Source organism: Cupriavidus sp. 01L46 (genome assembly GCF_056399905.1).
Genome location: NZ_JBFTSF010000067.1, coordinates 57,030 through 97,586 on the forward strand (window position 1 = coordinate 57,030; position 40,557 = coordinate 97,586).

Here is a 40,557-nt window from a genome sequence, read left to right on the forward strand (position 1 = left end):
GGGATAGCGGGCCACATTGACCTCGTCGGTCACCACGCCGCCGTGCAGGCCCTCGTAGAACAGCAGCTCGGCGTCATCCGGCAGCGGCTCCCAGGCGGTAAAGGTGCCCGGTTCCTGCTGGCAGGCGGCAGCCTCCTCGGCGTTGTGCAGGTAGCGGCGCCGCATGCCGGTGCCGGACTCCGCATAGGTGCGGAACAGGTTTTCCAGCTCACCAAAGAGGTTGGTGCCGGGGCCGAAGTGGCTGAAGTTCATATTGCCGCTCTGCTCCGCCTCGGTCATCCGGACCTTCATCTCGGCGCGGTTGTAGCGGTGGAAGCTGTCGCCCTCGATCACCACGGATTTCACGCCTTCGCGGCGAAAGATGTTCTCGAAGGTGCGGGTGACGGAGGTGGTGCCGGCGCCGGAGGAACCGGTAATGGCGATGATGGGATAGCGTTCGGACATGAGCATGCACCTCAGGCGGGGACGCGGAACAGGCTGCGTTCGTTGAACAGGGGATTAGGAAGCTCGGCGCCGGGCGGATCGCTGTGATAGCGCTCGATCCGCTCCACCTCGTTGCGCGAGCCGAAAACCACGCCGATGCGCTGGTGCAGCGCGCCCGGCTGGACCGACATCAACGGCTGCCGACCGGTGCTGGCGCGCCCGCCCGCCTGCTCCATCAGGAACGCGATGGGGTTGGCCTCGTACAGCAGGCGCAGGCGACCGGCCTTGGCCGGGTCCTTGCTGTCGCGTGGATACATGAAGACGCCGCCGCGCATCAGGATGCGGTGCGCCTCGGCCACCATCGAGGCAATCCAGCGCATGTTGAAATCCTTGCCGCGCGGCCCGGTCCTGCCCGCCACGCACTCGGCGATGTACTGCCGCACCGGCGCCTCCCAGAAGCGGCTGTTGGAGGTATTGATGGCGAACTCGTGCGTGTCCGGCGGCACCATCAGGTTGGCGTGGGTGAGGAAGAACTCGCCCAGGTTGGGATCCAGCGTGAAGCCGTTGACGCCATTGCCCACGGTGAGCACCAGCATGGTGGTGGGACCATAGATGGCGTAGCCGGCCGCGACCTGGGCCGTGCCGGGTTGCAGGAAATGCTGCTCGGCCACCGCATCCACGCCCTCCGGCGCGCGCAGCACGGAGAAGATGCTGCCCACCGAGACGTTGACATCGATATTGGATGAGCCGTCGAGCGGATCGAACACCAGCAGGTACTTGCCGCGCGGATACTGCGACGGGATCTGGTAAGGCGTCTCCATTTCCTCCGACGCCATGCCGGCCAGGTAGCCCCCCCACTCGTTGACGCGCAGGAAGGCAGCATTGCTCAGCACATCGAGCTTTTGCTGCGTCTCGCCCTGTACGTTGACGGCGCCATCGGCGCTGCCATGCAGGCCGCCCAGCGCGCCAAGCGCGACGGCGCGCGCGATCTCCTTGCAGGCCATGGCGACGTTGAGTATCAGGCCATTGAAGCCGCCGCTGGCCTGCGGGTAGCGGCGGCGCTCCTCAATCAGGAACTGCGTCAAGGTCATTCGGTGTGGCTGGTTTTGCTGTGGCATGGCAGGTCTCCTCTTTTTATCGGTCTTTGCATTGCGTGCCGGGGCCGCGCTAAGCCAGCGCGGCTTCGCGCAAATGCCGAAGAATGGCGCGATAGCCGCCGTCCGGATCCGGCGCGCCGAATACCGCGCTGCCGGCGACGAAGGTATCCGCGCCCGCACGGGCGATGTCGGCAATGTTGTCGCGCTTCACGCCGCCGTCGACCTCCAGCCAGACGGGCCGGCCGCCGGCCTTGACGTGCCGGTCGATGCGGGCGCGCGCCTCGCGCAGCTTGGCGAGCGTGCCTGGAATGAACTGCTGTCCGCCGAAGCCCGGATTCACGCTCATCAGCAACACCATGTCGAGCTGGTCCAGCGTGTGGGCCAGGTAGTCCAGCGGCGTGGCCGGATTGAACACCAGGCCGGCCTTGCAGCCGTGCTCGCGAATCAGCCCGATCGTGCGGTCGACATGACGGCTCGCTTCCGGATGAAAGGTGATGATCGAGGCGCCAGCCTTGGCGAACATCGGGATCAGCGCATCGACCGGCTCCACCATCAGGTGCACGTCGATGGGGATGGAGACATGCGGGCGGATCGCCTCGCACACCAGGGGGCCGATGGTCAGGTTGGGCACATAGTGGTTGTCCATCACGTCGAAGTGCACCAGGTCGGCACCCGCTGCCTCGATCGCGCGCACTTCCTCGCCCAGTCGCGCGAAATCGGCGGACAGGATGGAGGGCGCAAGGCGAATCGTCCGGCTCTTTCCGCCTTCATCGCCTTCATGGTCATGGGTACGCATATCAGGCAGCCTCGAACAAGGTGCCGCGATGCCAGCGGCGCAGCGCAGCCAGATCGGCCCAGCGGTGGTCAGCGCCCGGCAGGGGCTGTGGCATCGGCTCGCCGGGATCACCAAGATGCGGCAGCACCAGCAGCGCGCCATCGAAGCGCTCCTGCGCGGTATAGGCGGTTGGCGTGATCACAGTGGGAATGCCGGCCGCCTGCGCGGCGCGCAAGCCGTTCTCGGAATCCTCCAGCGCCAGGCAGTCGGCCGCTTCCAGGGCGAGCCGCGCCAGCACCGCCAGGTAGACATCCGGCGCGGGCTTTTTTACCGCGGTGGTGCCGGCGTCGCAGATGGCGGCAAAGTGCTGGCGCCAGCCCGCGCCCAGCGGCGCGCGCAGCAGCGCGTCGAGGTTGGCCGGCGTGGTGGTGGTGGCGATCGCGATGGGCGTGCCGGACTGGCCGGCCTCCTCGATCAACCGCGCAATGCCGGGGCGCAGCGGCAGCGCGCCGCCGCCGACGCGCTCGGCATAGTGGCGGGTCTTGATGGCGTGCACCGCCGCGATGGTTTCAGCCACCTTGCTGCCGCGGGCTTCCTCCGGATCCACCATGCGCCAGTAATGCAGCAGCCGCTCCTTGCCGCCGGCCACCTTGAGCAGGCGCGTGTAGAGCGCCGCATCCCAGCACCAGTCGAGGCCGACCTCGGCAAACGCGGCATTGAAGGCATGGAGATGGGCGGACTCCGTATCGGCCAGGCTGCCGTCGACATCGAAGATCAGGGCTTGCATGGCTCACTCCTTGTCGGGTGCCGGCGCGAACACGCGGCTGGCGAGCAGATCGGGGGCGGTAATGGTGGTCAGCGCCAGGTCGTCGGCGACCGCGCCGGGGTCGCGCAGCAGGCGCGAAGCGTGGCGCAGCCGCGCGCGGTCGAGCGCGTTGCGCACGCTGCGGGCATTGGCAAAGTGCGGCTGCGCCATGCGGCGCACCAGGTAGTCGGCAAAGACGGCACGGCTCTGCGCGTCGAAGCGGTACTGCATCGCATCCAGCATCAGGTCCGCGATCTGGCCCAGTTCGTCGACCTGGTAGTCGGGAAAATCGATGTGATGGGCAATGCGCGAGGACATGCCCGGATTGGATTCGAAAAACCGGTCCATGCGGTCCTTGTAGCCGGCCAGGATCACCACCAGGTCGTCCCGGTTGTTCTCCATCACCTGCAGCAGGATCTCGATGGCTTCCTGGCCGTAGTCGCGCTCGTTCTCGGGCCGGTAGAGGTAGTAGGCCTCGTCGATAAACAGCACGCCGCCCATCGCCTTCTTCAGGATTTCCTTGGTCTTGGGCGCGGTGTGGCCAATGTACTGGCCGACCAGGTCATCGCGCGTGACTGCCACCAGGTGTCCCCGGCGCACATAGCCGAGCTGATGGAGTATCTGCGCCATGCGCATGGCCACGGTGGTCTTGCCGGTGCCGGGATTGCCGGTGAAGCACATGTGCAGGCTGGGCGCGCCGGCGCTGAACCCGCGCGCCGCCCGCAGCTTGTCAACCAGCAGCAGCGCCGCGATATCGCGGATACGCGATTTCACCGGCGCCAGCCCGATCAGCTGGCGGTCAAGCTGGTCCAGCAAGCCGGCGATGCCCGAGCTGGCAAGCAGGTCCGCCAGCGTGCCGGGCGGCTGCAGGTGCGAGGGGGATTCTGGCGCGGACATGGCGTCCTCCCTGAATGTCGGCGAAAGGTCGGCTGGCTTAATAACGGCTGCCTTCGGGGCGAGCCTGCACGGCGTAGCTTTCGATCGAATAGCGCACCGTGCGGCCCGGCTCTTCCTGACGCACCAGGCGGAAGCCCGGCTCGTCCGCGGGACGGTTGACGATGAACGACATCACCACCGACTCCACCGTATGGGTCGCGTCGAAGGCCATCACGCGGATATAGTGGTTGGGGAACGTCTTGCGCGCGTTGTTGACCTCCAGCAGGATGCCGGCGGCATCGCGCAGGTCGAACATCGGCAGGCCGAACATCTCCCAGTACGTGTTGCGCGGATGCGGGTCGTCGGTGTATTCGATGCCGACGGCCCAGCCTTTGCCCAGGCAGTACTCGACCTGGCTGGTGATCTGTGCGTCGGTGAGCTCAGGCAGGAAGGAGAAAGTGCCTTGCGTAATGCGCATGATGTCCTCGTCTCTGGTTCGTTGGTATCGGATGGTCTCGATCAGGGCGCGCGGCGCGCTCAGGCCACCGATGCGGTGGGCACGAAATCCGAGGTGTCGGTCGGCGTGTAGTTGAAGCTGATATCGCCCCAGGTATCGAGCGCGGCCCGCAGCGGCGAGCACCACCTGGCGGCATCGCGCAGGATGTCCGGTCCCTCGTTGGCAATATCGCGCCCTTCGTTGCGTGCCAGCACCATCGCTTCCAGCGCCACGCGATTGGCCGTAGCGCCGGCCTGGATGCCTTGCGGGTGGCCGATGGTGCCGCCACCGAACTGCAGCACGACGTCATCGCCGAACAGGTCGAGCAATTGGTGCATCTGGCCTGCGTGGATGCCGCCCGAGGCCACCGGCATCACCTTGCGCAACGAGGCCCAGTCCTGGTCGAAGAACAGCCCGCGCGTCAGGTCGGTCTTCGTATAAGCGTCGCGGCAGACGTTGTAATAGCCCTGCACGGTGAGTGGATCGCCTTCGAGCTTGCCCACCGCCGTGCCCGTATGCATATGATCGACCCCGGCCAGGCGCAGCCATTTGGCGATCACCCGGAACGACACGCCGTGATTTTTCTGGCGTGTGTAGGTGCCATGGCCAGCGCGGTGCAAGTGCAGCACCATGTCGTTCTGGTGGCACCAGTTGCTCATCGACTGGATGCAGGTCCAGCCCACGATCAGGTCGATCATGACGATCACCGAGCCGAGCGATTTGGCGAACTCGGCGCGCCGGTACATCTCCTCCATGGTGCCGGCGGTCACGTTGAGGTAGCTGCCCTTGACCTCGCCGGTCGCTGCGGATGCCTTGTTGACCGCATCCATCACGAACAGGAAGCGGTCACGCCAGTGCATGAAGGGTTGCGAATTGATGTTCTCGTCGTCCTTCATGAAATCCAGCCCGCCCTTCAGGCCTTCATAGACCACGCGGCCGTAGTTGCGCCCCGACAGCCCCAGCTTGGGCTTGGTGGTGGCGCCCAGCAGCGGGCGGCCGAACTTGTCAAGGCGCTCGCGCTCGACAATGATGCCGGTGGGCGGGCCGGCGAAGGTCTTCACATAGGCCACTGGGAAACGCATGTCTTCCAGGCGGGCCGCCTTGATCGGCTTGAAGCTGAACACGTTGCCGATGATGGAGGCGGTCAGGTTGGCGATCGAGCCTTCCTCGAACAGCGACAGGTCGTACGCCACGTAGCAGAAAAACTGCTCGGGATTGTTCGGCACCGGATCCACGCGATAGGCCTTGGCCCGGTACATATCGCAGGCGGTCAGGCGGTCGGTCCACACCACCGTCCAGGTAGCGGTGGACGATTCGCCAGCTACCGCGGCGGCAGCCTCGACCGGATCCACGCCCGCCTGCGGCGTGATGCGGAACAGTGCGAGCAGATCGGTGTCCTTGGGCTCGTAGCCTTCATCCCAATAGCCCATCTCCTTGTACTTCATCACGCCGGCGTCGTAGCGCTTGCGCGGCTTGGCGGTGGCTTGGATCGTCTCAGGTGCGTTCATGGTGTTTCCTTCCCGTGGGTTGGCGACTTGGCTGCCTGACTGCATTGCGGCGTCGTGAGGGAAAAGATACCCAGCTATCCCCATAAGGTAAATTCAGATATTCTTAGCCAGCATATAAGGGATCCCTTAAGGTGTTGCACGCCAGCCATGTCCTTCCTCCGTTCCCTCACCCTTCGCCAGTTGCAGATCTTCGTCACCGTTGCCCGGCACGCCAGCTTCGTGCGGGCGGCCGAGGAACTGCACCTGACCCAGCCGGCGGTCTCAATGCAGGTCAAGCAGCTCGAGTCCGTGGTCGGGCTGCCGCTGTTCGAGCGCGTCAGCCGCCAGCTCACCCTGACCGAGGCCGGCGACCGCCTCCTGCATCACGCCTCGCGCATCCTAGGTGAGGTGAAAGACGCCGAGGACGGGCTGCAGGCCGTCAAGGGCATTGACCAGGGCTCGATCTCGATCGGGCTGATCAGCACCGCCAAGTATTTCGCGCCAAAGCTGCTCGCTGCCTACTCGGCGCGCTACCCGAACGTGGACGTTCGCTTCGCCGAAGGCAACCGCGAGACGCTGCTGCGCCTGMTGCAGGACAACGAAATCGACCTCGCGCTGATGGGCCGGCCACCGCGCGAGCTGGTTGCCGTCTCGGAACCCATCGCCACGCACCCGCACGTGATAGTGGCCTCGCCACGGCATCCACTGCTCGAGGCAGAGGGCTTCGATCTGCAAGAACTGCGCCACGAAACCTTCCTGCTGCKCGAGCCCGGCTCCGGCACCCGCACGGTGGCCGAGGAAATGTTCAGGCACCACTTGTTCGCGCCGGCCAAAGTGGTCACTCTGGGCAGCAATGAAACAATCAAGCAGGCCGTGATGGCCGGCATGGGCATCAGTCTGTTGTCACTGCACACTCTGTCACTGGAATTGCGCACCAAGGAGATTGCTCTGCTGGATGTGTCCGGCACGCCGATCGAACGCGTCTGGCATATCGTGCACATGGCGAGCAAGCGGCTGATGCCTGCGAGCGAAGGTTGCCGTGCGTTCCTGCTAGAACATACGGCGGCGTACCTGGGGCGGGAATACGCCGGGCTGTTGCCTGGGCGGCGCACGGCCTAGCGGTTGGAGGGGTGCCTGGGTGCGTAGCGCGTCGTCCAGGGTTGGCCGATGCGCGGCAAGCGCACATCAGCCGTGCCGGCGTTGGCGCGCAACACCAACTCACCGATGATGCCACCGTCCACCAGCAGTTCGGTGCCGGTGAGATAGGCGCCGCTTCCGACGCGAGAGCGGTGCACACGTGGGCCACGTGCGTGCGCGGCCCATGGAACCTGCGCGGCGCGTACTGCTGCGCCACAATCCGTGTGAAATGGGTCACCACCGGCTTGGCAGATCCGTAGAACTGGCCCTTTAGCCGCACACCCCGCCTATCGCGTCATGCGCGGCGCGAAGGTAGCTTCCAAGATGCTCGACACGTTGCGTATCGTCAAGCATCCCTGCGCCGAATCGCGGGTCGTTCAGTGCGAAACCAGTCTCGGTGATGTAGATTTCCTGGGCGGCCTGTCCTGCCATCGGACAGGACAGGTATCGCCGTCTTACGTCAACAGACGAGGGACGGCCATCGCCTATCGATGGCAGCGCGGGGCCGGCGGGCCCGCTCCCAACGCCGCCGGATTACTGGCTCAGCCGCGTTACCTTCAACTGCGGGTCCGCCGCGATGGCCTGCTCGCTGAACGGCAGCCGCACCCAGCGCTTGGCGGAGTACTCCGCCATCTGGTCAAAGGCGTGCGGCGACTGCTGACCTATGGYGTAGGCCTTGGGGATCTGACCGCCCAGATTGCCCGATCCTTACGGATTTGGCTGTGCCGACTGCCGCGGCCAAACAGCGTTCACAGGCTCCACATAGGACGCCTCGGTTTGGGGTCAACGCGCCCGCCTCGTCACGCGATCGCGCCGCCACGGCGACTCGTTCGCGCGCTGAGATGAGCGCGCACCAGATTTCTTGCCTCATTCTTACCCAACCGAGGTCAGCGTTCTTCAATGGTCATCCCTTCTCGGGTTCGCTCAAACGCGGGGCAAGAATTCCGCCATCGAAATCGACGTAAAAAAATTTCGCTGAAAAGCGTTTGACCTTACCACGCTGTCAAACCCCATATTGGTCGGACAGAGTAACCAACCAGGAGATCAAGATGCTTCGTTTCTACATTCCAAACATGACCTGCGGCGGCTGCGCCAAATCCGTCACCAAGGCGCTGCTGAGCGTCGATCCGCAAGCCCGCGTCGAAACCGACCCGCCCGCGCGTGAAGTTCGGGTCGATAGCGCCTTGGACGAGAGCGCTTTCCTCGCGGTGCTTAGCGAGGCCGGGTACCCGGACAAGCAGTGACCCGAAGCGATGACGATTGACGTTGACAGCCTTGGCCGGTGTACGAAACGCGCTTCTTTAGGGCCTCCAGAACTGCCAACGCCCCGGTACTGTCGGCGATGTCCGCCGGCGTCAAGTTCGCCATCAGCAACCGGCCATTCGTATCCACGGCAATATGTCATCCAGGCTGAGGTTGGCGATTGACTCGTCATCGCCCCGTCTCCCATTCGTCGATTGGGAGACGGGCGACACCCACCGACAATGGACATCACCGGAAATCAGGAAAGCCGCCCGAATGAACTGCACCCCAAGAGCTGGACACCCGTTCAACCTTTGGGGTGCAGTTCACGAAGGTGGCTTTCTTCGTTGTCACAACATCAAGCCGTCCCGTCGATCCGCAGCGACAAGCCCGTAGGCGTGTAGATGGCCGTGGTCTTGTAGCCCGGCACCGAGATGGTGGTGTATTGGCCCTTCAGGCTGGCACTGGAAAGCAGGCTGATGGTGTCCCCCGCCGCCGGACGGAAGCCGCTGCGGAAGTTCACCGTCAACGCGCCGCCCGCCACGGTGGCGATGCCACTGACCGCGAGACGGCCGGCGCCCCCGCTGCCCACGTCCAGTTGCAACGTGGTGTTGGCCAGCTGCGTGTAGGCGCCGGCGATCACCAACTGTGCGTCGGCGCTGGAAGCCAGGGTGCCGCCACCGAGATAGACGTCGCCCTTGCCGAAGGCCGTGGCCGAGAGGGCCTGCAGCGTGCCGGCCGCGACCTGCGTGCCGCCGGTGTAGCTGTTCTGGCCGCCCAGGCGCAGCGTGCCGCTGCCCTGCTTGTTCAGCTTGCCGGCACCGCCGATGTCGTTGCGCCAGGTGTCGAGCGCATTGAAGCCGCCCAGAGAGGCATCCATGTTGACCACCACGTCGCCGTTGAAGGCGCCGTAGCCGTCTGCCGCGGCGAACAAGTTGATGCGTCCCCAGCCCTCGGCGTCGTCCATCACCGGATAGCCCGACGGCATCGCAGTGGTCTTCAATACCACGCGGCGCTGGTTGGCATCCAGGTAAGGCAGGCGCGTTTCCAGCAGCACCTCGGCGCTCTTGGGGACCACCGCTGGCTTGGTGGTATCGGCGATCTGCGCGAAGCCAAAAGTCATGCGGCGGTTGTAGTTGGCCTTGTTGGTGGCGTAGTCCGCAAAGCGGTCGGTGGCCGTGGTGCCGGAATGCGCGATATCGTTGAAGGCCAGCTTGGTATCAGCCTTGGCCGCCGCCATCAGCGTGCTGTGGGCCTGGTCATAAGCGGCGGCCTTGCGCGCGGCGTTGGCGCCAGTGGCGATGCTGGCGGCGGCGGTGGCCTGGCCGAGCATGCGGCCACTGACCACGTCCAGCGGCGAATGCATGCCAGCGACAATGCGGTTCTCGCCCAGCTCCAGTCCGCGTGTGACCATTTCCTGGAAGCGCTCCGGTACGGCATAGGCCATGGCGATGGCGTCGCGCACGGCTTCGGCGGTGTGGCCGCTGGTGAAACCGCCATCGGTGGCGGGCGTGCCGCTTTTGGCCGGCACCAGCGCGGGGATGAGGTTGACACTGCTGCTCCAGCGCCACGGCCGCGCGTATTTGTAGAAGCGCTTGGCCGGCTCAGTGGAGCCGTTCTCGCCGATGTTGCTCACAAAGTCCACCACGGTGCCAAAACTGGTGTTGGTGCTACCTCCCACGCCGACGTTGTTGCCGCCGTCGTTGTACAACACGGTGGTGGCGTCGCTAGCGATGCTGGTGATGGTGGTGGTCTGTTGCGCGGCGGCCTGCCAGGTGGCAGTCAGCGGGCCCAGGCCGTCACTGACGCTGTAACCCTTGTTGCGCCGATCGTCCAGGTACGCGGCCAGTTCCTGCGCGGCAGTGCGCTGCGCGGTCACATTGGCCACGTACTGGATGTTGGCGCCGAGCACGCTTGCGTTCAGGATGGTGCCATCGGTACTGTCTCCAGGAATGCCGGTCCAGCTGGATGCCACCACGGCGGGGAAGCTGCCGTTCGCGGCCGCGGTGACGCCGGCATCAACGATCAGCGTAGTGGGCTTCCACAGGTCAAGAAAGCCGCTTAACACGCGCACCCCGGCGTTGGTTTCCTTGGTGGCGTAGCGCGCGTCGCCGCGTTGGTTCGTATAGGCGTAGTCCACGAAGGGCAGTACGGCGGCCTGGTCGGCCACCGGTGCGGAGTCGGCGAAGCCCAGGTCCTTGGGTGCGGCGGGGATCGACAGCGGCTGCGCGAGCGCGGATGTGGTGGTGGCATCGTCGCCACCACCGCAGGCGGTCAGCAACATGGCGCCGATCAACGCGGCGGTCAGGACACGGAGGGAACTTGGAGGAAACATGAGATGCGGGCGCCAGGGCCCAGGGCGTTGCGATCCGCGGATGCTACGCAGTCATTGTGAATTCTTTATGACTCTTAATGCACTTTTTTGGTGCGCCGCGCAATTGGGACGACTTCATCTCAGCTCCGTCGACCGAGGTCATCTCCATTGGCCCCTGCGAGCCAAATTCTGTTGGATCTTTGATGACATTGACTGTCAGCCATGCCTGGTTGGCCGCCAAAAGTTCCTCCAAGCGGGACGGCCCCTCTTGAAGGATTGACTGACGGGTTCTGATTTTGGCGGTTAATTGCGATAATTGTCTTCTGCTGGCAGGGAATGGCTAAGCCTACATTCTCCACACACCTAACATTGCAGCGAAAGTCCCATTTCGCGATTGCCGCTTGCTAGCTGCCGTGCCGGGACGGCAATTAGTCCCATTCCAAATCCCTCGGCCGCCCTACTTCGTACGCCTTAGACTCGCGCGCTGCATGAGATGCGGCTTGCTCAAGAAGGGGCACGTGATCCTTCGGGACGACCAGCATTGTCAAACCCAAACCAGCTAGAGCGCGGAGGACATAGTCAAGATGAACACCCTTTCCGTTCTCCAGCTTCGACAGCATTCCCACAGACACCCCGCACGTCCGCGCKGCCTGATCGATTGGCAGGCCTTGGGCAGCGCGAGTCGCGCGCACCCTATCCCCAAGATGGGAGCAAATCTTGATCGTGGCGCGGGATGGCAACGTTGGATCTGGCAAAGGTCGTGGCATGGGCAATACAAAGTCATGAGAGCCGCTAAGAGTAGTGGCCACATCGTTATTTCACGAAAATGAAAGTATATCGGAGACCGGCTTGCTTCTTACCAAGTTCAAGGACCACTGCATCAGCGGGTAGCGGCATTACCGCTGGCATCTAAGGCGCGAACCTGATCGAAAGCGCCTGAAAGCTGCTCCGTCATTCGAGGACAATCCGGCCGCGAAATGGGTGCGCTAGGTGCATTGGCCAGAGGAAGCGCAAGAACCCTTCTACCAGCCTGAGGGCGCCACGCCCGCCTGCTGGGCACGGGGAGGGGGCAACCAAACACTGCGGCACAGCCGCGCCATCACGGCGTTCTTCCTCGAAACTAGCGACAGGCCGAAGAGCCGCGAACGACCACGCGTGAAGCTCTGCAAACCGAGCCAGCCAAGGAGGCCATCCGTCGCGTGCGTGGCGTCCGAACTTTTCGCCTCCCTCCGTTCCCGGTACCGATCCTATACCGCTGCTGAGAGAATGCGCCGTGGTAACCGGACCTACTGTTGCGATAGAAGCTCCTTTCGCAATTGCCGAAATCACTTCATACGCCTTCGGCACCGTCGTCTGTACATAACCGTTTATGTGGCCTAGACCGCCCCATCTGCTCGGTCAACCCCATCCTCGCCTTGCCGACATGTATGCCCGCGAACCCTCGGAGCCAAGCCCCAGCCAAGTTCGCAGGCTACCTGCCTCACCTTCTCCCCGCAGAAATTGGTTCGCAAGGGGCGCCTAGAGCGTGTTATGCACCTTTTGCCGAGAATACAGTCGGAGGTGGATGGCAAAACGTTAACGGTATCGCAGCGATGTTTCTGACGAGGGTTGAAGCTTCGCGGCCCCGTATTTGACGCTGATGAGCGAGCACGCACCGCAGCGCTCGCATGACTTGCGCGAATTGTTTTAATGGGCTTCGCTGGGGTTGGCCAGGGCAGGCGCGCCGTGGCGAATGCGGTCCATACCGTCAAGATCGCCTTTGCAGACCAGGGTTACACTTGTGACGAACCAGCACAAGCTGCTCGCGACGCAGGGATGGATCTGCAGATGATCAAGCCGCCCGCAACCAAGAAGGGCTTCGCTCTCCTGCCTCGGCGATGGGTCGTTGAACGCAGCTTCGGCTGGCTCAATCGGGTCCGTAGACTAGCTCGCGACTATGCGCGTTTGCCCGGCATATTGTCCGGCCTGCATTTTGTCGTCTTCGCGATGCTCATGCTCGTTCATCTCAGCCCGTCAGCAACTACGAGGGGCTGGGCGAACCGGCCGTTCTTGTTCGTGACTATCCCCCACGGGATCCCCGCACATCCAGTTCCTCGAGCATCGCGTCGACGCGCTGCAGAAATGCTCGTAGCAGTGCAGGCTCCGCTCAGTCCATTGCCCCCATCCAAGCTGCAAAAGCCTCAATGTCCGCTTGCCGCAAGTTCTGGGCCATGGCGACCAGGTAAAAGCCATAGCCTGGCAGCGACAGGGGATGCGCCTTGACCAGTGCCCCGGATCTCAGCTCATGGCCCACCACAACGTCGCTGCAGATCGCGACCCCCTGCCCCGCGACCACGGCGTCGATGGCGTGCAGTTCCTCCCGGAAACTGAGCGCCCACATTTTGTCGGCCACCTTCAAGCTCGGATCGATCAGGCCCGCAGTCGCAAGCCATTGCAGCCATGTGGGGGCGTGCGGATCCCGGGTCATCCAGTCGAAGTGGATAAGGGGGAAGCGCAGCAAATCCGACGCGCGCTCGATGGCATGTCCATCCTTAACCAATAGCGCCGGGCTGCAGATCGGGAAAAACGTGTCCCGACAGATCTCCCGCACAACGAATCCTGTTGGCATGGTCCGGGCATAGCGGATCGCCACATCGGCGTCACCCGATCGAAGGTCCAAGATCGCGTCAGTTCCGATGATCTCAAGCGCGATGTCGGGGTATCGCTCCCGCCACTGCGGCAGACGCGGGACCAGCCATCGGCTCGCGAACGCATTGGGGCTCGTGACGCGCAGCGGAATCGGCGCGCTGGATTCGGCCATCCCCGCCACCGCGCCCACGAGGGCATCGAAGCCATCGCGCAACGCCGGATAYAGCCTCGCACCCGCGCCCGTCAGCACCAGAGGCCGCGGGTGGCGCTGGAACAGGCGTTGCCCACACGTCTCTTCCAGCAGCCGGATCTGATGGCTGATGGCCGTGGGCGTCACATGGAGTTCCGCGGCCGCCGCCTTGAAACTGCCAAGCCTAGCGGCAGCCTCAAAGGCCTGCAGCGATCGCAGAGGGGGCAGCTTTCTCATGGGCGTAGATGAGTTTTCCTCACCTGGAGCTGAGTTCTTTGATTTTGCCATGCGAAAGAGCGCGTGACAGCATGGTCCCGGTCGGATGGAATTGACCCCGATCAAACCGAATAAATGGGGATAAGCATGGGCACTGGACCATCAATCAACAGCCTCGGGGCCAGTCGGCCGGCATCAGCTCTCAACGCACTGCGGCGCAAACTTGACGGAGATGTGGTCCTCCCCGACGATCCAGGCTACGAGGATGCGCGCAAGGTCTGGAACGGCGCGGTGGACAAGCGGCCGGCCATGGTCGTGTACTGCGCCAGCACGGCCGATGTCATCGAAGCAGTGACGTTCGCCCGATCGGGCAACCACCTCGTCGCGGTCCGCAGCGGCGGACACAATGTGGCTGGCTTGTCGGTTTGCGACGATGGGATTGTGATCGATCTGTCTCGCATGAAGCACATCGCCGTCGACCCGGCGCGGCGCGTGGTTCGTGCCGAAGCCGGCCTGAGCCTGGGCGAGTTCGATGCTGCCACACACGCCCATGGACTGGCCACCACGATGGGCATCAATAGCGACACGGGCATTGCCGGACTGACCTTGGGCGGCGGGTTTGGCAAGYTCGGGCGCAAACACGGCCTGGCCTGTGACAACCTTCTGGCCGCCGATGTCGTGCTGGCGGATGGCAGGCTTGTGAAAGCCAGCGCCGTCGCGAATAGGGACCTGTTCTGGGGATTGCGCGGAGGCGGCGGCAACTTCGGCATCGTCACCGCCTTCGAATACCAACTCCACCCGGTCGGGCCGGCACTGCTGGTGGGTTCGGTACGCCACCCCTACGACGGCGCGCGCGATGCGATGCGGTTCTACGATGATTTCTGCGCCCGGGCCCCGGACGAGCTCAGTGTGGACGCCGCCCTCGTGACGGCCCCCTCGGGCGAGCGCTTCTTCAACATTTCGGCCTGCTACTGCGGCGCGAACGAGGTCGGCGAGCGTATCATCCGTCCACTCCTGGAGCACGGCGACCCGGTCGAGAGCAAGCTGGCCCCGATTCCCTACCTTCAGATCCAGTCCGGCGGCGACAGCCTCTTTCCGCGCGGACGCCGCTATTACTGGAAGGCGCAGTATCTGCACACGCTCACCGACGCCGCCATCGACACCCTTCTCGAGACCTATGCGCTTGCGCCCTCGGTTTCTTCGCTGCTGGTGTTCCAGCACGTCGGCGGCGCCATTGCCCGCGTTCCCGCGTCGGCAACGGCTTATGCGAATCGCGATGCGCGTTACGACTGCTTCCCAATCTCGATCTGGGATGATCCGGCCGAGGAGGCTGAGGCCACCCGCTGGGCGCGCGACGTGTGGAGCGCCGTCAAGCCCTTTTCGACTGGAGGCGTCTATGCGAACAACCTCGGTGACGAGGGCGAGGACCGCGTGCGCGCCGCCTATGGTGAAAACTACGCGCGCCTCGCCGCGCTCAAAGCCACGTACGACCCGGCCAACTTCTTTCGCCTGAATCAGAACATCAGACCCTCCGCCTAGCACATGGTATTGGCATTGTGGGGAATCAGGTGCACAGCCGCTGGACCATGCTTGCCGTCCTGTTTGCCGCTCGCGCGGCCATGGCCTTTCAGTTCCAGAGCATTGCGGCCGTCGCGCCGCAACTCGGCCAAAACCTCGGCCATTCCACGGGAGATCAGGTATTGTAGCCACGGCCACGTAAACCAGCAGTTGCGCTGCGGCCCCCTCGGCTATGATGGCCTCAGCCGCACTTTCATCCTCGACGGATCACCGTTGGCGCTGGCCCCGCGCGAGCGTGCCGTGCTCGAAGTGCTGATCCTTCGCGACGGCCGTGCCGTCAACAAGGAGGCGTTGAGGATGGCGGGACAATCGGGATTCATCGAGGCGTAACCGGTGGTCGGCACGCCTTCTTTATAGGTCTCCCGCAGGGCCAGGCCTATCGGAACAGATAGAGCGAAAACTGCCCGCCGTTCATCGGAAAAGCTGCGCCAGCCATTTCATCCAGCGCTTCCCTTGCACCCAACCCACCCATCGATATGCCGCCGGCACAGTCCACGCTCCTCCCGGCGTCAGTGCAGGCAGTGAAAAGCACCAGGGCTGCGAGCCCGGCGCAAACCAGCTTGCTCATGAACTTCTCCTCGCGATTCCGGCAGGCAAGGGGCGTGGGAGTCGCCGGGAATCAGGGCGGCGACTCCCACGATGATTTCAGCAGTCGCAACCGTCGGCTCCCCTCAGGCGGGCCTGATGTTCTGATTCACGCGGAACAGGTTTGCAGGGTCGTACTTGCGCTTGATCTCCGCCAGTCGCGCATAGTTGTCGCGATAGGCAGCTTTCACGTTGTCGTTGCCTTCGTCCATCATCATGTTGATGTAGCCGCCGCCAGCCGAGTGCGGATGCAGCGCCAGCCAGTAGTCCTTGGCCCACTGCACGATGCGGTCGTTGTTGGCCGGGTCGGGATCGACGCCGACAATCACGCTGGCGAAGCTCGCATCGCGATWGCTGAACGCGGTGTCATTGGGGCCCGCGCGATGCGCCGCGCCGTTGATGGGATACAGGTGCATGGTCGAGTGCATGGACGGTAACTGGTGCCCATACTTGATGTGCAGGTCGATGGCCTTGTCGCTTAGGTCGCTCACGAAGTCGGCTTTCCAGTACCACTGCAGGCCAGGCGGATACAGCGCGTCGAACAGGCTCTGCAAGGCCGGCCAAGGAACGGAGCCGACAAAGTCCACCGCTGGCGGCATGGCGTCGCGAATCGGCTTGAAGCGCGCCTCGGCCTGATCGAGTGGGCCGGTGTAGCACCACACCACGGCGCACATCTTCTGCAGGTGGACAGACTCGGGGAACGGCGGCCCGGGCGGCACCGTCACAAAGCCGAACCAGCCATTGATGTCTTGCGGTGCAGTCAGGATGAAATCGCGCCACCACGTCATCAACTCGCGCGCCTGGTCCACCGGCCACAGCATCGGGCCGCCGTAGACCGTGCCGACAGGATGGGCCTTGAACTCGAATGAGGTGACCACGCCGAAGTTGCCGCCACCGCCGCGCAGCGCCCAGAACAGCTCCGCGTTCTCGTCGCTGCTGGCATTGACCAGTCGCCCGTCGGCCAGAACGACCTCGGCGCTGAGCAGGTTATCGATCGTCAGGCCGTAGGCGCGGCTAAGGTAGCCAATGCCCCCGCCAAGCGTCAGCCCACCCACGCCCGTGGTCGAGATGAAACCGCTCGGCGTCGCCAGTCCATAGGCGCTGGCGGCGTGGTCCACATCGCCCCAGGTGCAGCCACCACCAGCCCGGATGGTGCTGCGCTTCGGATCGACAAACACGCCTTTCATCGGCGACAGGTCGACCACCAATCCGCCGTCACATGTGCCGAGCCCCGCGCCATTGTGCGCACCGCCACGTACGGCCAGCAGCATACCGCTGTCTCGCGCGGCGTTCACCCCCGCAATGACGTCGGCGACATCCGTGCAGCGCGCGATCAATGCCGGGCGCTTGTCAATCATGCCGTTGTACACCGCGCGTGCCTGGTCATAGGCCGCATCGCCAGGCTGAATCAATTGCCCCCGAAAATGCGGCTTCAGCGCGGTGGCGACGCTTTCACTCAGAGCACCTTCCATGGTTGCCTCCTGTCCGGTTGGTATGCAGGAGTTTTATCAACCTCGGCGTTTGAAAGGCGTTAGGCGCGCCGTTATATGCGCCAATCTCCGACGCGGCTGGCCCGGCGCGGCCAAACCATGACTAACGCGCCAGTAATGCGCGCGCCCGGACGATGTCGGGCTGGTCGAAGCCCTCGGCGAATCGGGCGAGCGGCGGCTCGACCACCCGGCGCGCGCCGATGCCCTCCCGTGGCTCGCGCAACGCCGCCAGCGACAGCGCGGCGCGCAGCTCGAGAGGGCGAGCCCGTTGGGCGGCAGCGATCTCGATCGCCTTGATCAGCGACGATTCGGCTTCGGCCAGGTTGGCGCTGCGTTGCAGCAGAAGCTCGCCGCGCAGGCGATAGAGCTCCGCGTCCAGCCAGTGCTCGCCAGTGTGCTCCGCATGGTGGAGCGCCTGATCCAGCGCCGCAAGCGCGGCTTCGGTCTCGCCCACGTCACCCAGGCATTCCGCCAGCATGCCGAGATACAGCGGCAGCCGCAGGCGCGCGCCGGTGCCATGAAAGCCCTCGATCGCCGCTCGCATTGCCGCCACGGCGCCGGCCCCGGGCGACTGCCTTGCATTGGCCCAGGCGAGCAGCACGTCAGCCCAGGCAAGGTAGTAGCCGACGTGGTACTGATCGGCGATCGAACGTGCCTGTCGGGCGTAGTGAAGCGTCAGGCCGTGCTGCCGGCGCAGGGCATGCTGCGTTGCAAGATAAGACAGCGCCAGCGCCTGGGAGAACGGGTGTGCCAGCCGGTTTGCCATCTCCAGCGCTTCGCGTCCACGCCGGAGGGCCTGATCGGCGAGCCCCATGAACCAGAATGCATGGGCCGACCACGCCGAGGCCAGCACGCCGAAGTTTCCGCCCATCAACGACACATGCTCGGCGTGCTGGGTTTCGTCATAAGCGCCGATCGCGTGTTGATACGCTGGCTCCGCCGCCGCCCAGTCACCCTGCTGGACCAGGCTTCCCATGATGTTGGTCCATGCCATCGACGCGTAGGTACCCGACCCGGACGTGCCCAATCCCGCGATGAGTTCCTCGCTCAGGCTCCGCGCCTGGGCAAACTCCGCACTGACGACGAGAAAGAAGGCAAGGCTGACCTGGGCGCGCGCCTGCTGACCGAAGTCGCCCGTCTGTCTGCTGAGCTCCACGGCGCGCCGCAGTGGCGTGTCGAGCTCCGGTGCCGCCCACCCACGGGAAATGCGAATCGGCGGCGCAAGGTCGAGTTGCAATGCCAGCGACTGCCKGGCGCGCACTTGCGGATCGACGATCTGATCGGCTTGCGCCAGCCCGCGCCGCAACAGGGCGATGGCATCGTCATAGGCGTACACGCTCTGCGCAACGCCGGCCGCGCGCCGATAGAACGCGGCTGAATCGGTTGGCAGGCCCGCCTGTTCGTAGTGCGCGGCAATCTGCGCGCTGGCAGCGTCGAGATCATTGTCTGGCGCCTGTTCAAGTGGGCAACTTCGGGACCGTGCCGAGCGGCGTGCCGCCGCCCGTCGCGGTGTCGGACCGGGCGCGCATCATCTCGACCGTGAACAGGGGATTGCCTTCGCTTTCCTCGAATAGCCGGGTTGCCTCCGCATCGGCCAGCGGCCGATTGATGATCTGCGCCGCGATCTTCGCAGTTTCGGCGGCATCCAGCGCGCCCAGCAACATCTCGGTGAGCTGGTCGTCGCGCCGCAAGGCGTCAAGCAGCCGGCTCACGGCGTGCAAGGGCGTGATGTCTTCATGCCGCGCCGTGGCGACCACGAGGAGCTTCGCGCTCACGTCGAAGCGCATCAGGAAGCGTAGCCATTCCAGCGTCTCCGCATCGCACCATTGCAAATCGTCGAGCAGCAGCAGCAGCGGCCCGTCTCTCGCCAGCACGGCGCGCGCCAGCGCTTCGAAGAACCGCTGGCGCTGCCAGTACTCGGTGAGTGGCGAAGGTGGAGGCAGGCCAGGTTGTTGCGTCAGCAGCTCTGGCAACAGGCGCGCGACTTCGGTCAGCCACAGTCTGTCGAGTCCGCCCATCGCTTCGTGCAAGGCCGGGCTGCGCAGCCAACCGGTGACCGGCGCAAACGCGACCTTCCCCTCGGCCGCGTACGCCCGCGAGTGCGTCGTGGTGAAGCCTTGCCCGGAAAGGTGCACGAGCAATTCCTCCGCCAGGCGCGACTTGCCGATGCCCGCCTCGCCCGAGATCAGGGCGAACTGCTTGTCGCCAAGCTGACTACGCTGCCACACTTCGAGAAGCCGCCGCCATTCCTCGTGGCGTCCGATCATTGGGTCCCGTGGGCGTCGACGCTGTGTTGGCGCAGCCTGGGCAGCAAGGCGCGCATAGGCCTCGCGCAAGGCGTCACTCGGCACGATGCCCAGCTCGCGCGTGAACGTTTCAACGCAGTTGCGATAGGTGCGCAGCGCGGATGCATGATCGTGATTCAGGGCATGCAGGCGCATCAACGCCATATAGGTGGGCTCGCGCAATGGGTCGAGCCGCTGCAACTGCTGCGAGTGTTTCAACGCCTTTGCATAGTCGCGTCTGTCCTCGCTCAACTGGCTGAGCCGCACGAGCGCCGCGATGCACGCTTCGCGCAACTGATCGCGCTGCGGGGCGATCCATTCATCGTAACAACTGGCTAGCAGGTCGCCCCGATACAGTTCCACTGCATGCGTCAGGAGCCCTTCCTCGGTGGCCGCGTCGTTGTTGCTTGCGGCCCGCGCCGCGGTGGCCAGGGCCGACTGAAACTGCGCGATATCGAGATCGAACGCGGAATCGGGCAACCATCGCACCATTTGCGCGTCGGCGTGGACGAAACTGGCTGCGTGCGGCCATGACTTGCGTAGATGAAACAGGAGCTGACGCAATGCGTTGCGTGCCTGCGCTTGCGTGGAATCGGGCCAGAACAGGAAGGCGAGTTGCTGGCGCGACTGCGGCACGTCCCGATGCAAAATCAGATAGGCAAGCAGCGCCTGCAAGCGGGGAGAATTCGCGTCAGGCATCGGCGCGTCGGCGCCGTCGAGATGGAACTCGCCGAACAGGCGGACAGAGTAGCGAGCGTCAGGCGCCATGCGGGTCACCGGCGATCTAGGCGACTTCGGCGGGGTCGTGAGGGCCGGCCCACTCGTCCTGGTACGCTGGGCTGCCGATGGCGGTGCGGACGCACTCGACAAACGTGCCTAATCGCGCAGGCACGCATCGGACTTCAGCGTGGACGATGTCGATGGACTCCGGATCTGGAGGCGGTGCGCCATTCCGGCTAGGCGCCAGCCGTCGTGTCGTGCGTCTCAGCAGGGTCGCTCCCAAAGAAATTTTTTCCAGATCGGCCAAGCGCTCGCTGACGACGGATTTGGACAGATGGACGCGGCGCGCGGCCCCGCTGATCGCGCCAGCTTCCACTACGGCGACGAAGCCGGCCACGCCTTCGAGCTTGCGCATTGTTCGGATCATCCGGATGCCAGTTCTGCGTTCTTCAGTCTAGTGCGAACTACGCTCGCCGCCGAGGCTTGTCGCATCGGGACGAAAGCGGAACCGCCCGATGGGTTCGCGGCCTTGAAAGTGCGTTAAGCGCCTCAATCTCCGCGCGGCATGTGCGCGGCATCATGGGATCGGCCTCGACGTTTTCGTCGAGATGCCACGCCAGCGCGATATGCGGTCTCAGCAAGAGATGGATAAAGCGCTGAGACCTCATCAGTCGAATCTATTGGCCACCTTGGAACACGCCGCATCGAGCCACTTTGAGATCGTCTTGGAGCTTGTCCTGCGTGACAAAAAAATGCTAGATGAATGTACTGCGGCACCATTCCCCCGCCGGACAAATCCGAGCCTTTATCAACAGTCAGATGGGTTCCTAAGGCTCGACAGCGCCCCAGTTCAAACGTGGCCAGCGACTGTACCCGGCCAGTGGACTAAACCGCATGGCGGGGTTGCCGCTCACTCTCTCGAGCGTTGCATCTCAACAATTCGCTTCCGTATCAGATCTGCCTGCCTCTCCATCTCCTTGATTATCGAAGTCAGGCGGGAATCTGGCAGACGGTCCGTGATGGTGGCAAGCGCCATCCCTGCTACAACCATGCCTGCTGCATCGTAGACGGGTACAGCCACCGCACGCGACCCTGGGACTACGCCAACCGGTGCGTAGGCATAGCCTCGCCGGCGGACCTCGTGCGCACGCGACACCAGTTCTCTTGTATCGATCCGTAGCGATGCGAGACGCTGTGCATTGCGCCGGACTATCCGCTCGAGCTCATCGTCCGGCAAAGCAGCGAGCAGCACCAATCCACTCACGCCGACGCCTAGCGGCCGGCGCGCACCGACGTCAATAGACAGCACCTTGACGGGGTAGCTGCCTGGCCAGCGTCCGATGCAAACCGAGTCGTCTCCGTTGGCAACGGTCAGGAATGTCGTATCGCCCAATGTCTCGCTCAAGTATTGCATGTAAGGTTCGGCAACGGCGCGAAGCGGAAAGCGCGCCGCCCGTGCGAGACCCAGCAGTGTCACTTCGTTGCCGATCAGGTACCGGCGGGTGCCAGCATCTTGCTCGACCGCACCTTCCTCGACCAGAACGCGGAGGATGCGATGTACGGTCGGGCGGCTCAACCCCGTGCTCCTCACCACGTCGACCAGTCTTACCCCGCGCTCTTGCCCCGTCGCGACGATCCGCAGGACGGCCAGCGCGCGGCGGATGCTCTGGGCGCCGTCCGCACCCTTGTGGCCYTGGTCCGCCAGGGCGGCAGTGTCCTCGGACATCGGGGCCGGCGTCTCCCCGCTGGTATAGTTCGCGGCCTTTTTCACGCGCCTGGCTTCAGCACGGATTTTGCCGTCTGCGCCACCCCGCGCAGCGTGAAGATCTCGCCCAGRCTGGCGTAATTGGGCCCGCCAATGCGGCAGACGGGATTGAGTTCCCGTGTGTCCACCTTGCCGTCGCGATACAAGCCGTCGCGAAGATGGTAGGTCAGCACCTCCCCAACGATGAATTCCGCGCCGGTGTCTCCGAACGCGATCACGCGTTCCAGCTTGCATTCCATGCTGACCGGGACATCTGCCAGCCGCGGCGTGCGAATCTTGGTTGATGGCAGCGTCGCCAGGCCGAGTTCCTCCACTTCGCTCACTTGCGGCGGGTGCTCGATGCTGCTGAGGTGGATAGCTTCCAGATGCGAGGCATCGCCAATATTGATCACGAACTCGCCGAGTTCATGGATGTTGCTGCCCGTGTCCTTCCGCACGCCGGCCTTGCGCCCGATGTTCACGCCAATCAGCGCAGGCTTGTTCGACACGAAGGTAAAGCAGGAAAACGGCGCGAGATTCACCACCCCTTCGGGCGAGAGCGTCGTGATCCAAGCGATTGGGCGAGGCACCACTACTCCGCTAAGGAGGCGATATGTGGCTTCAGGCGAAAGGCTGTCAGCGAAGATCTGCATGGCATGCGAAGGAATGAGTTGCGATGAAGAAAATTGTGCACGGGTCCGAGACTACCGGCCGCCTGCCTTTTGCCGATGAGTCCACATTATGGAACATAACGCGCATATTGCGTTGCAACATATGGACGTCGGTTTGTAGAGTGACTGTGTCGCCCGCCGGATGCTTTCGCTGCCAGCGCATGAGACGACGCAAGGAGACTTTCGCTATGAAATGGAACTGTGCTTTGGGTGCCAGCAGCGCTGTACTTGCAGCGGCCCTAATGTCTATGACATCCCCGGCATTGGCGCAGACGTGGCCCGACAAGCCGGTGCGCCTGGTGGTGCCCTACCCACCGGGCGGCAACGTCGACTCCGCCGCGCGCATCATCGGGGAGCAATTGCAGACGATATTCAAACAGCCCTTTCTGGTCGATAACAAGCCGGGTGCCGGCGGGATGATCGGTGCAGAAGCGGTGGTAAGGGCGAAGTCCGACGGGTACACGCTATTCATGGGCGCCAATGGGCCCATCCTGTTCTCGCCGATCATCTTCAAGAAGGACAGCTACAACTGGAGAAAGGACTTCGAGCCCGTCAGTTCGGTGTCATTCACGCCGATCGTGCTGCAGGTCAATGCCTCCACGCAATACAAGACGGTGACCGATCTCATCGAGGCGGCGAAGAAGCCTGGCAACACGCTCACCATGGCTTCGCCCGGCCCCGGTACGCAGAACCACTTGGTGAGCGAGTATCTGCAGAACAAGACAGGCGCGCACTGGGTCACTGTTCACTACAAAGGTAACGCCCCTGCCACCACCGACTTGCTCGGCGGTCAGGTTCAGTTCAACTTCGATCAACTGTCCGTGGCGTTGCCCTTCATTCAGCAAGGCCGCACGCGTGCCCTGGCAGTCGGTTCGGCCAAACGCCTGCCGCAATTGCCCAATGTGCCCACATTGCAGGAGTCCGGCTTCCCGGACCTCACCGCCGAAACCTTCACCGGCGTTCTCGCGCCTGCGGGCACGCCGAAGGAGATTGTGCGGCGTCTTTCCGAGGCACTGCAGAGAGTTCTTGCCGACAAGTCTGTACAGGCCAAGTTTCAGACCCTTGGCGCTGAAGCGCGGGGCAGTACGCCTGAGCAATTCACTCAATTCCTGACCAAGGAGGACAACCGATGGACACCGCTGATCAAGCAGGCCAACATCACGGCCGAGTGAGCGTGGCTGCAGCGCTCGAGCGGAGTGCTCCGCCCTGTCGCACTAGCGTCTACGTCGAAGGTTTCAGCCACAAGAACCCCATTCCGGCGGGCTGTCGCATCGGCCCTCTGCTAATGAGCGGCAGCATCCAGGGCAACGATCCTGCAACCGGGAAGCCAGCGTCCACGATTGAAGCACAGTGCATCTACATGCTGGCCAATGTGAAACGCATTGTTGAGGCCGCCGGTGGAACGACGGACGACATCGTCAAGATCACGGTCTGGATGAGGGATCGTAGCCAGCGGCCCGCCCTCAACACGCCGTGGCTCGACATGTTCCCTAATCCCGGATCGCGACCAGCGCGCCATACCATGCAAGCAGACCTCGACATGGGCAAGCTGGTGGAGTGCGACTTCACCGCCTATATCGCGTGAGCCGCCAGCCGTTCGCGGCGCCAGGCCTTTCGCCTTCCTACTTCCACTAGCCAAGGAATCCCGGTCGTTCCGGGTCAGCCACCATGCCAGAATACTTGCCGTTCGACCGTAATCCGCGCGCCCCGGTACCGCTGCCGCCAACGTTCAGTTGTGACAGTCAGTTCCACGTGTTTGGACCGCGCGACCGGTTTCCGGTGCGGCCCGGCGCAGCCTATGAGATGCCAACCGCTACCTGGGAAGTGGCGCAACGCCTGCATCGCACACTTGGGATCACCCGCGGCGTGATCGTGCAGGCCACCACCTATGGCGCCGATCACGCCGTAGTCCTGGATGCGCTCGCGCATCTCAACGCTGGCGACGGACCGCGCAACTATCTCGCCTGTGCCAATGCCGCTGTGCTTACCGAGTGCGATGATGCCTACCTCGCCAAGCTGCACGAGGCAGGTGTGCGCGGCGCGCGATTCACGCGCGCCGGCCTTGGCATCAGTCTCACTCAGGCCGAGCAGGACCGGGCGTTTGCGCGGATCAAAGAGTTGGGCTGGTATGTCAAGTTGCAGCCTGAGCCCAGTGGCATCGCCGCGCAGCTCAGTGCGTTCGAGAAGCTTGACGCGCCGATCCTGCTGGACCACATGGGCCGCGCTGATCCAAGCAAAGGCGATGCCGATCCCAGCCTCGCAAAGATGCTTGAGCTGCTCAAGCGCGGAAACTATTGGGTCATGCTGTCCCTGAGCGAAAAGATCTCTTTGGCCGGTGCGCCGTGGGACGATGTGGTGCCGCTTGCGCAGCGCCTGATTGACGCTGCGCCGGACCGTTGCGTCTGGGGCAGCGACTGGCCCCATCCGGTCTCGGTCAAGCAACCACCGAACGAGGGTGCATTGCTCGAGCTTCTTTACCGATTTGCGCCCGACCCGTCCGTATTGAAAAAAATCCTGGTCGACAACCCGGCGAACTTCTTCGGATTCAACGCATGAAACTCGTAACCTATCGCTCCGGCAAAACCGTCTCTTGGGGCGTGGCCATCGGCAACGACGTCCCCTCGGGCATCGTCGATCTCGGTCGGCGCCTGCCTGACATCGCCTCTGTAAAAGCCTTGCTGGAGGGCGGCGAATCCGCGCTGGCCCGTGCCCGCGCGGCCCTGACTGGTGCAGAGGCGGACCATTCGCTGTCCACCGCGCAGCTTCTCCCTCCGATTGCCGCGCCAGAGAAGATCTTCTGTATCGGCGTGAACTATGCGCATCGCAATGCGGAATACAAGGACAACAGTCAACTGCCAAAATACCCGAGCGTGTTCATGCGTACGCCCGCCTCCCTTGTCGGCCATGGTCAGGCATTGTTGCGTCCGCCCGAGTCGCTACAGCTCGACTATGAAGGCGAGATTGGCATAGTTATCGGCCGCCAGGGTCGCCGCATTGCGAGGGAGCAGGCCGCCGTCCATATCGCAGGGCTGACCTGCATCAACGAAGGCACCATTCGCGACTGGCTTCATCACGGAAAATTCAACGTCACGCAGGGGAAGAATTTCGACGCCTCCGGGGCAATCGGCCCTTGGCTGGTCACATCAGACGAGTTCGAGAGCTACAACGATGTTCGAGTCACGACGCGCGTCAACGGCGAGGTTCGCCAAGACGACAGTACGGCGAATCTGATGTTTCCATTCGACTACCTGGTGTCATATCTGTCGCAGTTCGCCACGCTCAATCCCGGCGACGTGATCGCCACCGGTACGCCAATTGGTGCAGGTATCCGCTTCGACCCTCCGCGCTTCTTGACGCCAGGTGATGTCGTGGAGGTCGAGGTACAGGGTGTGGGCATCCTGTCAAATACCGTTCGCGCGGAGGAAGCCTAAGCATGACCCCGGATCAATTGAAGGAAGCCGCGCTGCGCCTGGAGCAGGCCGAGAGGACACGCACTCCGTGTCGGCAGTTCTCGCTTGACTATCCGGAAATGCGGATTGACGATGCCTATGCGATCCAGCACGCCTGGATTGCGCTCAAGCAGGAGAATGGCCGTACCATCAAGGGCCACAAGATAGGCCTGACTTCCAAGGCCATGCAGCGTGCAGTGAATATCGGCGAGCCAGATTTCGGCGTGCTCCTTGACGATATGTTCTATCGCGATGGCACAACCATTCCAACCGATCGCTTCATGCAACTCCGAATCGAGGCGGAGCTGGCCTTCGTTCTCGACAAGCCACTATCCGGACCAGAGTGCACGTTGTTCRACGTCCTGGACGCCACGGCCTATATCACGCCGGCGCTGGAGGTCCTGGATGCACGAATCCAGCGGATCGACCCGGGTAGCGGACGCACACGCACCGTGCTCGACACGATATCGGACAACGCCGCCAATGCTGCGCTAGTACTAGGAGGGCGGCCTTTCCGTCCCAGATTAGTGGATACCGACCTTCGCCGCATCGGGGCCATCGTCAGCAAGAATGGCGAGGTCGAGGAGACCGGCCTGGCGGCCGGCGTACTTAACCATCCCGCCTATGGCGTGGTATGGCTTGCCAATCGGCTGCATCGGTACGGTGTCACCCTGCAGGCAGGAGAGGTTATTCTGGCCGGTTCGTTCATTCGCCCGTTGGACGTGGCGAAAGGCGACACCGTGATTGCAGACTATGGCGACTTCGGGACCGTCTCCTGCCATTTCGGTTGACCCCCGGACGYCGAGAGAATAGAAACAAGGAGCAAAGACATGGCTGTCGCTGTCAATCGTTTCAAGCGAGGCTTGCTCGAGCGCCGGCCGCAGATCGGTATCTGGTCCGCGCTAGCCAGCCACTACACCGCGGAAATCATGGCAGGCGCCGGCTTCGATTGGATCATGCTCGACACCGAACATGCGCCTAACGAAGTCTCCATGGTTCTCCAGCAGCTTCAAGCAGTTGCCGCCGACCCGGATCGCATGACATCGGCGGTGGTCCGGCCCGCGTGGAATGACAAGGTCCTTATCAAGCGATTCCTGGATATCGGCGCCCAGACGCTGCTGCTGCCCTATGTCCAGACCGAAGCCGAGGCCATCGCCGCGGTAGCCGCACTGCGATACCCGCCTTTCGGCGTTCGCGGCGTGGGCGGCGCTACGGTACGCGCGACACGCTTCGGCCGCACCACAGACTATATGCAGCGGTGCAATGACGAGTTGTGTCTGCTCGTGCAGGTCGAAACCGGCGAAGCCCTGGAGAACCTGGAAGCGATTGCCAGCGTCGAAGGCGTGGATGGCGTATTCATCGGGCCGGCCGACCTGGCCGCCAGCCTGGGCTACCCTGGCAATCCGACGCACCCTGCCGTGCGCGCCGCAATCGATAACGCAATCCGGCGCATCAAGGCCTGTGGCAAGGCGCCAGGGATTCTGATGGTAGACGAGAACCGCGCGCACGAGTGCTTGGCGCTCGGCGCAATGTTTGTCGCCGTGGCCGTGGATATGATGATTCTCTCGCGTGGCGCCGATGCAGTAGCCGCACGCTTCAAGAGCAGCCTCAACGGAGTGGTGAACTGATGTCTCTTCTCGCGCTTAGGTTGGGGGGGCAACCCCCAACCGGCCGACGAGCGCGAAACACGTTTGCCAGAATTTGGGGTGTTGGGCCGATACAGCAAATAAGCGTCCTGCCTCGGCCTGCCGAACGGCCGGTATGCGGCAACGAGCGGTCATCCGAGCCCAGGGCAGCGGCCGTCTCTCCCTCGGCTAAAGCCGCCGGCGGGCGGTTGGCCTTCTGAGTTCATCAGGAGTGTCCGCTTTGAAGAACGCCGAACTGCCGCTCTCGACCCTTCTGAGCCATTCGATCGCGCAGCGCCGAAGGGCCGAGTCAGCCGCGAAAGCGCCATCCGACCCAACGGTGGCGATGGCCGGATCCACCCCTTTGCTTACGTTTATAGCGCTGGAGTTAACTGGCCGTCGTTCTTGCTTTTGGTTTGCTAGAGCAGCCTCCGAGACATGATCCATTGGCATAGCTGCTCTGTCGGCGACCACGGCAGCGACAGTGCGTGCCGCTTGGGGATCACGTTCAGCAAGAACGCGGATGTTCTCGCGTGTGCCAATCTGTTCGAAGTAAGGTGTGGATCTGGACCTCCGGGACCACAGTGGGTACAACCGTCTCCCGAAAGCGGTTAAAGAGCTAGGAAGACGCTTCCAGCAAGCTTCCGCTGGCGCCTGATACTCAGCATCCCGTGCGCTAATCAGGGTGTCGGCTCGCACATTTGATGTATGGGGAGACACGCCTGGCGAGTGTTGTGCCCCTGTGAACAGCCCGCCTCCAACCTGTTGGCCCACAGCAGACAGGTTGGCCGCGTCCAGACACTAAATGGCGAGTAGAGTTTCGACAATGCTCTTATTGTTCCGCGAGTTAGGTACCGAGTCAGGTCGTTTGAGCCCTGCTGGCACACGATATGCGAAGGCTCTAGTGAGCCCGTCAATGCTCACAGCCACCCTCAAGGAGAACCGCAATGACTACTCTCGTAATCAAGGATCTGTCCTGTGTTGAAGAATTGGATGGCAGCACCATGGCAGAGGTGCGCGGCGGGTGGTTCGCCTTTGTGGGGCTCTTCAAACACAGCGACCCTCCCCCACCACCACAAACGTTAGATTCGAACATGCCCTTATACGGCAACAATACTGCATGACCACGGAATGCATGGGTCGCATAGCGACCTTACCGCCCATCGGCATCCGGACGCGGTCGTTCCACAATGGCCGCTTCCTTTGACGCTGAATGTGTGCTGACGACTTACTCGTCGAGTGGCCGGTTCCCAACTAGTTACCTGTCGTTCGGGCGCGGAATTTTTCGATTTGCTGGATAGCCGAAGATGGCCGGCAAGCGACCTCCGCCAGTCTCTAGCCGGTCTGTTACCGATTCTTTTGGATCATTCCGTCGTGTCATGGCAGACGGTTGTGACGGCCCAGAAGCGGATGCTGGGACCGCAATCCCGGCAACGAGCTACCCAGGCTTTGGCCATTCTTGCCTAGAACTGATCCACGTGATCGTCGATGAGGAGGGGCCGATGGACATATTCCAGGCCCACAGCCCTACCTGGCGCCATAGAAATGCCTGTATTGCCAGGCAGCTTGCTTCCTGAGTTCATCTTCCGGCCAGGGGCCCTCGCCAAACCGGCTGATTGTAAGAGGTGTGAGATCAATCGGCGGCGCGCAGTCGAGTATCCACGACGCCAAGACGTCGCCTAGTGCTGGCGAGATGGAAAGGCCTGCGACATTGCACCCGCTGGCGAAGTAGAAACCCCGAACATGCGGCGCCGGCCCCACGATGTGTTGTCCGTCGGCAGTCATCGTCGGCAGCCCGCCACGATGCTTTCGAACCGGTGCCTTAAGAAGAATCGGGAGCTGCGCCTGTACGTCGCGTGCATACTGCCACAGAACCCCGGCATCGAGTGGCAGGTCCTTGACGTCAAAGTCCTCGCTAAGATCCGTCATGTCGAAGAGCTTGGGATCCTCTTCATACACGCCCCATAGAAACCCGCCATCACAGGGTCGCATATAAACCGCGGCATCCATGATGCGTACCATTGGCAACGTCGCCAACGCGCCAGACAAGGGTTCGGTCACGAACGGTTGCTGCGCGGTTGGCACGAGCGGAACCCGGATGCCACTGGCCTCCGCAACCTGCCGCGTCCAGGCACCCGCGGCGTCGACGACGACAGGCGCATGGATCACTCCTCGCGGGGTCTCGCCACCGGTCACGCGGCCCGCCTCGATCAGTACACGGTTGGCCGTCATATTTGGCAGCAGTTCCACCCCACAGCTTTGGGCCGCGCGGGCGAATCCTACCGCCAGTTGCGCCGGGTTGAAGTACAGGTCATCACCGATGCGCAGTATCGCCACGACGTCCCGGACCTGCAGGAACGGTTAAGCCCCTTTGCGTCCTCGGGCGCAATGAGTGCGACGTCCAGGCCGTAACGCTTGCCACGGACGAGGTCATCCTCCAGGACTTCACCGTCCTCCGGCCGACGCGCCACCTTGAGGCTACCTGAGTGCACCCAGTCGAGCGGCTGGCCGGTGTCTTCGGTGAAGCTACGGATTTTGGCCGCTGCCTGCCGAATCAGGCCGATCATCAGATCGCTCTTTCGCAGCGTGCTCACCATGCCTGCCGCGCGCGGCGAAGTCTGCGAGCCAATATCGTGACGATCCAGTAGTGCGATGCGCCCTGCTCCGCGTTTGGCGAGAAAGTAGGCCGTGGCCGCCCCCAACCCTCCGGACCCGACCACGATGACGTCCGCGGTATCATCCATCACACCTCCCGCACGATGCGTCGCACAATTCGGGCGACCATGGTCTGCCCCGCAGGCGTCGAAGCCATGCTCATGTCAGTGTCGGCGGAGAATGTCCGCGGGGAAAAACCGGCCAGCGGCCGAAGCCGTCTGTAACACCACATTCCCCAGTCGCTCGTTGGTCGGCTCTTCCCGACCCACTGCCGTCATTGAGCCCTACGGAAACCGGACGTTGGAAGTAGTTGTTAGCCGGGCGCTCGGTCGAACGCCAGGTTACGTCAACTTGGTACCTAGCTTTCCCGACCAGTCACTTGGCTTTCAGGTACGGATCGAGATCGCGAAGCGGGTCCGTTCCGCTGGAGTCGGCCATCCCGAGGGGGGCGGCGGCAAGCACCCGGCCTGTGTGCGCCAAATTCATTTGGCTCGCTTTAGCACGACCTCTCCCGAGCCGCCTCCGGAGGCTGCAGGAGTGGTCCACCTGAGCTCATCTCCCGAGAGGACAAACGGCCTGCGCTGCTCAACCCCATTCCAGTTCGGGAATGTGCTCGTCTCTATGCGAAAGGTGATGGTTTTGTCTGCTTCGTTTACTACGTATGTGCCAAAGTGCGCGATCGAACCTTGCACCACGGCGCGATATTCCTCCGCACTGCCCGCCATTCGATCCTTGGATACGTACTTGGGCAAGTCGCCGCGCGAGTTCACCAGCGCGTAGTGGCCATGACCGTCAAAGATCACAAGACCGTGGGGATTAGGTCCGTACATTGGCGTGCGGCTGCCATCCGGGCGGACGGTGTCGACCGAGACATACGTCCATGCGCCGGTTAGTTGCTGGTCCAGTGGCACTTGGCCCAACGCAACGCCCGATTGCAGCGTGAGTCCCGGAAGCACTAATCGCAGAACGGTGGTGACGATGTGGAAGTGTTTCATGAAACTCCTCCTATTGAGAGTGAGCGAAGCGGCCACTAACGACAAATAGAGAATGTACGCAAGGGAAGATGGAGGGTCAATTGCTCCCTGCTCGAACGACCGACACGGGTGCAAGCGCGCCCGCGTGACGACCGCAGCCACTCGATAAGTACCAAGCAATGGCCGCTATTGGGCGCAATGGGCTACGACCGTAGCTGGCCGAGAGCTGCAGTTGGCTCATGGAGCTGAAAATCAGTCATTCGATTGCGAGCTGAACCGAGGCGCGACCGTCCGCAAAGGCCGATAAGCCGCCGTTGGCCGCCACGGTAGCGGACGGCTCTTCCCGCCCCACAACGGCCCGTCGGAACTTCCAGAAGCGGTCATTCGTGCTCGAATGTACTAACAGCCATGAATGCTTGAAAAGGACTTCAGCCCGATCCGGACCATGAAAGACTTTCGCATCGCTCAAACCGTTGCTTAGTAAGGCATTGCCCCTCGTTTAGCGGCTACGCGGTCGCCCGTTGACGGGGTCGGCTGTCGGTTGCACCACGTGTTGATCGCGTCCTCGATTGCCTTGATGGAGACGTTTGCCGCGCCTGTCTGGCATGTTGCGGTCGTGGGCCCCTCACTGGTGAGCGCCCCGAGATCAGCGCCCATGGACTGCTAGCGACGGGGCGGCATAAGCGCCGTGCCGTTTCGGGCTAGAATCCTCTGAGGAGGTGTCAGTCATGTCAGCTATCAAACGCATCGATCCGGGCCATTCCGCCTATCAGGCCGCGCTGCACAGGACGACCCGCTACCCTGCGGAGCACGTCACGTTGACGGCTGGCTCCAGGAAGAGGCTGCGCCCCTGTGTGCCGCATCGAAAGGTCGGGCGCGGCAAAGTCGGCATCGGCGGCACGTAGGCACCTGCAAGCCTTGTAAGGCGTCGGGCTTTAGAAGGTGGCTTGACGTGAATTGGCTGTCCGGCGCAAGGGCKGATGAAACGCGATCGTTCCTCCAGCTCTACCCTGCCGACTTGATGTCCGCCGAAGCGTATCCGCTAGGCGGCGAGCTCAACTGCTCTTGTTTCAAGCAAATCGATTAGTATGCGCTCAACACGACTTCCACCGACGCCAACGCGTTGATCTGCAGATATCAGTTTCAATGTATCGGCTKCCTCAGCGTACTGCCCTCTAGCAAACTGACTGACAGCATCAACCAGCCTGAGCGAGAGCTGCGTCTGGTCGCTGGGTTCCTTGGCCGTGATAACCGCCTTGCTTTGCTCAAGCGCAGCAATATCGCCCGCCGATGCCTGAATTCCAGCAAGATGCAGCGCTATAAACGGATGCGACAGCATAGAGTTGAAGCGCTCGGACAGGGCGGAAACCGCGGCTGAAATCGGACGCGTAGCTCCTGTGCGCAGGTATTCACGCAACAAAAAACCGCCGCAATCGGCCAGAGTCAACACCGGACCACAGCGAGTGGTCTCTGGTGCACAGTAACGCTCATAGCGCTGCCATGCCTGCTCGGTTAACCCCAACTGCCACTCTGCCAGTGCCAGGTGCCACTGCACATGACCATACATAGCGCCGCCCTCCGCTGACGAGCGGTGCTCATTTAGCCAGATACCCAGCAATTCCAATGACTCTCCAGGTTCACCCTGGTCGTGTAGCACATGCGCATAGCTATGGATAACGTAGAGAGCCTGTGGGCGCTGCTGCAGTGCGCGTTCGACAAGTGCACGACCACGGTTCTGATCACCGGCCTCACTGGCTGCGAACCCCAGGCGTGCGAGCCAAGCCCAATCATCACGCAAACTGGGATCGACCGATTCCATGATATTGAGAACGCGCTCATGCTTGCGCGCACCGCCATAGAAGATCAGATAACCGCAAAGTTGCGAGATGACTAGCAGGTCACTGGGATTGGCAGCGATGTAGGCCTCAGTAGCTGCAAGGTTGGTGTAAGGGTCTTCAAGCAGGCCAAAGAGCGCGGAGATATGCGCACGCTCCCAGGGCAGCGCAGCTCGTGCTGCCAGTAGCGCACGCTCTTTGAAGAGATCGGCGTCCGCAGCCTTCGAATCTTTAGCAAGCATATGGCGCGCAGCCAGGGCCAGGGCGAGATTGCCGTCCAGCGCCAAAGCCTGATCGAGGGCTTCCGCGGCGCCCGCCTCAGAACCGAGGATGCGATCAACAGCGAGCTGATACCGTTCTACAGCTTCTGGACGGTCAGTAGTAAGAGTTCTACCGGTACGCGCATCAATCATATTGGCTCCTTGAGTTGCAAATTGCTGATGCGAAACGCTCCGATGCGCTTTTAGCGTAGTCCAACCCAAGGCGTTGGGATGCCTGACAGCAGCGAACCTGTTGCGCCGGMGAGAGCACCCAGTTGCACACCGGCGCGCTGGGGGATGAGGTGCGCGACCAAGTTCGCAGCGGATTTGGAACAGACAATGAAATTTCAATGCGATMGTCTAGCTGCTTTGGGACTTGGTCACCAATGTCCGGAGTTGGTCGAGGTTGTCTGAAAACGCGAAACTATCCGGTTTCAGGTGTCGTATTACCCCTCCCGAGTCGCTTAAATTTGGTGGCTTAATTCATATAAGACACCAAATTTGCTAGATTTGGCAACCGTGCCCTCGCCACCCGCATGCGCTACCTGAAACTGCCGGACCGATATGGTCCGCACCGGAGGTGGACACGATCAAGCTGATTGGCAGATGACGCCGGAAGTGCGCAAACATGGCCCGGTGCTGGATGATCGAGCGTGCGGCGAAGGGCCTCCGGTCTGCGCCGGCGGCCTATCGACCCTGCCGGTCAGCGTACGGAAGTGCCGGATCGGTGAGCCAAAGCGTGTCCACGTAGACACCAGGGACGTCTGGCATTACCCAATAGCGATAGTCGCCACGCGTGAGCCCAAGTCGTAGATGTGTTGGGGTTTGGGGCAACGACGTCGTGGGGGAGAGTGTCGGTGCGCCAGGGTGCGGCGCTAACCACATCTGCTCGATCCAGTGTCAACATTTGGTGACCACGGGGGGGCGCGGAGACAACCCGACCAAGAGATGCATCCGCGGGTGCCACGCAACACTTACTGCCGCGGCCAGTTGCTCGCCGGCAGTGGTCAGGCGGAAGTCAGCGAGTTGCTACGCACGAGAGCCGCCGAGGGCCAGTCACGTGGCTTTCCGCTTCCGCAAAACTGATCTGTCGCTTCATCACCGGACCTGAACTATGAACACGCTGATGACAACGCACTCACCCAATGCCTCGATGACTTGCGCACTGATTTAATCAGCACTTCCTTAGAAGAGATCCGGGGGAAAGGACCGGGAACGATTACGAAACGCTAGGTTATGGCTTCTTTCCATCTTGCCTCAAGAGATACCTTTCGATTCTCGAATCCGGGAAAAACCAAAATATAGCCATTGCAACCAAAATAAATATTGCTGCAACACTACTGTAAAAACTTACCACGATCGCCAKCGCGTACACAACGAGAGATAATCTCCCCTTCAGATCTTTTCCAATCGCACCCGCGAGCGAGGAGCCCTTTCCCTCCAATGCCATGATGACACGCTGCAATAACCAATAGGATATGGCACACATGAACAACACAAAGGCATACAACGCAGTTGGTACTTCCGAGAAGTCTGATTTTCCAGTCCAAGTGGTGGTTATTGGTATCATCGTCAACCAAAACAACAGATTGAGATTGGCCCACATAACCATTCCATTAATGCCGCTCACCATTTTGAACAAGTGATGATGATTATTCCAGTAAATTCCGACATAAATAAAGCTGAGCACATACCCGAAGAAATGATGGGCCTCCGCTCTCACTCCATTCCAGTTGAATTCGGCAGGAAGCTGAATTTGATAGAGCATCAGGGTCAGGCTCACAGAAATGACACCATCACTGAAAGATTCCAGCCGGCTTTTGTTTATGGTCATGGCCTCCCTCAGATGAATTGTTTACGAAAGGAAAGACTGGCCAGATATAAAATTACCAGCGTGAAGGGCAGCACACTCCAGAATCCAACACGCATGTAAAGCACTGCCCCAAGAAACGCGCCCAGGACAAAACCAGCAACGATGCTCCCACTTTTCAGCAAGGCCACCCCATGCTCGCGGCTGAGCGTGCATACGAAACTGTACAGATCGATACCGAACTGAGTGGTATTGCCAGTCATCATGGTGCTGGGGCTGATGTGTTTGATCAACGTCTTGCTCGCCGTATTGCGGATTGCCAAGGCCATTAGGCCCAGACCGCCAGTCAGCGCTAGTGCGCCTGCATCGGGGTCGCGGAACGAATCGAAGTACAGGCCCACCAGCATGAAGCCCGACAGGAACACGGCCTCCGCCACGAACAGCCAGCCCAGTGTCTTGTGGGACTGCTTGCAGCGGTCTATCCACATTTTGGCAAACATGACCGTGGCGATGAATAGCGGAATGGCCCCGAGTTTGATCCACAGGCCCGCCCCTCCCTTCACGAAGGCCGCGCCGGCCAGTACCAGGTTACCGGTCACATGGGCCGTGAAAAAGCCGAGCAAAGCGATGAAGCCTATGGTGTCGATGGCCCCCCCAACGATGGTGAGCAGCACTGCCGTGCGGCATTGCGCCCACAAGCTGATGGCTGAGTTGTCCTGGGGCTGCGAATTGCTGATGGCTGTCATGTCTTATACATCCTCCAAATGCCAGCGGCTGGTTGGCCCGGTCTCTGAAATGACTGGACGTCCCTTGGAACGTCCAGCCCGCGCATGCAGTATTAGCGCTCGATCACCTGTGCATGGACCGGCGCCAGCGACTCGTGCTTCGTGGCGGTGCGCTGCTCGGCCTTGTGGACCATCGTGTAGGCGTAGTMCACGCCCATGCCGTAAGCACCCGAGTGTTCCTTGGCCACCTTCATTACCGCGTCGTACGTGTCACGGTTCTTCCAGTCGCGCTGCCATTCAAGCAGCACCTGCTGCCAGGTCACCGGCACCACGCCGGCCTGCACCATGCGCTGCATCGCGTAGTCGTGCGCTTCCTTGGTAGTGCCGCCCGAGGCGTCGGCCACCATGTAGATCTCGTAGTCGCCTTCGAGCATCGCGCACAGCGCGAACGTGGTGTTGCAGACCTCGGTCCACAGGCCGGCGACGATCACCTTCTTGCGGCCATTGGCGGCCAGTGCGTCGCGCACCTTCTGATCGTCCCAAGAGTTCATCGAGGTGCGTTCGAGCGTCTGCTTGCCCGGGAACACGTCGAGCAGTTCGGGGTAGGTATAGCCCGAGAACGAGTCAGACTCGACCGTGGTGATGGTGGTCGGGATGTCGAAGATCTTGGCCGCCTTGGCCAGGCCGACCACGTTGTTCTTCATGGTCTGGCGGTCCATCGACTGCACGCCGAAGGCCATCTGGGGCTGATGGTCGATGAAGATGATCTGGCTGTTGTACGGGGTCAGGACTTCGAGCTTGGCGTTGGACATGGCGTTCTCTCTATTCGAGTTGATTCAATTTGGTTGATGTTGTTTAGCGGCGTAAATTTGCTGTTGCGCTGCCATGTACGGAACTATAGCGGTGATAGTTTTGCTAAAAGTGATCGATTCACGGACAAATTATTCAAATCTTTTGAACATACAAGCCCGCCAAACGGACACCCCCTGAGTACGGTGGGGGATACGACCGCGCCTCTGCTAGACCCTACGCGTTCATACAGACCCGATTAGCGCGCCGTCAGACGAACCGTGGGATGTTGCCGCTAGGGCAGACCACCAGCGGCAGGTCACTGGGGAGAAGCGCCATCCGCTCAATGAAGCAGCGACCCCCACCATCGACTTTGGGATCCATGCCGTGGTTGGGATAGCCGCTGCGGGTCAGGAAGCCTTGGAGGCGCAGAAGATGCGCATCATCTGGCGCGCCAATCAGGATCGTGCCCGAGCCGCCGTGTTCGATCAGCCTGACACGGCGCAAGATCAGCGCGCGCATGACGATCTCACCGACCTCCGCCGATCCGATTATCAGGGCGCGCAAATACAGCGGATCGAACGCAAGCAGGGTAGCGCCGTCACGACCGGCTCGCACCGAGGGGGGCGACGCAAGGCCGTCAATCTGGCTGACTTCTCCCGTGAACTGCCCTGTGCGCTGGGTGGTGATTGGCGTTTTCTCGTCAAGGCCATCCCGGCGCAGAACATCGCTGAGCTCGCACAAGCGCCGTTGACCGCAATGGCCGATCTGCAGTCGCAAAGGGCGCCGTCCACGAATGCCCACTCTCAGAAGCCCAGTTGAAGTGCTGCGCGGTTCATTGCAGCGCACTCAAGTGGCTCACGCTCTGCTGAAGCTGCCATTACGCGCGGCGCCCTTCCGCGCGCTAGTCACCATTCCAGTTGCCGTTTAGTCGGAGAAGGAAGCTCAAGGCTCGCGATCCCGAACCAATTTGCCTACACTGCCATAGTCGGTCTGGTCCGAGTACATCTATGAGTCCCGACGAGCACAACCACTCCGAGCTGTCGCCAATCCAACTGCGGGTGCGCGCGCTCGAGACAATTCTGACCGAGAAGGGTTACGTCGACCGTGCCGTCCTCGACCTTATCGTCGAGCGATATCAGACCAAGATCGGCCATCACATCGGGGCTAGAGTAATCGCCCGGGCGTGGGTTGATCCTGAGTTCAAGGCGGCGCTTCTGACAGACGCGACAAAGGCGATCGCTGCGCTCGGAGTCGTCAGTCATGTGGGCGATCATCTGATCGCGGTGGAGAACACGCCCGGGCATCACAACATGGTCGTCTGCACGCTGTGCTCGTGCTACCCATGGGACGTGCTCGGGCTGCCACCGGTCTGGTACAAGTCGGCCGCTTATCGCTCGCGTGCCGTGTCAGATCCGCGCGGCGTGCTGGCCGACTTCGGTGTCGTCCTGCCAGAAGACGCGCAGATCCGAGTCTGGGACTCGACCGCGGAAACCCGCTTCCTTGTGGTGCCACCCCGCCCCGCCGGCACCGAAGGCTGGCCCGAGGAGCGCCTTGCGCGGCTCGTCACCCGTGACAGCATGATCGGCACCGGCTTGCCCCGGCGTCCCGAGGAGATATCGCCATGAACGGAGTTCATGACATGGGGGGCATGCACGGATTCGGCGCGGTCCATCCCGAGGCTGACGAACCCCCATTCCACGCGCAGTGGGAGGAGCGCGTGCTGGCGATGCAGCGAGCCATGCGTTTCACGCGCGCCTGGAACATCGACATGTCTCGCGACGCGCAAGAGCGACTGCCTGCCGAGGTGTACCTCTCAGTGTCCTACTACGAAAGATGGGCATTGGGAATCGAGCGCAACGCCCTCGAACGAGGGCTGATCGGCGCCGATGAAATCGCCGCAGGACATGCCCTGCATCCGGGCAAGCCCGTCGAACGGGTCATGACGACAAACGACATCGAACACGCATTCACTCGAGGCTCTTTCGCTCGCCTGCCCAAGAAGCCGGCCAGGTTCAAACCGGGCGAGCGAGTGCGCACGAAGAACATCAACCCGCCCACGCACACGCGCTTGCCACGATACGCACGCGGCCGCGAAGGAACGATCGAGGCGATCCGGGGTTGCCATGTCTTTCCGGACTCCGTCGTGACAGGCGCGGGTGAAGACCCGCAGTGGCTCTACACAGTCGTCTTCGAAGGCCGCGAACTCTGGGGAGCGGACACCGACGCCACGCTCACCGTTTCGATCGAGGCATTCGAGCCCTACCTCGAATTGGCGTGAGATGAAGGTCGATCCAGCCGCAGCGCGTGATGCCGCCGAGGCCRTACCGGGCGTTCCCCGTGACCAGGAAGGCCCGGTGTTCCGCGAGCCGTGGGAGGCACAGGCTTTTGCTCTGGCCCTGGTCTTGCACCAGCAGGGCCTCTACACGTGGCGCGAATGGGCAGCAACGCTTGCAGAAGAGATCAGGCGCGCGCAGCTTGCCGGCGATCCAGATACCGGCGAGACCTACTACCTGCACTGGCTCGCCACGCTAGAGCACCTGATGGCAAGCAAAGGCGTCGCGAGCGTAGAGACGCAGGCGCGCTACCACGAAGCCTGGCACCACGCCGCGCATCGCACGCCTCACGGCACCCCCATCGAACTGTCGCATGGCGATTTCACAGGAAACGAGCATTCATGATCCCGCTAGGCTTGGCATCTAGTGTTCGTTTGCGTCGACTTCGCGTACTAGGCGAATGCCAACCAACGGATAACGAGTCTGCGGTGTATTCCAGTTGCGATACGACGAGCGAGCGTAGAACGACCAAGTGTGCCACGATCCTCCCCGACGCATGCGTGCGCTGCCCGACTATGGGCCCTTGGGGTCGTCAACCGCCGATGATCGCTGCAAGATCATCCAGACCGTCGTCCAGGTTGAGGCCACTGGCCCGGTAGCGCTGCTGCTCAAAGCTCATTTTGACAAACGAATGCCATCCGGCATTCGGATATCACCACTACCCGAGATATTGGTTCTGATATTCGGTGGGCTGCTCAACAGGGTGATATCGCCACTACCTTCGACCGACAGGTTTGCTTCCTCACTCGGCCCAAGCGTTACGTCTCCTGAGCCGATGACCTTAGCTGTTGCACGCGGGTGCTCAAGCAGACTGAGGTCGATGTCGCCTGAACCCATGGTGCTCGCAGTCACATGTTGTACACGTCCTGCGGCCTTGATGTCTCCGCTACCGTCGAGCTCCAGGCACAGTGAGGGTTGAGATAAATTGAGCAGACGTAAGTCGGCGCTGCCAAAAACTGACCACGTTTCGATTGCTGGGCCTTCTAAATCGAGACGAAGGTGGTTGTTGTGGAACAAGCGCCACTTGAAGCGACCGCGCAATTCTTGGCTGTCAAGGCGCACATGTTCGATCAGCCACGCGGGGCCATGCAATACCGCTCGCACCTTTTCGGCCGGCCGCCAGCACACGTCAACGGGCAGGCTGATGGCCATGCGCGAACTTGGAACCCATGTGAGTTCACGCTCGGTCGTCTCGTCGCCGCTTTGTCGGCGCTGTCCTACATCCGCCAAGAGGCGCTTTGCTGCACCCAGTAATCCACCTTCCTCGTGGCGCAGATCGGCAACGTGCTCTTGCCCCAGCCATACGGGATCGCCCAGCGCTGCCGCCGTGGCCTCCTCAC

Annotated in this window: 42 protein-coding genes and 3 pseudogenes (1 of these 45 cut by a window edge); 16 read left to right on the forward strand and 29 right to left on the reverse strand. The window is 62.3% G+C overall.

Translation table 11 applies throughout. From position 1 onward, the window contains the following. The 7 genes in view from AC1DS3_RS14430 to AC1DS3_RS14460 are tightly spaced (at most 59 nt apart) and all read right to left on the reverse strand, a layout consistent with a single transcriptional unit that may run on beyond the window. Positions 1 to 444, reverse strand: partial view of a phosphoribulokinase gene (locus AC1DS3_RS14430; protein ID WP_441633011.1) — the 5' portion only. 435 nt of this gene lie to the left of the window's left edge; only the first 444 of its 879 coding nucleotides appear in the window; it begins with the start codon at positions 442 to 444; the stop codon falls past the left edge of the window. An 11-nt stretch (positions 445 to 455) separates the two neighbouring features. Next, entirely contained in the window at positions 456 to 1,541 is a 1,086-nt protein-coding gene (locus AC1DS3_RS14435) for a class 1 fructose-bisphosphatase (RefSeq protein WP_441633013.1), read from the reverse strand. A 49-nt stretch (positions 1,542 to 1,590) separates the two neighbouring features. Further along, complete coding sequence (gene rpe / locus AC1DS3_RS14440) at positions 1,591 to 2,316, reverse strand: ribulose-phosphate 3-epimerase (protein ID WP_441633015.1); 726 nt, start codon at positions 2,314 to 2,316, stop codon at positions 1,591 to 1,593. A 1-nt stretch (position 2,317) separates the two neighbouring features. Continuing rightward, the gene (locus AC1DS3_RS14445) at positions 2,318 to 3,082 is read right to left on the reverse strand and encodes an HAD-IA family hydrolase (RefSeq protein WP_441633017.1); all 765 of its coding nucleotides are present in this window, start codon (positions 3,080 to 3,082) and stop codon (positions 2,318 to 2,320) included. Between the two features lie 3 nt (positions 3,083 to 3,085). Continuing rightward, positions 3,086 to 3,997, reverse strand: a complete 912-nt coding sequence (gene cbbX / locus AC1DS3_RS14450; RefSeq protein ID WP_441633019.1) for a CbbX protein — start codon at positions 3,995 to 3,997, stop codon at positions 3,086 to 3,088. A gap of 37 nt (positions 3,998 to 4,034) precedes the next feature. After that, on the reverse strand, positions 4,035 to 4,454 hold the full coding sequence (locus AC1DS3_RS14455; RefSeq protein ID WP_416048518.1) for a ribulose bisphosphate carboxylase small subunit: 420 nt from the start codon (positions 4,452 to 4,454) through the stop codon (positions 4,035 to 4,037). A gap of 59 nt (positions 4,455 to 4,513) precedes the next feature. After that, a complete protein-coding gene (locus tag AC1DS3_RS14460) occupies positions 4,514 to 5,980 on the reverse strand; it encodes a form I ribulose bisphosphate carboxylase large subunit (protein WP_477127413.1) in 1,467 nt (488 codons plus the stop codon). Positions 5,981 to 6,127: 147 nt separating this feature from the next. Here AC1DS3_RS14460 and AC1DS3_RS14465 point away from each other — a divergent pair, with 147 nt between their 5' ends. Next, positions 6,128 to 7,078, forward strand: a complete 951-nt coding sequence (locus AC1DS3_RS14465; RefSeq protein ID WP_477127414.1) for a LysR substrate-binding domain-containing protein — start codon at positions 6,128 to 6,130, stop codon at positions 7,076 to 7,078. Here AC1DS3_RS14465 and AC1DS3_RS14470 read toward each other — a convergent pair. Continuing rightward, entirely contained in the window at positions 7,075 to 7,254 is a 180-nt protein-coding gene (locus tag AC1DS3_RS14470; RefSeq protein WP_441633025.1) for a hypothetical protein, read from the reverse strand. The two genes, AC1DS3_RS14465 and AC1DS3_RS14470, sit on opposite strands and share 4 nt — an antisense overlap. A gap of 376 nt (positions 7,255 to 7,630) precedes the next feature. After that, on the reverse strand, positions 7,631 to 7,729 hold the full coding sequence (locus AC1DS3_RS14475) for an aculeacin A acylase (RefSeq protein WP_441633027.1): 99 nt from the start codon (positions 7,727 to 7,729) through the stop codon (positions 7,631 to 7,633). Between the two features lie 416 nt (positions 7,730 to 8,145). Between AC1DS3_RS14475 and AC1DS3_RS14480 the strand changes: the two genes are divergently transcribed. Then, the gene (locus tag AC1DS3_RS14480; RefSeq protein ID WP_441633029.1) at positions 8,146 to 8,340 is read left to right on the forward strand and encodes a heavy-metal-associated domain-containing protein; all 195 of its coding nucleotides are present in this window, start codon (positions 8,146 to 8,148) and stop codon (positions 8,338 to 8,340) included. Between the two features lie 356 nt (positions 8,341 to 8,696). On the opposite strand, the gene AC1DS3_RS14485 is transcribed toward AC1DS3_RS14480, so the two are convergent. Further along, positions 8,697 to 10,673 (reverse strand): phosphatase PAP2 family protein, encoded by a 1,977-nt coding sequence (locus tag AC1DS3_RS14485; RefSeq protein WP_477109173.1) that lies wholly within the window; start codon positions 10,671 to 10,673, stop codon positions 8,697 to 8,699. 407 nt (positions 10,674 to 11,080) lie between these two features. Continuing rightward, on the reverse strand, positions 11,081 to 11,419 hold the full coding sequence (locus AC1DS3_RS14490) for a helix-turn-helix domain-containing protein (RefSeq protein WP_441633033.1): 339 nt from the start codon (positions 11,417 to 11,419) through the stop codon (positions 11,081 to 11,083). Between the two features lie 976 nt (positions 11,420 to 12,395). Here AC1DS3_RS14490 and AC1DS3_RS14495 point away from each other — a divergent pair. Continuing rightward, a pseudogene (locus AC1DS3_RS14495) lies at positions 12,396 to 12,590 on the forward strand (transposase); the annotation flags it as partial. Between the two features lie 208 nt (positions 12,591 to 12,798). Here the strand turns inward: AC1DS3_RS14495 and AC1DS3_RS14500 are convergent. Beyond that, on the reverse strand, positions 12,799 to 13,707 hold the full coding sequence (locus tag AC1DS3_RS14500; protein WP_441633035.1) for a LysR substrate-binding domain-containing protein: 909 nt from the start codon (positions 13,705 to 13,707) through the stop codon (positions 12,799 to 12,801). Between the two features lie 213 nt (positions 13,708 to 13,920). On the opposite strand from AC1DS3_RS14500, the gene AC1DS3_RS14505 reads away from it, so the two are divergent. Then, entirely contained in the window at positions 13,921 to 15,225 is a 1,305-nt protein-coding gene (locus AC1DS3_RS14505) for an FAD-binding oxidoreductase (protein WP_477127415.1), read from the forward strand. Positions 15,226 to 15,390: 165 nt separating this feature from the next. Beyond that, positions 15,391 to 15,558, forward strand: a pseudogene (locus tag AC1DS3_RS14510) (DNA-binding response regulator); the annotation flags it as partial. Positions 15,559 to 15,640: 82 nt separating this feature from the next. Here AC1DS3_RS14510 and AC1DS3_RS14515 read toward each other — a convergent pair. The 7 genes from AC1DS3_RS14515 to AC1DS3_RS14545 all read right to left on the reverse strand — a co-directional run bounded on the left by AC1DS3_RS14515 (position 15,641) and on the right by AC1DS3_RS14545 (position 22,741). Then, on the reverse strand, positions 15,641 to 15,832 hold the full coding sequence (locus tag AC1DS3_RS14515) for a hypothetical protein (protein WP_441633039.1): 192 nt from the start codon (positions 15,830 to 15,832) through the stop codon (positions 15,641 to 15,643). Between the two features lie 103 nt (positions 15,833 to 15,935). After that, entirely contained in the window at positions 15,936 to 17,321 is a 1,386-nt protein-coding gene (locus AC1DS3_RS14520) for an FAD-binding oxidoreductase (protein ID WP_477127416.1), read from the reverse strand. A 121-nt stretch (positions 17,322 to 17,442) separates the two neighbouring features. After that, positions 17,443 to 18,675 carry a hypothetical protein gene (locus AC1DS3_RS14525; RefSeq protein WP_477127417.1) on the reverse strand — a complete coding sequence of 411 codons (1,233 nt, stop codon included), beginning with the start codon at positions 18,673 to 18,675 and terminating at the stop codon, positions 17,443 to 17,445. A 121-nt stretch (positions 18,676 to 18,796) separates the two neighbouring features. Further along, complete coding sequence (locus AC1DS3_RS14530) at positions 18,797 to 20,392, reverse strand: AAA family ATPase (protein WP_477127418.1); 1,596 nt, start codon at positions 20,390 to 20,392, stop codon at positions 18,797 to 18,799. Positions 20,393 to 20,408: 16 nt separating this feature from the next. Further along, entirely contained in the window at positions 20,409 to 20,759 is a 351-nt protein-coding gene (locus AC1DS3_RS14535; protein ID WP_441633045.1) for a helix-turn-helix domain-containing protein, read from the reverse strand. A 495-nt stretch (positions 20,760 to 21,254) separates the two neighbouring features. After that, a complete protein-coding gene (locus AC1DS3_RS14540; RefSeq protein WP_441633188.1) occupies positions 21,255 to 22,070 on the reverse strand; it encodes an IclR family transcriptional regulator in 816 nt (271 codons plus the stop codon). Positions 22,071 to 22,111: 41 nt separating this feature from the next. Further along, complete coding sequence (locus AC1DS3_RS14545; protein WP_441633047.1) at positions 22,112 to 22,741, reverse strand: flavin reductase family protein; 630 nt, start codon at positions 22,739 to 22,741, stop codon at positions 22,112 to 22,114. A 260-nt stretch (positions 22,742 to 23,001) separates the two neighbouring features. On the opposite strand from AC1DS3_RS14545, the gene AC1DS3_RS14550 reads away from it, so the two are divergent. The 7 genes from AC1DS3_RS14550 (at position 23,002) to AC1DS3_RS14580 (ending at position 28,957) form a co-directional block, all read left to right on the forward strand. Beyond that, entirely contained in the window at positions 23,002 to 23,931 is a 930-nt protein-coding gene (locus AC1DS3_RS14550; RefSeq protein WP_477127419.1) for a Bug family tripartite tricarboxylate transporter substrate binding protein, read from the forward strand. After that, positions 23,889 to 24,344 (forward strand): RidA family protein, encoded by a 456-nt coding sequence (locus AC1DS3_RS14555; RefSeq protein ID WP_441633051.1) that lies wholly within the window; start codon positions 23,889 to 23,891, stop codon positions 24,342 to 24,344. Before AC1DS3_RS14550 ends, AC1DS3_RS14555 begins: the two co-directional genes overlap by 43 nt. Before the next feature lie 83 nt (positions 24,345 to 24,427). Then, positions 24,428 to 25,315, forward strand: coding sequence for an amidohydrolase family protein (locus AC1DS3_RS14560; protein WP_441633053.1), 888 nt, complete (start codon positions 24,428 to 24,430; stop codon positions 25,313 to 25,315). Further along, entirely contained in the window at positions 25,312 to 26,190 is an 879-nt protein-coding gene (locus AC1DS3_RS14565; RefSeq protein WP_477109175.1) for a fumarylacetoacetate hydrolase family protein, read from the forward strand. The genes AC1DS3_RS14560 and AC1DS3_RS14565 overlap by 4 nt, the downstream gene beginning before the upstream one ends. Before the next feature lie 2 nt (positions 26,191 to 26,192). Continuing rightward, a complete protein-coding gene (hpaH, locus tag AC1DS3_RS14570; protein WP_477127420.1) occupies positions 26,193 to 26,999 on the forward strand; it encodes a 2-oxo-hept-4-ene-1,7-dioate hydratase in 807 nt (268 codons plus the stop codon). A 39-nt stretch (positions 27,000 to 27,038) separates the two neighbouring features. After that, positions 27,039 to 27,836, forward strand: a complete 798-nt coding sequence (locus AC1DS3_RS14575) for an aldolase/citrate lyase family protein (protein WP_441633059.1) — start codon at positions 27,039 to 27,041, stop codon at positions 27,834 to 27,836. Positions 27,837 to 28,780: 944 nt separating this feature from the next. Continuing rightward, positions 28,781 to 28,957 (forward strand): hypothetical protein, encoded by a 177-nt coding sequence (locus AC1DS3_RS14580; RefSeq protein WP_193752543.1) that lies wholly within the window; start codon positions 28,781 to 28,783, stop codon positions 28,955 to 28,957. A 403-nt stretch (positions 28,958 to 29,360) separates the two neighbouring features. On the opposite strand, the gene AC1DS3_RS14585 is transcribed toward AC1DS3_RS14580, so the two are convergent. From AC1DS3_RS14585 to AC1DS3_RS14595, 3 genes are all read right to left on the reverse strand, one after another. Further along, positions 29,361 to 30,170, reverse strand: a complete 810-nt coding sequence (locus AC1DS3_RS14585; RefSeq protein ID WP_441633062.1) for an NAD(P)/FAD-dependent oxidoreductase — start codon at positions 30,168 to 30,170, stop codon at positions 29,361 to 29,363. Continuing rightward, entirely contained in the window at positions 30,113 to 30,577 is a 465-nt protein-coding gene (locus AC1DS3_RS14590) for an NAD(P)/FAD-dependent oxidoreductase (protein WP_441633064.1), read from the reverse strand. Before AC1DS3_RS14590 ends, AC1DS3_RS14585 begins: the two co-directional genes overlap by 58 nt. A 393-nt stretch (positions 30,578 to 30,970) precedes the next feature. Next, positions 30,971 to 31,483: a lipocalin-like domain-containing protein gene (locus tag AC1DS3_RS14595; RefSeq protein ID WP_441633066.1), complete on the reverse strand. Its 513-nt coding sequence runs from the start codon at positions 31,481 to 31,483 to the stop codon at positions 30,971 to 30,973. Between the two features lie 707 nt (positions 31,484 to 32,190). On the opposite strand from AC1DS3_RS14595, the gene AC1DS3_RS14600 reads away from it, so the two are divergent. Beyond that, positions 32,191 to 32,367 (forward strand): hypothetical protein, encoded by a 177-nt coding sequence (locus AC1DS3_RS14600; RefSeq protein WP_441633068.1) that lies wholly within the window; start codon positions 32,191 to 32,193, stop codon positions 32,365 to 32,367. A gap of 137 nt (positions 32,368 to 32,504) precedes the next feature. On the opposite strand, the gene AC1DS3_RS14605 is transcribed toward AC1DS3_RS14600, so the two are convergent. The 5 genes from AC1DS3_RS14605 to AC1DS3_RS14625 form a co-directional block, all read right to left on the reverse strand. Then, positions 32,505 to 33,710 carry a tetratricopeptide repeat protein gene (locus AC1DS3_RS14605; protein ID WP_477127421.1) on the reverse strand — a complete coding sequence of 402 codons (1,206 nt, stop codon included), beginning with the start codon at positions 33,708 to 33,710 and terminating at the stop codon, positions 32,505 to 32,507. A gap of 1,081 nt (positions 33,711 to 34,791) precedes the next feature. Then, positions 34,792 to 35,391 carry a TMEM175 family protein gene (locus AC1DS3_RS14610; RefSeq protein WP_477127422.1) on the reverse strand — a complete coding sequence of 200 codons (600 nt, stop codon included), beginning with the start codon at positions 35,389 to 35,391 and terminating at the stop codon, positions 34,792 to 34,794. 8 nt (positions 35,392 to 35,399) lie between these two features. Continuing rightward, on the reverse strand, positions 35,400 to 36,113 hold the full coding sequence (locus tag AC1DS3_RS14615) for a YoaK family protein (protein WP_441633074.1): 714 nt from the start codon (positions 36,111 to 36,113) through the stop codon (positions 35,400 to 35,402). A 92-nt stretch (positions 36,114 to 36,205) separates the two neighbouring features. Beyond that, positions 36,206 to 36,904, reverse strand: coding sequence for a hydrolase (locus AC1DS3_RS14620; RefSeq protein ID WP_477127423.1), 699 nt, complete (start codon positions 36,902 to 36,904; stop codon positions 36,206 to 36,208). Positions 36,905 to 37,151: 247 nt separating this feature from the next. Continuing rightward, entirely contained in the window at positions 37,152 to 37,661 is a 510-nt protein-coding gene (locus tag AC1DS3_RS14625; protein ID WP_441633078.1) for a hypothetical protein, read from the reverse strand. A gap of 230 nt (positions 37,662 to 37,891) precedes the next feature. Between AC1DS3_RS14625 and nthA the strand changes: the two genes are divergently transcribed. Genes nthA through AC1DS3_RS14640 form a run of 3 tightly spaced genes read left to right on the forward strand, consistent with a single transcriptional unit; the run spans position 37,892 to position 39,562 of the window. Then, positions 37,892 to 38,509: a nitrile hydratase subunit alpha gene (gene nthA, locus AC1DS3_RS14630; RefSeq protein ID WP_441633080.1), complete on the forward strand. Its 618-nt coding sequence runs from the start codon at positions 37,892 to 37,894 to the stop codon at positions 38,507 to 38,509. Then, positions 38,506 to 39,162 carry a nitrile hydratase subunit beta gene (gene nthB / locus AC1DS3_RS14635; protein WP_441633082.1) on the forward strand — a complete coding sequence of 219 codons (657 nt, stop codon included), beginning with the start codon at positions 38,506 to 38,508 and terminating at the stop codon, positions 39,160 to 39,162. The genes nthA and nthB overlap by 4 nt, the downstream gene beginning before the upstream one ends. A gap of 1 nt (position 39,163) precedes the next feature. Then, the gene (locus AC1DS3_RS14640) at positions 39,164 to 39,562 is read left to right on the forward strand and encodes a nitrile hydratase accessory protein (protein ID WP_477127424.1); all 399 of its coding nucleotides are present in this window, start codon (positions 39,164 to 39,166) and stop codon (positions 39,560 to 39,562) included. Between the two features lie 18 nt (positions 39,563 to 39,580). Here the strand turns inward: AC1DS3_RS14640 and AC1DS3_RS14645 are convergent. Continuing rightward, a pseudogene (locus AC1DS3_RS14645) lies at positions 39,581 to 39,754 on the reverse strand (formylglycine-generating enzyme family protein); the annotation flags it as partial. A 78-nt stretch (positions 39,755 to 39,832) separates the two neighbouring features. Next, the coding region (locus AC1DS3_RS14650; RefSeq protein ID WP_477127425.1) for a GIN domain-containing protein at positions 39,833 to 40,557 on the reverse strand (725 nt) is incomplete at its 5' end.

Coding starts and splice junctions, on each gene's coding strand:
- AC1DS3_RS14595 (WP_441633066.1), bottom strand. CDS start 31,483: ATGAAACACTTCCACATCGTCACCACCGTTCTGCGATTAGTGCTTCCG.
- cbbX (WP_441633019.1), bottom strand. CDS start 3,997: ATGTCCGCGCCAGAATCCCCCTCGCACCTGCAGCCGCCCGGCACGCTG.
- AC1DS3_RS14535 (WP_441633045.1), bottom strand. CDS start 20,759: ATGCGCAAGCTCGAAGGCGTGGCCGGCTTCGTCGCCGTAGTGGAAGCT.
- nthB (WP_441633082.1), top strand. CDS start 38,506: ATGAACGGAGTTCATGACATGGGGGGCATGCACGGATTCGGCGCGGTC.
- AC1DS3_RS14485 (WP_477109173.1), bottom strand. CDS start 10,673: ATGTTTCCTCCAAGTTCCCTCCGTGTCCTGACCGCCGCGTTGATCGGC.
- AC1DS3_RS14565 (WP_477109175.1), top strand. CDS start 25,312: ATGAAACTCGTAACCTATCGCTCCGGCAAAACCGTCTCTTGGGGCGTG.
- AC1DS3_RS14530 (WP_477127418.1), bottom strand. CDS start 20,392: ATGGCGCCTGACGCTCGCTACTCTGTCCGCCTGTTCGGCGAGTTCCAT.
- AC1DS3_RS14590 (WP_441633064.1), bottom strand. CDS start 30,577: ATGGATGATACCGCGGACGTCATCGTGGTCGGGTCCGGAGGGTTGGGG.
- AC1DS3_RS14480 (WP_441633029.1), top strand. CDS start 8,146: ATGCTTCGTTTCTACATTCCAAACATGACCTGCGGCGGCTGCGCCAAA.
- nthA (WP_441633080.1), top strand. CDS start 37,892: ATGAGTCCCGACGAGCACAACCACTCCGAGCTGTCGCCAATCCAACTG.
- AC1DS3_RS14555 (WP_441633051.1), top strand. CDS start 23,889: ATGGACACCGCTGATCAAGCAGGCCAACATCACGGCCGAGTGAGCGTG.
- AC1DS3_RS14445 (WP_441633017.1), bottom strand. CDS start 3,082: ATGCAAGCCCTGATCTTCGATGTCGACGGCAGCCTGGCCGATACGGAG.
- AC1DS3_RS14560 (WP_441633053.1), top strand. CDS start 24,428: ATGCCAGAATACTTGCCGTTCGACCGTAATCCGCGCGCCCCGGTACCG.
- AC1DS3_RS14600 (WP_441633068.1), top strand. CDS start 32,191: ATGTCAGCTATCAAACGCATCGATCCGGGCCATTCCGCCTATCAGGCC.
- AC1DS3_RS14435 (WP_441633013.1), bottom strand. CDS start 1,541: ATGCCACAGCAAAACCAGCCACACCGAATGACCTTGACGCAGTTCCTG.
- AC1DS3_RS14615 (WP_441633074.1), bottom strand. CDS start 36,113: ATGACAGCCATCAGCAATTCGCAGCCCCAGGACAACTCAGCCATCAGC.
- AC1DS3_RS14475 (WP_441633027.1), bottom strand. CDS start 7,729: ATGGCGGAGTACTCCGCCAAGCGCTGGGTGCGGCTGCCGTTCAGCGAG.
- AC1DS3_RS14550 (WP_477127419.1), top strand. CDS start 23,002: ATGTCTATGACATCCCCGGCATTGGCGCAGACGTGGCCCGACAAGCCG.
- AC1DS3_RS14455 (WP_416048518.1), bottom strand. CDS start 4,454: ATGCGCATTACGCAAGGCACTTTCTCCTTCCTGCCTGAGCTCACCGAC.
- AC1DS3_RS14460 (WP_477127413.1), bottom strand. CDS start 5,980: ATGAACGCACCTGAGACGATCCAAGCCACCGCCAAGCCGCGCAAGCGC.
- rpe (WP_441633015.1), bottom strand. CDS start 2,316: ATGCGTACCCATGACCATGAAGGCGATGAAGGCGGAAAGAGCCGGACG.
- AC1DS3_RS14580 (WP_193752543.1), top strand. CDS start 28,781: ATGACTACTCTCGTAATCAAGGATCTGTCCTGTGTTGAAGAATTGGAT.
- AC1DS3_RS14575 (WP_441633059.1), top strand. CDS start 27,039: ATGGCTGTCGCTGTCAATCGTTTCAAGCGAGGCTTGCTCGAGCGCCGG.
- AC1DS3_RS14515 (WP_441633039.1), bottom strand. CDS start 15,832: ATGAGCAAGCTGGTTTGCGCCGGGCTCGCAGCCCTGGTGCTTTTCACT.